Raw genomic sequence first — 55,462 nt, 5'->3', positions numbered from 1 at the left:
TGGTACTAAGCGTATTTTTACAACGTTTATCCGGCTTTAGTCTTCTTGCGAATGTAATTTGGTGGACTGCTTTAGTCTTGCATCTTATTTTAATGATGTATTTTATTTATCTCCATATACTCCCTAAAGAACTAAAAATACATGATGTTTATCCGAGTTGGTTTATCACTTTTGTTGGCATTGGCGTAATATCAGCGACATCACCAGATTTCGGTCTTGAAGTGGGGAAAGTTGTGGTTTGGATAACATTACTCTTTTACTTTATCCTTCTTCCTATTGTTATGCACAGAGTCTTTATTTTACGAAAAATGCACAAATCTTTACTTCCATTGATTACAATCATCACAGCACCAGGTTCACTGGGATTAGTAGGTTATCTTACTGTTGTAGAATCAAAATCTAAAATGTTCATTATCTTTTTATTTATCTTGTCGCAAGCCATCTATTTTATAACTTTGGGCTTACTGACAAAACTTTTAAGAAGTGCCTTTTACCCTAGTTATGCTGCCTTTACATTCCCTCTTGTCATTTCTGCCACTGCGGTAAATTTAACAAGTAAGCTCAGTATTTTCCAATTTTTGAATTTAGAATTATTAGCTAATTTAGAAATTTTTATAGCGATTATAATCGTTACTTACGTTTTTATAAGATATTTTATTTTTTTGGGAAGTAAATTACTTCAGATTATCTCTGAAAAATATTCTGCTGAAAGCATCTAAAAAAACATCGAATTCCAAAAAAAATTTAAAAATGAATAAACTGTAAAAAGGCACCACTAGGTCAATGAATCTAGTGGTTTTTTTATAGTTAACTAAGCTTACTTTTTTTAAAATGGAAATTTAAAGCTCAGACTTTGCTTTGTTTAACTTTCAAAATAGCTTTAATATCTCCCTTTGGGCTATGCCAATAATTTTAAAAACGTCTATAAAAAAAAGGAAACATTGTGTTATAATTAGAACGCTGCGTGCTTTTTTTCATTAAATAAAAAAAATTTGACTGGATTTTTAGGTTAAATTGTTCATTTTTTGAAGTATTTAATGATTAAAAGTATGCAAAAGAATATAGGAGAATAAAAATGACTGTATTATATGATGAAATCATGGTTCGTTATGGTGAACTTTCAACCAAAGGAAAAAATCGTGGTTACTTTATCAATCGTTTGGCAAAAAATATCCGTGAAGTCCTTGCAGATATGCCTGAATTAAAAATTACAGCAGTAAGAGATAGAGCACATATTGAACTTAATGGAGCAGATTATGCCGAAGTTTCAAATCGTTTAACAAAAGTTTTTGGAATCCAAAATTTTTCACCTTCAATCAAAGTTGAAAAATCAATGCCCATTATAAAAAAAGAAGTTGTAGCACTTTTTAAGGAAATTTATAGCGAAGGGCAGACTTTTAAAATTGCTACTAGACGAGCTGACCATAACTTTGAATTAGATTCAACAGAATTAAATATTGCTTTAGGAGATATTGTTTTTGATAATTTCTCTTACGCAAAAGTACAAATGAAAAAACCAGATATCACGTTGCGCGTTGAAATTAGACAAGATGCGACTTACCTTAGTTTTGAAGATATCAAAGGTGCGGGTGGAATGCCAGTTGGTACGGCAGGACGTGGACATTTGATGCTCTCAGGTGGAATTGATTCACCAGTTGCAGGTTACTTAGCGTTGAAACGTGGCGTTGAGATTGAAGCTGTTCACTTTGCTAGCCCTCCTCATACTTCACCAGGTGCTCTAAAAAAAGCCAAGGACTTGGCGGCTAAATTAACTGTCTTTGGCGGAGCAATCACTTTTATTGAAGTTCCATTTACTGAGATTCAAGAAGAAATAAAAGCTAAAGCTCCACAAGCTTATTTGATGACAATCACGCGTCGTTTCATGATGCGCGTGGTTGACCGTGTTCGTGAAGAACGAGGCGGGAAAGTAATTATTAATGGAGAATCTTTAGGACAAGTTGCTAGTCAGACGCTTGGCTCAATGTCTGCCATTAATGAAGTGACTAATACTCCGGTCATTCGACCAGTGGTAACCATGGATAAAAATGAAATTATTGAAATTGCTGAAAAAATAGATACTTTTAATTTATCGATTCTACCATTTGAAGATTGCTGTACAGTCTTTGCCCCACCTTCTCCAAAAACAAATCCTAAACTTGAAAATTGTATTCAATATGAAAAGAGAATGGATGTTGAAGGAATGGTTGACCGTGCAGTCAAAGGCATTATGCTTACAACGATTGCTGGCGGAAATTGGGACCAAACCGAAGAAGAAGAATTTGCTGATTTCTTATAATATGAAAACTCTGCTTGTTATTGATAAGTAGAGTTTTTTATTTGATACGAAAACTACGATTAATAGACTAAACTTGACAAAGGACTGAAACAAGGATATAATAACCAACGTTATTTATAAACTTAGAAAAAATATTTGAGTTAGCCTTTTAATATAAAGATTGTTAGGGAATTTTAAAAGAAGTTGTGGCGCTCATTTTATAGGGAAGGATTTTATGTCAGATCGAATAAAGGCTTTGATTGCCTTAGGGATTTTTACTTTTATGTCGACATTGGATGGTTCAATTGTCAACATTGCTCTACCAACGATGTCAAGGAAACTTCATGTTTCAACTTCACAAATCACATGGGTGGTGACAATTTATCTCATTGTCATTTCAGCGATTGTTTTGATTTTTGGTCGTCTTGGTGACTTGATTGGGAAATCACGAATTGCCCGAATTGGTTGGGGGATTTTTATTTTAGGCTCAGCACTGGCTGGTTTAAACTTTGGTTGGGCTTAGGTTTTTTACTTTTTGCGCGAATTGTTCAAGCTATTGGGGCTTCAATGTTTATGGCAACTGGTTTTGGAATTATTTCAGAAATTTTTCCAGTTGAAAGTCGAGCCAGAGCACTTTCAATCTCGGCGATGTTTGTTTCAGTGGGTTCAATCGCTGGACCAGCACTTGGTGGTTTGATTTTGCAGGTCGCTTCTTGGAATTATATTTTTTGGATTAATGTTCCAATCGGAATTTTGGCTTGGATTTTTGGGAATCATGCCTTACCAAAAGAAACCACGAGTGGAAAATGGTCAGATATTGATTTTAAGGGTGGAACCTTGATGACAGCTGTTGTTATTTTACTTTTTCTGTCGCTTAACTTCGGTCAATCACTGGGTTGGACTAGTCCATTGATTATTATTGGCGCACTTGTTGGTTTTATTCTCTTTGGAATATTTATTGTCACTGAGAAAAAGGTGGCACAGCCTTTACTTGATTTAGGGATTTTTAAATCAAAGTTGTTTTCAATGAGCATAATTATGGCACTCTTTAATTTTACCGTAGCTATGTTTTCAAGTATTTTATTACCATTTTATCTGCAAGATTTTAGAAATTATGCTCCTGGAGTGGCTGGAATGATTATGATGGCTTACCCTGCTGCTATGCTGATTGCCAGTCCTTTGGCGGGTTCAGCAGCTGATAAGATGGATAAAGAAATTGTCACTTTTGTCGGTATTTCAGGAATTGTTTTGTCCCAACTTGGCTATCTTTTGATTAATCCACATTCTGAACCTTGGGTTATAGTCGTGATTTTATTGATTCAAGGAATGTCAATGGGAATTTTCCAAAGTCCTAATAATGCATTAATCATGGAAACTGTTGAACGAAAATATTTAGGAATCGCTGGTTCTGTAAACTCTTTAGCTCGTAATATGGCTTTTGTTTTAGGAACATCATTAGCCACCTTAATTCTGTTTACAGCGATGTCTAATCAATTGGGCTATAAGGTCACAACTTATTTGACAAATCAACCAGATGTCTTCTTGCACGGTTTTCATGTAGCTTTCTATTTTTCAACTTTTTTGGTTTTAGTCACTTGGGTATTGGGCTTGGTTCGTCTATTAGGTCGGAAAAAAAGTTAGTAAAAAAACAATCGATAGATTTTTTTTTAGAGGATAATCTAGCAAACAAATGTTTACATGTGTAAATTTTCACGTACTAAATATATTGAGAATTTAGAAAAGTTTGCCATAATAAATTTTATAATAAAAAAATAATTTCTATAAAGGAACAAAATATGTCTAAACTTCTTGTTGTAAAAGGTCATCCACTCACTGCTGAATATTCACTTTCACTCAAAGGTCTTGATGCTTTCGTCAAATCTTACAAATCTGCTCATCCAGAAGATGAAATTGAAGAGTTGGATGTCTTTAGTGCTGATATTCCAACTTTGAACACAGAATTAGTCAGTGGCCATGTTTGCAGGTGAAAATGCAGAACTTACAGCATCACAAAAAGATAAATTGGCTCGTTTTGCTGGTTTTACAGACCAATTTTTGTCAGCTGACAAAGTTGTCATTGCTAATCCAATGTATAATTTGATGATTCCTGCTGAACTTAAATCATGGGTTGATACTGTAAACGTTGCTGGTAAAACATTTAAATATACCGCTGAAGGACCAGTTGGTTTAGCAAATGGCAAAAAAGTCTTACATTTACAAGCCAATGGTGGAGTTTATGGAGCACAAGACCCTGTGTCAGCAATCTTTAACTTTATCGGTAGCGATTTTAGACAAATTGCTGTTGAAGGACATGCTTATGACCCAGAAAAAACAGAAGAACTTCTTGCTGAATTTATCAAAAAAGTAGAATTAGAAGCTCAAGCATTCTAAATAAAAGTCTGTCAGTGAACAGACTTTTTCTTGAATTTACTGACAGAAATCTCAGTAAGTAGCTGTAGGTGTTGTCAGTAAAAGGAAAGGCTAAAAAATGGTAAAACATCTTTTTAATTCACATATTGATTGGGTTGGTGGGAGAAATTCTATTGGTGACTTGCAAGCTGGGGCACTTAATGAAAAAATTTCAATTCCTGAGACAATGGCTGGACCAGGAGTGGGGACCAATCCGGATGAAATGCTACTTGGAGCTGCTAGCACCTGTTACTCAATTACTTTAGCGGCAATGCTTGAGCGAAATGAAATTCCTTTGGAACATTTAAAAGTAGAGGGACAAGGCGTGGTTGATGTGACAAAAGGGATTTTTACTTATGAAAAAATTACCTATCATGTCTTCATGAAACTAGCCGCCGGGGCTGATGAAAGTAAAGCGATCAAATTGGCAGAACGTGCAGAAAGTTCTTGTATGATTTCAAGGGCAATTCAAGGAAATATAGAATTAGAAACGATCATTAAGATTGAAAAATAAAAAGTTACTGACAAAACTGTCAGTAACTTTTTTTGATTTTATGTTAATTCAATCATTAGTTTTTATTTTTTCGACGTTCCAAAAAGTCGAAAAGTAGCGTATGATGATTACTTGCTAATGAATAATCTTCAAGAATATTGACATTAAGTCGCATATCTTTGGCTTCTCTTGCGGTAATTGCTCCAGAAAGCTCATGCTCAAAGATAACTTTACGTTCTAAATAGTAGGCACGCATCATTTCAGTAATGTTATTAGGCTGAGCTTTATTTACCATCCGAGAAATATGACCACCAGAAGCCACAATTTCAGAAGTTCGCAAACGTTCTGATTGTAAGAAATTCAAAAGTTGTTCATCAAAAACCCCATTTAAATTGTCCAAGGCTTGTAAGATAAGTTCGGTGTTATTGAAATATAGTTCAGTAATTTCATCACGCGTTGTTTCCATTGCTGCTTTTGTTTTTTTGAAATAAAAATCCACATGCAAGAAGCGAGAAACCAGCAAATGAAAGGCACGCAAAGTAATAACATAAACAAATTGAATACTTGAAACAAGGGAATGGACAATACTTGTTTCCAATGAGCGAATATACCTTTGATAAGTTCGATAAGTATACATAGAAATTTTATTTTCACGTAAGTAAGCTTCAAGACCTTCAGATTCGATTCGGATAATCAAAAGTTGCAAATCATTATAGTCAATCGCCATATCGGTGGATTCTTGCTCAATAATTAACTGTTGAATCCTTTCTTGATAAGCATCAATTGCAATATCGTATCCCTGAGGATTTTTAGCTGTTGTCATATCCTGACGTAATTCATCAACAACCTCGGATAAAATAGCGATTTTAGAGATATTGTTAACTTTAGATACTTTTTTGACTGCAAAGAAAGGGAGAATGAACATTCCGACCAAAAAGCTTAAGCCAGTTACGGCAGCTGCTAGAAAGACTAGGACCGGTTGGATATCAACACTTCGAGGAACCAAAAGAATCGTTGCGATACTTACAGTTCCTTTAGAGCCAGCAAAAGTAAGAAGAAGAATATCATTCCAATAAGCAGAGAAAGGCTGTTTTTGTTTAAGCGAACGAAGCCAGTAATAAAAGGCAATGACGACGAATCGAAGGGCAAATAAGCCAGCAGTTAGAGCAAGAGTAAGGAGAATTAGATGAGCTGAAGAATAAACAGGGTCAACTAAAAGTGGAACAACAAGTTGATAAAGTTCAATTCCTAAAAACAAGAAGACAAAGGAATTTAAAATGAAAGTCAAGGTGTCCCAAATTGTACTTTTAAGTTTTTCTACTTGAGCATCAAATAAAGTTGTTCTTTTGAGACCATTGGCTGACATCACTCCAGCGACGACAGCAGCGATAATTCCAGAAACATGAAGTTCTTCAGAAATGAGAAAGGCGGAAAGAGGAACCACAAGTTCTAAGAGAAGATATCCTGAGACATCTCGGGCATCGACATCTTCTAAAAGTCTCAAAACTAGCCCTTTGATATAAATTAAACTAAATCCAATAGCAGCCCCACCAATGGAAGAAATCACCAATTTCATTGTAGCATCTGGAAAAGAAAAATAACCTGTAACCAGTGCGACTAATGCAATTTGAAAGGAAATAATTCCAGAAGCATCATTGAGAAGCCCTTCACCCTGTAAAACACTCATGACCCTACGTGGAAAGGAGAAGTTTTTGGATAAAGCCCCCACGGCTACGGCATCGGTAGGAGCAAGACTGGCTCCTAAAGCAAAACAAGCAGCCAAAGGAAGTCCGATATATATCCAATTAGAAATTAAACCTAATCCAAGAGTTGTGATAAAAACAAGGGGGAAAATAAGTACTAAAATAATTTTACTATGTTTTAAAATATGTTTGACATCAGCTTCTTCACTTTCTCTAAATAGAAGTGGGGCAATAATAAAGCCTAGAAAAAATTCTGGAGCGACATGTAAAACTTCATCAGCACCAAAAAAGCCCAAAATAAGTCCTAAAACCACTTGAATCAGCGGAAGGGCAAGTTTTGGGAAAACTTTATTAAGGACATTTGAAAAAACTAATACCAAAAGGAAAATAATGACATAAAAAATAGTATGGAGCATAGAGTCCTTTCTTTAAAAAATTGACGAGCGCTTAAAAAGTGCAAAGTAGAGCTATCAAAGGTAGCTCTACTAGTGCATATTCTACTTATTTATTTCAAACGGTTAATTGCTTTTTTCTTTAAAGCAATTTTTTCATTTATTTTTGAGCAGTCTTTTTTACCTAACAGCGCTTTACAACGTTTGAGTTCAAGATCTGTAAGCTGACGTTTAACTCGTTCTTTACGAGCAATATCAAACTCACCGTTTTTGATTAATTCAAGTTTTTGTTCAAGAATTAATTTTTTATTCTTAACGGCATCAATATAATATTTAAGCTCAGAAATATCGTTAGTACTTGCTTCGTTAGCAAGTGCATTTCCTAATTTTTCATCAAGCTTAATGAGTTTATCAGTAAGCATTTCAAGTTTAGCGTGAAGTTTTTCTTCTTTTTCTTCGTCTGAGAGGGCCATAAAAGCTTCAAATTTTTTACTATCTTCAAGCTTTTGAGACACTTCAGGTCTTTTATCGATGTACAACTCACGCAAGTTTTTTAACTTATCTTCAAATTTTTTATCTATCATTTTGATCACCTAAAAACATATTCAGTACAGTTATTATAACATATTGTAGATTAAATGAAAGAGCTACGCTTAAATTTTTCTAAAATAAAATTCCTGCTCATTTTATAGCAGGAATTTTTGATAATTAATAAGTCAAAACAAAGTTTTTCTTTTTTCCACGACGAATGACTGTCAGACGATTCTCAATTTTATCGGAATCTGTAAGAACATAATCAAGTTCTTGTACTCTTTCTCCGTTGATATAAATTGCTCCATTTGTAATATCTTCACGAGCTTGTCTCTTTGAAGGAGCAATTCCTGCAGAAATTAAAAGCTCAATTAGAGTCAGGTCTTCATCAGGAGCGATTTGATGTTGTGGCGCTGCTTTCAAGCCAGTTAGGATTGATTTAGCATCCAATTGACGTAAATCTCCACCACCAAACAAGATTTCAGAAGTTTTAACAGCTTGTTCATAAGCTTCTTTTCCATGAACGAGACTTACAACTTCACGAGCCAAAACTTTTTGAGCCAAACGTTCATGACGAGCAGCCTCAAATTGTTCTTCAATTTCAGCAATCTCTTCTAATGAAAGGAAGGTGAAAATTTTCAGCATTTTCACAGCGTCTGCATCATCAACATTAAGCCAAAACTGGTACATTTCATAAGGAGAGGTTTTATCAGCATCAAGCCAAATTGCATTTCCCTCTGATTTACCGAATTTTTTACCAGTTGAATCTGTAATTAAAGGAATAGTGATAACATGTCCTTGTTTGTTAGCCTTACGACGTAAAAGCTCTGTACCAGCAGTCATATTACCCCATTGGTCAGAACCACCAAGTTGTAAAGTGACATTATGCAATTGGTTCAATTCGTAGAAATCATAACCTTGCATAATTTGATAAGCAAATTCTGTATAAGATATTCCGCTTTCCATGCGTGATTTTACAGAGTCTTTAGAAATCATGTAATTTACAGTAAAATGTTTACCTACATCTCTGAGAAAATCAATAAATGTCAGGTTTTCAAACCAGTTGTAGTTATTGGTCATTTCTGCCTTGTTTTCACCATTTTCAAAATCTAGGAAACGCTCAAGTTGACTACGGATTTTTCCAGACCATTTTGTTACGGTGTCTTTTGTTTGGAGCGAACGTTCTGAATCTTTAAAAGAAGGGTCACCAATCAAACCAGTTGCACCACCAACAAGTGCATAGGGTTTGTGACCAGCCATTTGCAGACGTTTCATTGTCAAAATGAGTACAAGATTACCTAAATGAAGGGAATCAGCAGTAGGATCATAGCCCACATAATAGGAAACCATATCCTCCGTCAGCGCTTTGGAAAGCGCAGCTTCGTCCGTTGTTTGGAAAACCAAACCACGTGCTTTAAGTTCGTCAAAAATGTTCATAAAAAAATCCTTTCTATAATAATTGAGCTGTTCCCTTTGGATTAAAAAGTAAAAAAATAACAGCACTGTTTTACATTATAACAAATTACTAAAAAAAATTCTGAAAGTGGCGAAAAATTGTTTTAAATTTGATATAATAAGGGCATGAAAAAAGACTCAATTGACTCGCAAGAGGAGATTCGTGCTCGTTTAAAAGAAAAAATGGATAATAAACGACGCAAACAAAGTAACTCTTCAAGGAAAAGTCCTAAAAAAAATAATAATGATAGTGATGACAGGTCAAGTTTATCCATTACTTTTAAAGTACTACGTGGTTTGAGTGTAGTATTTGGAATAGTTTTTGTCTTGGTAGGCGTCTTTGGAGCAGCAACAGGTGTGGGTTATTTTGCTCGATTAGTTGAACAAACGAAGATACCACCCAAAGCTGAAATGCTTTCGAAAATTAATGATATACATGGGGTTTCTGTCATTAATTATAGTAATGGTCAGCCAATCTCTGATATTTCCAGTGATTTGATTCGCGTTACTGTGAAAAGTGATGATATATCTGCTAATGTAAAAAATGCCTTGATTGCAACCGAAGATGACAGTTTTAAAACAAATAAAGGTGTTGTTCCAAAGGCTGTCATTCGGGGAATTGTTGGCTCAATTGGAGGTGGAACAAGTTCTGGTGGTTCCACCTTAACTCAACAGCTCATTAAGCAACAAGTTTTAGGAGATAGTGTTACATTCCAACGAAAAGCTAGTGAAATCGTCTATGCACTAAAACTTAATAATTATCTGACTAAAGATCAAATTTTGACAGATTATTTAAATGTCTCACCTTTTGGTCGCAACAATAAAGGTCAAAATATCGCTGGAGTGCAAGAAGCAGCATTAGGAATTTTTGGTAAATCGGCCAAGGATTTGACAATACCAGAGGCGGCTTTTATTGCTGGTTTACCTCAAAGTCCAATTGTCTACTCTCCTTACTCAGCAGATGGCTCCCTTAAATCCAAAGAAAATATGAGCTATGGTCTGGAGCGTCAAAAGGAAGTATTATTTTATCTTTATCGTGGGGGATATATTTCAGAGGCAGATTATAAAAAATATGTAGCCTATGATATTTCAAAAGAATTTTTACAACCTGGAGTTGCCGAATCACAAGAACATGGTTATTTATATAATGTAGTTTATAATGAAGCAATTACAGATATTTATAATTATTTGATTAAACGTGATAAAGTTTCTGCGACTGATTTAGGAAATGATAGTACGAAAAAACGTTATCAAGAACTGGCGGAACAATCACTACAAAATGGTGGTTATACTGTAACAACAACAGTTAATCAAACAGTTTATGATGCGATGCAAAAAGCTGTAACGGGTTATAACGGGCTTATGCAAGATGGTACGGGAACTATCCAAACAGGGAATGTTTTAATGGACAATAAAACAGGAGCTGTTTATGGCTTTATTGGAGGTTTAGATTTTTCACAAAGTCAAGTCAATCATGCCTTTGATACTAAACGCTCGCCTGGGTCATCAATTAAACCAATCTTGGCTTATGGTCCAGCCATCGATATGGGACTAATGGGCTCTGCAAGTGTCTTATCAAATTATCCAGCTAAATACTCTAGTGGACAAGATATTGAACACGTAGGCTCAACTGGAACTGCAATGATGCCATTCTCAGAAGCTCTCAATGTTTCTTATAATATTCCTGCTTATTGGACTTACCAAACGATTTTAAATAAAGGAAAATCAGTTGAACCTTACATGACAAAGATGGGTTATGATATTGCTGATTATTCTGTAGAATCACTTCCGCTTGGTGGGGGAGTTGATCCAACGGTTGTTCAACATACGAACGGTTATCAAACGCTGGCTAATGGTGGGAAATATGAACCTTGGTATATCGTTGATAGTATCAAAGATGATACAGGAAATGTAATCTATCAGCATAAAAGTACTGGTGGCACCCAAGTTTATTCAGAAGCAACTTCAACAATTATGGAATCAATGCTTCAAGACGCAGTGAAATCTCAAAAAACAAGTAAGTTTTATGGAAATTTACAAACGATTAACCCTTCACTAGCAACGAATGTTCAATGGGCTGGTAAAACGGGGACAACGGATGATTATACAGATGTTTGGATGATGTTATCAACACCTTCAGTTACACTTGGTGGTTGGGCTGGACATGATGATAATTCACCGATGACAAGTAAATCAGGATATATCAATAATGCAGCTTATATTGCACAATTGGTTAATGCGATTAATGCAGCTGATCCAAACATTTTTGGCCCTGGACAAAAATTTACTAATCCAAATACTGATCCAAATGTTACTAAAAGTAAAGTATTGGTTTCTACAGGAGAAAAACCAGGGAAAGTCATAGTTAAACTAGCAAATGGTAAGACTCAAGAAGTCAACCTTGGCGGAGAAACAACGACTAGCTTCTGGGCTACTAAAGCAGGAGCACCTACTACTACCTATGATTTCTCTATAGGTGGGTCAGCTAGTGATATAGCTGCTGGTTGGAAGAAAATTTTACCTTCTTTCAATTTTAGTCAGACTTCTTCATCAAAAAGTAACTAAAAAACACTAGGAATTTACCTAGTGTTTTTTTATTAGAATTAGTAGTTTTTGATTTCTGCTACTTTTTCAGTATTAAGTGAAGTAATAATCGCTCTCAAGAAAGTTTGAGCTTGGAGAAAATCATCAAGGTTGAAAATAGTTTGATGACTATGGATATAACGGGCTACCACACCGATTGTTGTTGAAGGAACTCCTCCATTTGCTAAATGAGCGGCACCTGCATCGGTTCCCCCTTTGGCCATGTAAACTTGTGTTTTAACTTTGGCATGATCTGCAGTGTCAAGTAAGAAGTTCTTCATTCCAGGAAGCATGATATGACCTGGGTCGAAGAAACGGAGCGTTGTTCCTTCTCCGAGGCGACCATTATCGTCACCGAAGGTATCGCTTGCTGGTGAACAGTCAACGGCAAAGAATAAATCAGGATTGAATTTGGTTGTGGAAACTTTTGCACCACGAAGTCCGACTTCCTCTTGAACATTCGCTCCAATAATTAATGTTACAGGTAATTCTTTGTCAGCTAAAAATTCAAGAAGTTCAAGAATCATTAAGCAACCATAGCGATTATCCCAAGCTTTAGAAATGATATTTTTCCCATTTGCTGACAGAATTGTTTCTGTTTCTGGAATAATTAAATCACCTTGGGCGATTCCAAATTCGGCAGCTTCAGCAGCATTTTCAAATGCACCATCAAAGATGATATCAGAGATTGCTGGGATTTGAGGTGTTACACCAGTTCCGCGAAGAAGGTGTGGAGGAAGACCACCAGTTACAACCGGAATCTTTTTACCTGTACGTGTAAATAGGGTAAAACGTTGACCTGAAACGACTAAGGGGTTCCAACCACCAAGAGGAACAACGCGGAATGTTCCGTCAGCTTTGATTGAGCTGACCATAAATCCGACCTCATCCATGTGAGCCGCAATCATGATTCGTGGGGCATTTTCGACTTTTGAAGCTTTTGTCACAAAAATACCACCAAGTCCGTCAAATTCTGGTTGATAGCCTAGCTCAACCATACGAGCTTTTAAATAGTCGCGAACGGGACCTTCAAAACCAGAAGTGGCTTGAATTTCTGTCAGTGCTTTTACTTTGTCAAATAGTTCCATTTTTCTCCTCCGGGATACTGAAAAATTTACTGACAAATCTGTCAGTAATTCTTTTGATGATTTACACTATAATTATACCAAGAAATATGTTAAAATTTCCATATGAAAAAAATACTAAAGTTTGGTTTGGGAATTGTCGCGGGTGCAGCCGTTGCTCACGCAGCTTATCATGGTTATAAAAACATGGAAGAAGAAATGATTCATGAGCTTACTGATAGAGTCCGACAACATTTTTCTACAAAAAAAATTGATGCTTTTTGGATTTTTGATGAGCCAACTTCTGGTGCCCTTTTTGAAGGGGGAATTGTCAGTAATGATAAATCTATTGCTTTTGAAATCAATGCCAAAACTTTAGAAGTTTTTGAAAAAAAAGAAGAACTTCTTTAGAAAATGGTTAGAATCCATTTGAAAAATACGAAAGGAAATACAGAATGATTATTCCAGAAAATATTGAAAATTTAGCTGAGCTTGTCAAAGGTCCAGAAAAAACAGTCTTCTTTTTCACAGCTGGTTGGTGTGGAGATTGTAATTTTATCAAACCGAAAATGCCAGAAATTGAAACAGAGAATCCAGAATTTAGATTTGTTGAAGTAGACCGTGATGAGTACATGGATCTTGCTATCGAGTGGGGAATTATGGGAATTCCAAGTTTTGTTGTTATTGAAGATGGACAAGAAAAAGCTCGTCTAGTCAATAAATTACGCAAAACCAAAGAAGAAGTGAATACTTTCTTAGCAAGTGCAAAATAAGACTGATTTCTTGAGGTAAAATGGAGTCAAATACTGACCATTGATAAATCCAGAAATATATTCTATAATAATCACTGTTAAGAAATTAAAAGGGAAAATTTAAAAATGATTGCAACATATAACACAAACGTCGGCGATGTTTTAATGCTTATCACGGCAAATGATAGAGGTGAAAAGGTAAACTTTGAACGTAAGGGAAAAGTAGCACGTATCTTTATCGAAGAAACTGGGGCAACAGTCGCTTGGAATATTTTTGAAGCCAAGTCATTACTGACAGACTTGTCAGGAAATGGACAAGTCAAATTATCATCTGATGATGTTGAAATCTTGAACAAAGAGCTTGGAAAATCAGGATTTAGCGATGTTCTTGTGCATGATTCGCAACCAAAATTTGTTGTCGCTGAGATTGTAGAAATGCAAGACCATCCAGACTCAGATCATCTTCATATCTGTAAAGTTAATGTTGGTTTTGCTGATCCAGTACAAATTGTTTGTGGTGCACCAAACGCGTCACTCGGATTAAAAACAGTCGCAGCACTTCCAGGCGCAATGATGCCTAATGGAGCATTGATTTTTCCAGGAGCTCTTCGAGGTGTTCAATCTTATGGAATGCTTTGTTCAGCGCGTGAACTTGAATTACCCGATGCTCCCGATGTTCGTGGAATCATTGAACTTTCATCAGCTTTGGCTGCGGGTACAGCTTTTGATTCAGAAACTATGTGGCAAGCTTAATAATAAATCTGTCAAAATAATTTATTTTGACAGATTTTTTTATCTAATAATTAAAATAATTATTTCACAATGTTCACAAGCGCTTACAAAAGAAAATAGATTGACTTATGCTAAACTGAATAATGTAAAAAGAATTTTACATTTAAAGGAGATCTATTAGCATGAAAATCGTAGTTATCGGTACAAACCACGCAGGCATTGCTACAGCAAATACATTACTTGAACAATATCCCGGGCATGAAATTGTCATGATTGACCGTAATAGCAACATGAGTTATCTAGGTTGTGGCACAGCAATTTGGGTTGGAAGACAAATTGAAAAACCAGATGAATTATTTTATGCCAAAGCAGAGGATTTTGAGGCAAAAGGGGTAAAAATTTTGACTGAAACAGAAGTTTCAGAAATTGATTTTGCTAATAAGAAAGTTTATGCAAAAACTAAATCTGATGATGAAATAATTGAAGCTTACGACAAGCTTGTTTTAGCAACAGGTTCACGTCCAATTATTCCTAATCTACCAGGCAAAGACCTTAAGGGAATTCATTTTCTGAAACTTTTTCAAGAAGGTCAAGCAATTGACGCAGAATTTACCAAAGAAAAAGTAAAGCGTATCGCAGTCATTGGTGCAGGATATATCGGTACAGAGATTGCAGAAGCAGCTAAACGTCGGGGTAAAGAAGTTCTTCTCTTTGACGCTGAAAATACTTCGCTTGCTTCATATTATGATGAAGAATTTGCCAAAGGAATGGATGAAAACCTTGCTCAACATGGAATTGAACTTCATTTTGGAGAACTGGCCAAAGAATTTAAAGCGAATGAGGAAGGTTATGTATCACAAATCGTAACCAATAAAGCGACTTATGATGTTGATCTTGTCATCAATTGTATTGGTTTTACTGCCAACAGTGCCTTGGCAAGTGATAAGTTAGCTACCTTCAAAAATGGAGCAATCAAGGTGGATAAACATCAACAAAGTAGTGATCCAGATGTTTACGCGGTAGGTGATGTTGCGACAATTTATTCTAATGCCTTGCAAGATTTTACTTATATCGCTCTTGCCTCAAACGCTGTTCGGTCAGGAATTGTTGCAGGACACAATATTGGTGGAAAAGAATTAGAATCTGTTGGTGTTCAAGGGTCTAATGGTATTTCAATTTTTGGTTACAATATGACCTCTACAGGACTTTCTGTTAAAGCTGCTAAAAAATTAGGTTTAGAAGTTTCATTTAGTGATTTTGAAGATAAACAAAAAGCTTGGTTTCTTCATGAAAACAACGATAGTGTGAAAATTCGTATCGTATATGAGACAAATAGTCGCAGAATTATTGGAGCTCAACTTGCTAGTAAAAGTGAGATAATTGCAGGAAATATAAATATGTTCAGTTTAGCGATTCAAGAGAAAAAAACAATTGATGAACTAGCTTTGCTTGATTTATTCTTTCTCCCCCACTTCAACAGTCCATATAATTATATGACAGTTGCAGCTTTGAATGCCAAATAAAAAATAGAAATCTATCTGCTTGATAGATTTTTTTATTTTTTAGTGACAAATGCTCAAACTTTACGTATAGAAAGTTAGGAGGATTTTATAATGAATAAAACCATGTTGATTGGTCGTTTAACAAACGCACCTGAAATTTCGAAAACAACGAACAATAAATCTTATGTCCGTGTGACTCTGGCAGTCAATCGCCGCTTCAAAAATGAAAAAGGAGAGCGAGAAGCAGACTTTATCTCGATAATTTTATGGGGAAAATCAGCAGAAACATTCGTTTCCTATGCTAAAAAAGGAAGTCTTATTTCTGTAGAGGGAGAGATTAGAACTAGAAATTATACTGATAAAAATGAACAGAAACACTGTATTACAGAAATCTTAGGTTTGAGCTATGATTTATTGGAAAGTCGTGCGACTCTTGCCTTGAGAGAAAGCGCTGTAAATTTTGAGGAACTCTTACTTGAAGCTGATGAGCTCCCTTTCTAATTTATTTGATTAAATCTAAATGTTTTCTCTTGACTAAATCTGACCATTGAGATAAAATAAGAATATGTTAGCACTCAACTATTAAGAGTGCTAAAAATAAAAAATGGAGGAAAGTATAATGTTGAAACCTTTAGAGAATCGCGTAGTTTTACGTGTAAAAGAAGAAGAGGAAAAATCTATGGGCGGAATCGTATTAACGAGCGCTTCCCAAGAAAAACCTCAAACAGCGGAAGTTATTGCTGTCGGTGAAGGGAAAACAACTAATCATGGGACACTGATTTCTCCACTCGTAAAAGTTGGAGATACAGTAATTTTTGAGAAATTTTCCGGAACGACTGTCAAAATGGACGGTGAAGAATTCTTGATTCTCAAAGACTCAGACCTTCTTGCAATTGTAGAGTAAAAATATAAAAGCAATCAATTTTTGATTGTCTTTTGTCTATCTTAAAATCTATTAATTAAAAATATATTCTTAAAAAAGGAGCTAAAATGTCAAAAGAAATTAAATTTTCAAGTGATGCTAGAACAGCGATGATGCGCGGAATTGATATTCTTGCCGATACAGTAAAAACAACCCTTGGGCCAAAAGGGCGTAATGTTGTTCTTGAAAAATCATATGGTTCACCTTTAATTACAAATGATGGTGTTACAATTGCCAAAGAGATTGAACTTGAAGACCATTTTGAAAATATGGGAGCTAAACTTGTTTCGGAAGTTGCTTCAAAAACAAATGATATTGCAGGTGATGGAACAACAACAGCGACAGTTTTGACACAAGCTATTGTTCGTGAAGGATTGAAAAATGTTACTGCAGGTGCAAATCCAGTTGGTATTCGCCGAGGAATTGAACTCGCAGCTGAAACAGCAGTTGCTTCAATTAAAGAAATGGCAATTCCTGTTCATGATAAATCAGCAATCGCTCAAGTTGCTACCGTTTCATCACGTAGTGAAAAAGTTGGGGAATATATTTCTGACGCAATGGAGCGTGTAGGTTCTGACGGAGTTATCACAATCGAAGAATCAAAAGGAATGCAAACAGAGCTTGATGTTGTTGAAGGAATGCAATTTGACCGTGGATACTTGAGTCAATATATGGTTTCTAATACAGAGAAAATGGTTGCTGAGTTAGATAATCCTTATATTCTGATTACGGATAAAAAAATCTCAAATATTCAAGAAATTTTACCGCTTCTTGAACAAATTTTGAAAACAAATCGTCCACTTTTAATTGTTGCTGATGATGTTGATGGAGAAGCATTGCCAACTCTTGTTCTTAATAAGATTAAAGGGGTCTTCAACGTAGTCGCTGTAAAAGCACCGGGATTTGGTGACCGCCGTAAAGCTCAATTGGAAGATTTAGCTATCTTGACAGGTGGTACAGTAATTACTGAAGAACTAGGCCTTGATCTCAAAGATGCTACACTAGAAGCTTTAGGACAAGCTGCTAAAGCAACTGTTGATAAAGACCATACAACAATTGTTGAAGGTGCTGGTTCTGTTGATGCCATTTCTGATCGTGTGGCTATCATCAAAGCACAAATCGAAAAAACAACTTCTGATTTTGACCGTGAAAAATTGCAAGAGCGCTTAGCAAAATTATCTGGTGGAGTTGCGGTAGTTAAAGTAGGAGCCGCAACAGAAACAGAACTTAAAGCAATGAAACTTTTGATTGAAGACGCACTTAATGCAACACGTGCTGCTGTTGAAGAAGGTATCGTTTCTGGTGGTGGTACAGCTCTTGTTAATGCCATCGCAGCTTTGGATAAACTTTCAGAAGAAGGCGACATTCAAACAGGAATTAACATCGTTCGCCGTGCGCTTGAAGAACCAGTTCGTCAAATCGCGGCCAATGCAGGATATGAAGGTTCAGTTATCATTGATAAACTTCGTTCAGAAAAAGTTGGTACAGGATTTAATGCAGCGACAGGTCAATGGGTAAATATGATTGAAGAAGGAATCGTTGACCCGGCAAAAGTGACTCGTTCAGCTTTGCAAAATGCAGCTTCTGTTGCTGGATTAATCTTGACTACTGAAGCAGTTGTGGCTAATAAACCAGAACCAGCTGCTCCAGCTATGCCTCCAATGGATCCTAGCATGGGAATGGGTGGTATGATGTAATAAAAAAAAGAACCCGAGTGGGTTCTTTTTTTTATTTTTTAATGATTAATGTTAGATATCATAAAGGAGACTTGCATGTTCATGGCTGGTATCAAGAATTTTTAATTCATTTTTTGTATCCACATCGTGTTGTTGGAGATAACCGTCCATGGTAAGATGAGCAAGTTCTTTAATATTATTATTTAGACTTAAGTGTCCCAAAAATATTTTTTTTGTTTTATTCCCATGAATGTTAAAGGCTGCTTCGGCACCATCTTCGTTAGATAAATGGCCTTGGTCACTTAGAATACGTTGTTTTGTTCGCCAAGGATAGGCACCCATTCTTAGAATTTCAATGTCATGATTAGACTCCATTAGATAAGCATCAGCATTTTCAATGGTTCCACGCATACGATCTGAAACATATCCTGTATCAGTCAACATAACGAAACTTTTATCATCTTTCATGAAACGATAAAATTGTGGGGCAATAGCATCATGGCTGACACCAAAAGATTCAATATCAATATCACCAAATGTCATCGTTTTTCCCATCTCAAAAAGATGTTTTTGCTCAAGAGGAATTTTTCCTAAAGCGTTTTTACCATCAAGTTCAGACCATGTATCTTCATTCGCATAAAGGTTAATACCATATTTACGGGCGAGCACACCAATTCCTTTGATATGGTCACTATGTTCGTGCGTAATTAAAAGTGCATCAATATCATGGATATCACGGTCAATCTCCGAGAGTAAACTTTCTATTTTTTTTCCAGATAGTCCGGCATCAACAAGAATTTTTTTCTTAGGAGTTTCTAAGTAGAAGGAATTTCCAGTTGATCCAGAGGCTAGAATGGAATATTTAAAGCCATTTTGTTCAGTCATAATGACTATTGTAGCAGAAAAAGTCAGGGATTGCTATGAGACTTATTATTTTATTGGAAAAAAATTGAGCTTGAAAAAATTTTTCTTTGATGAAGAAGTCTATGTAAGAAATAATAGATTTTTTCCAAAAAAAGAGTTCACTGATTTGACAGTGAACTCTTTTTGTAGTTTGAATTAGGAAGGATAATTTTATTCAAAATCATCAGCAGCGTCATCCCAATATTCGGCAGTTTCAGAAGAATATGGGAGTGTGAAACTGAAAGTTGTTCCTTTGCCTTTGCCTTCGGAGCTTGCAAAAATTGTTCCGCCATGTATTTTGACAATGTCATGAACAATAGATAAGCCTAAACCTGTTCCACCTACTTTTGAATTTCTTGAAGCATTATCTACTCGATAGAAACGGTCAAAAATCTTAAGTAAATCAGATTTTGGAATTCCCATTCCTTCGTCTTTAATCGAAATTAAGACATCTCGTTCACGAGTTTCAATGGAAATTGTAATTGTACCACCTTTTGGTGAATATTTAATGGCATTACCAATGATATTATCAATGACTTGGGCGATTTTATCGGTATCAATTTCTACCCAGATTGGCTTGTCAGAATACTTTCTAACGAGTGTAAAATTGGATGAAATTAAATCATTTGATTCAGTTTCTAAAATCTGGTCTAATCGATTAATTTGATAGTCTAAAAAGGCAATTAAATTAATGATTTCTTTATTAAGAACAATTCGATCTTGGTCCATTCTTGACAATGTTAAAAGATCAGAAATCATCCGAATCATCCGATTGGTTTCGGTTAGTGAAACACCGATGAATGAAGAGGCTGTTTCTTTATCATCAATTGCGCCATCTTCTAATGCTTCAAGATAGGCCTTGACGGAAGTAAGAGGAGTTCTTAATTCATGCGAGACGTTAGAAACAAAAAGACGACGTTCACGTTCTGCTTTATCTTGTTCGGTCATGTCGTGCAAGACAGCAATAATTCCTGAAATGAACCCTGACTCACGACGAAAGAGTGCAAATTTGATGTGGAGTGAAATTGATTTATTCCCAGCATCGTGTGTTTCGATGGTTATTTCAGGTTCTTTTTCAAGTAAATCATAAAAGTTATACTGGTCTGCGATTTTCAAAACATCAACAATATTCTTTTCCATTAGAAGCTCATTACTTGTGTTTAGGTAATGGAGGGCTGACTTATTAGCCATGATGATATTACCACGGCGATCTGTGGCAATCACTCCGTCAACCATGTAGGCAAGAATGCTATCTAATTGATTGCGTTGATTTTCAAGATTATTTTGAGTCCGAACAATGTCCTCACCAAGCTTCAAAATTTCTTCATATAATTCATTGATTTCACTTGTCCCTTTTGGAATTTTATCTCTATTCAAATAACCGTTTTTTATATCGTTCATTTGTTTAGAAACATTCACAATCATTCGATGTTGCTGATTGAGAAAAACCAGAACAAAAACGAGTGAAAATAAATAATAACCAATAAAAGTACTAAGATGAATGAGATTATAATCGAAATTGCTCATGAAAAGAATGACAAAAAGAAGTAGGTGGGCAACTACTCCTTTAAAAATCATTGAATTAAAAAATTTAATCATGTGGGTTGCTCATGTAATAGCCAACCCCGCGGCGTGTTGAAACGTATTGTGGACGGCTTGGTGTATCTTCAACTTTTTCACGCAAGCGGCGGACTGTAACGTCAACTGTACGCACATCACCAAAGTAATCATAGCCCCAAACTGTTTCCAAAAGATTTTCACGAGTGATAACTTCGCCGAGGTGTTGAGCAAGATAATAAAGTAATTCAAACTCACGGTGTGTGAGGTCAAGTTGTTTATCATTTTTGTAAGCAGCATAATGTGCTGGATTGATACGGAGATTTCCGATAATCAATTCTTTCTTAACATTATCAGTAGATTCAGCAGGTGCGACATTGATACGACGCAAGTTTGCTTTAATACGAGCTAAAAGTTCGCGATTTGAAAATGGTTTAGTGACATAGTCATCTGCACCAAGTTCAAGTCCAATAACTTTATCAAACTCGCTATCTTTAGCTGACACCATGATAATAGGAGTGTCAGAGGTTTTACGGATTTCACGTGCAACATCAAGACCGTCAAGTTTTGGTAACATCAAATCAAGTAAAATAAGGTCAGGTTGTACTTCTTTAAAAGCTTCAAGGGCTTCTTCGCCATCGAAAGCTGTAAATACTTCAAAACCTTCTTTGGTTAAATTAAATTTTACGATATCTGAGATTGGTTTTTCATCATCAACAACAAGAATTTTTTTCATAGTTGTCCTTTCAAGTAGAAATTTTTTTATTGAATATTACTTGGATTTATTTGATTTAACAAACCAAGTAATCTGTTTCAGTTATATTATACAATTTTTAGTAAAATTACGCAAAAAGTGACCCCTATATTTTCAGAAAAAAGATAAAAAGTTTGATTTTTTGATATAATAGAGGCTATGAATGGAATTTTAATTTCCCTAGAGGGACCTGATGGAGCAGGAAAAACAACAGTTTTGCAAGAAATTTTGCCTGAAATCCAAAAAATGAAGCGTGAAGTTGTCCCAACTCGAGAACCAGGTGGGGTTCGAGTGGCTGAAGAAATTCGTCAAATTATTCTCGATCCAAAGAATACAGAGATTGATTCAAAAACAGAATTGATGCTTTTTGCGGCGGCGCGCCGTTTACATATGCAAGAAAAAATGTTGCCAGCTTTACGAGCAGGTAAGGTTGTCATTGTTGACCGATTTATTGACTCCTCTGTCGCTTATCAGGGTTATGGCCGTGATTTGGGTGTTGAAGTGGTGGATTGGCTTAATTATTTTGCAACAGATGGTTTAAAACCTGATTTGACTTTATATTTTGATATTGATACAGATGTTGCACTTGAACGGATTATGAAAAATCGAGCGGATGAGGTCAATCGCCTAGACTTAGAAAGAGCTGAGATGCATCGAAAAGTTCGAGAGGGTTATTTGGAAATTGTTGCAAAAGAACCTGAGCGTTTTGTAAAAATAGATGCGAGTCAATCTTTGGAAAAGGTTGTAGCTGATACACTTGAAGTTCTGAAAAAAAGATTTGTCAGTGAATTTTAAAGACACCTTAATCTGTCAGCAAATTTAATAAATTGATAAATATTGACAAAATAAAAAAATACGTAGATGTCAAAAAAATTTTTTTATTTTGTTATTTAAAATAGATTTGGTAAATATTTAGAAAGGCTTCTTGTGGAAATAGTAGATATTCAGCCTCAACTTTATAAGCAATTTTCAACAATTTTGCAACATGGAAAATTAAGCCATGCTTATTTATTTTCAGGTGGATTTGGTTCTTTTGAATTAGCAATTTGGTTGAGCCAAGCCCTGTTTTGTGAGAATCCTGAGAATTCTCTTCCTTGTGGGCATTGTCGTTCTTGTCGTCTGGTTGCTCAACAGGAATTTGCCGATTTGCACATTGTTGAACCAGATGGACAGACGATAAAAACAGCACAAATTCGTGATTTTACACAGGTTTTTAGTGAATCTGGTTATGAAGGAAAGCAGCAAGTTTTGTTATTTAGGGAAGCAGAAAAAATGCATCCTAATGCGGCAAATGCTCTATTGAAATCTATTGAAGAACCTGAGACAGAAATTGTTGTTTTTTTACTGACAGATAATGAGAACATGATTTTGCAAACGATAAAATCACGGACACAGATTATTAATTTCCGGAAAAACGTTCAATTTTTACAAGATTTTCTTGAAAAAAATGGAATTTTAAAAACGCAAGCAGAACTCCTAGCTGAAATTTGTAATTCTACTGACAGAGCCTTAGAGTTGGCCCAACAAAGTTGGTTCAATGAAGGACTTCAGAGAATTCAACATTTTGTTAAACTTCTAAAAAAATCAGCAGACGAGGCCTTTTTATACTTGAAAGATTTGGTTGAAATTTTTGATGATAAAGAAAAGCAAAATCAAGCTTTTGAACTTTTATTGCAACTATTTAATCAAGAAAGAATGAGTCAAGAACTTCTAAAAACCTTTCAGGCAATTAAAATGTGGAAAAGTAATGTTCGATTTGAGTCAAGTTTAACTTTTATTGTTCTGTAAAACTTGGACAGCAACCCTTTAATCAGAAATCTTATATCAGGAGAATAAAATGATTTATGAAATAAAATTTGCGCATGGTGAATCTAATATATTTGCAACAAGTGAGGCAGAATTAGTCCCACAATCAGAAGTCATCATTCGTTCAGAAAAAGGAACTTTTTACGGGAAGATTATTCGTAGTTTTTCTGATGATGCCAATCTTGAAACTCATCATACAATTGAACGGGAAGTCACTGATGAAGATTTAGAAGTAATCTTAAAACTTGAAGAACTTTCAAAAAAGGCAAAAGATAAGGTTCGACAACTCGTTGTGGAACAAGAACTTGAGATGAAAATTATTGATGTGGCTTACACTTTCGATCAAATGCAACTCTTTATCTCTTTTACCGCTGAAAATCGAGTTGATTTTCGGCTACTGCTCCGTGAATTAGCAACGACTTTTCGGATTCGAATTGAACTTCGACAAATTGGGCCAAGAGACGCGGCGAAAATTCATGGCGGACTCGGACCGTGCGGACGTCCTTTATGCTGTTCGGAATTTGTTTACGAGTTTCCGAATGTTTCTATCAAAATGGCCAAAAATCAAAATTTATCTTTGAAACAAAATAAATTGAATGGACTTTGTGGTCGTTTAATGTGTTGTTTAACTTATGAAGATAGTTTTTATAAAGAAGCCCAACAACTTTTTCCAGATTTTGGTGAATTTGTAACCACCTCAGAAGGAAAAGGAAAAGTTGTTGGCTTAAATGTTTTAAAAAATAGAGTGAAAATACGCTTTGGAGAATATAGCAAGGATTTTGAACTTGCAGAGATTGAGGTGAATCATGGCTGATAAATATGATGTTTTTGACCAATTGGGCGAGCTTGAAAATACATTAAATACCACATTAACGCAAATTTCGGGAATTCGCCAAGTGCTTGAAGCATCAATGACTGAAAATGCAACTTTACGCATGGAGTTGGAAAAATTGCGTGATCGACTTGCTGAATTTGAAAAGAAAGAAGTTAAAAAAGAAACGCCCAAAGATCAACCCAACCCTAATCTCATTCAAATTTTTAATGAAGGATTTCATGTTTGTCATTTACATTATGCTGAACGGTTGGCTGAAGGGGAATCTTGCTTAGATTGTTTGGAGCTTTTATATCGCTAATGGAAAATAAATTTAATATTCAACGGTCATTCAAAGGAGTGAAAACCGCTGGAAGTCTCTACTTGGTGCCGACCCCCATTGGGAATATGCAGGATATGACTTTGCGCTCACTGGAAACTTTAAAAACAGTGGATTTGATTTGTTCAGAAGATACTAGAAACACTTTACGACTTTTGAATCATTTTGAAATAAAAGTGCCCCAAGAATCATTTCATGAGCATAATTCGCAAGAAAAAATTCCAAAATTGATTGACTTTTTAAAATCAGGTCAATCCATTGCACAGGTTTCTGATGCAGGAATGCCATCAATTTCTGACCCTGGACATGACTTGGTTTTAGCTGCAATTAAAGAAGAAATTGATGTCGTTGCGCTGCCGGGAGCTTCAGCGGGAATTACTGCTTTGATAGCTTCAGGCTTAGTGCCTCAGCCTCATATTTTTTATGGTTTTCTTCCTCGTAAAAAAGGAGAACAACAAAAATTTCTGAAAACAAAACTTGCTTACCCTGAAACACAAATTTTCTATGAGAGTCCATTTAGAGTTGCTGATACTTTATCCAATATGCAAGAAATCTATGGGGATAGAGAAGTGGTGCTTGTTCGTGAGTTGACCAAGATTTATGAAGAATATCGCCGAGGAAAAATTTCTGAGGTTTTGAATTCTTTAGTTGAGCAACCCATTAAGGGAGAATGTTTAATTATTGTTTCGGGAGCGGACGAATTAGTTCAAGAAATTCAGGAGCCAGAGCTGACAGCACTGGAAGCTGTCAAAAATTTAGTGGCGCAAAATGTAAAACCGAATGTCGCCATTAAAGAAATTGCTAAAGAACGAGGCTTAAATCGCCAAGATTTATATGCAGAATTTCATGATTTATAATAATAAAAAGTTACTGACAGAATTCTTGTCAGTAACTTTTTGTATTTTTGATTAAATATAATTTCTGTCAGTAAAATTTAACAATGCCCGTCAACATTTTCATTAATCCATTTTTGCTTTTCTTCATCAAAAATTCGTAATGACTTTTGTGAACGGACAAAATCAATGATTTCTTTACGATTTAAGTGAGTTTTACTGACAGCAGATCCAACGGTTACAATTTCCATTTTTTCAATGAGTGATTGAAGTATTTCATATTGATTTTCCATTGTTTGTCCTTTCATTTACTGATTGTATTATACTACTTTTATCTCTGTTTATGGAAACAAAATAACAGCACTGCTTAGTTTTTCTTTGAATAAGCAAGAACGGTAACGGGTGCTAAAATGAGAACAATCAGAAGGCTGATTAGAAGAACCAACCAGGCTTCATGACCAAAATTACCATTATATGCCACTTCTTTAAAGGCAGTAATCAAATGAGAAACAGGATTATTTTCGGCAATGACTTTCAGCCATTTTGGTAAAGAAGTGACGGGAATATAAGCATTTGACAAAAAGGCCAAAAACATGGTCAAAAAGCTCGAAATGGTTGTCACAGTTGCTGCACTTTTGGCAAGGACACCAACTAAAGCAAAGAGCCAACTGAGCGCCCAAGTTGTAACGATTGCAAGGCCAATTGCAACAAGCAGCCAACCAAATCCGGCGCTTGCTCGCCAACCGAGAGCTGCACCTGTGCCTAATGCAAAGACAGCGGCAATAATATAACGGATAATATCCGAGATTAACGTTCCCGCTAAGGGTGCAATTCGTGAAATTGGCAAAGAATTGAAGCGGTCTGTAGCTCCCTTGTCCAAATCCTCACGAAGTTGGGTTCCAGCAGCGCCAGATGTCATAACAAGTGTTTGGATTAAAATTCCGGGAACAACAAGAGGGAGATAAGCTTTGACATTTCCCATGATTGCTCCACCAAAAAGTTGGGAGAAAACGATGATCATGATAATTGGCATGACGGTCACATCAAATAGTTTTTCTGGGCTATGTTTGACTTTGAGAAGTTCACGCTTGGCCATGACGATAATATCTGTCAACCAAGATTTTAAACTGATTGTTTTCATCGTTGTAGTATTTTTGTTAATTACAGTTGTGTCCATTTTTATTTTCTCCTATTTTCCTGTCAGCTCAAGAAAAACTTCATCAAATGTTGGTTTACGTGTTTCAAATTCATTGATGGCTATGTGTTCAGTTTCCAAAAGTAAAAGAATTTGTGTCATGATTTTTGTGTCAGTTACTTTGATTGACAAAGTTGCAAATTCTGGTAGAACAATCACTTCAATATTGAATTTTTGTTCTATCATTTCTTTGGCTTGTTTAATTTGACTGCTTTTAATCAATGAGAGCTCAAAAGTGGTTTCTCCCAAAATGTTTTTAAGCTCTGACGGGGTGCCTTGCGCGATGACGCTTCCATGGTCAATGATGGCGATACGGTCAGCCAATTGGTCAGCTTCGTCCAAGTATTGTGTAGTCAGAACGATGGTTGAACCCCCTTTGACCAACTCACGAATTGTCTTCCACATTTCCCCACGTGTTCTGGGGTCAAGACCTGTTGTTGGTTCGTCAAGAAAGATAAGCGGGGGTTTAGTGATTAGGCTAACAGCCAAATCTAATCTTCTTCTCATTCCACCTGAAAAAGCACTGATGGATTTGTCCTTAGCTTCTGTCAGTGAAAATTGTTTGAGCAATTCGAGGCCGCGTTTTTGGGCTTCTTTTTTGGATAGGCCATTTAACTGACCAAAAATAATCATGTTTTCCATCCCTGTCAGTTCCTCATCAACTGAAGCATATTGACCTGTCAGCCCAATAAAGTTTCGAACTTTTGCACCGTCTTTGGTTAGGTCGTTTCCAAAGATAGAAGCAGAACCAGATGTTACTTTTGTTAATGTTGCAATCATTCTTAAGAATGTGGTCTTCCCTGCACCGTTAGGTCCAAGAATTCCAAAGATTTCTCCTTGATGGACATCAAGTGAAATACCATTTACTGCGTTTTTACCATCAAAGTTTTTGACAAGATTTGTAGTTGAAATTGCGAGTGCCATTATTATCTCCTTTTTCATAAGGTTACCTTAGTAAAAATATTATAAGCCTCCCTGATTAAATTGTCAAGAAAAAAGTATGGGACCCTGATTATATTTTTTATAAATGCTAAAAAATGTGATAAAATAAGACTATGACAAAGAAAAAAGAAAATACAAGTCAGGGATTTATTCGTTATGTTACCCTTCTTTTTTGGTATTTGAGAAAGAGTAAAAGTGTCACAAGAAAACAAACAGTGGAATATTCTCGATTACAAGGACAGGGACAAATTTTAAATATTCTAATGGAAAACAGCAAGATGACGCAAAAAAATCTGGTAGCTCAACTGGATATGCGCCCCCAGTCTGCCAGTGAAATGATAAAAAAATTGGAAAAGAAACAATTTATTTCACGTCAAAAAGATGCTCAAGATAAGCGTGGATTTATCATATCACTAACTGAAAAAGGGAAGGCTGTTTTGGAAGAAAGTGCAGAACAAACAGAACTTGTTCCAGGCATTATGACAAGCTTTACAGAAGAAGAAAAAATTGAATTTGCAAGATTAATTGGCAAACTCCAAAGTGAACTAGATGAAAAAATCAGTCATGAAGATGACCGAATTAAGGAACAATATAATCGTATAGCAGGAAATTAGTTGTTTTTGGTATTTGGAAAATAAAAAATCGAGATTTTATGATCTCGATTTTTTTATTAATCAACTATAAAAGTGACAGGATTAATTATTGGAGGTGTCACTTTATAAAAAAAGATGGTGATTAACCATCTTAAAAGGAGTAAATCCACGTGTTTTTAGCCCCATTTTTTAGGAGGCGTTGACTGATGCGAATCGCATCTTTTTCATTTTCAGCCAGAGCAACCATGACTCCACCAAGTCCAGAACCAGTCAATTTAGCACCAAGTGCTCCATTTTTTCGAGCCGTATCAACTAAATTGTCTAGCCGGGGGTGAGAAACACCGAGTTCTGAAAGTCTTTCATGAGCTTTATTCATGACGTGACCAAACTCTTTGAGTTTATCGGTCATTAAAAAGGCTTTTGAGTCTGTGGCTAATTGCCCGAGGTCATTAATTGAGTTTTGAGTTTTTTCGTTTTCCTCAACAAGTTTTTCCCGAACAATATTGATGGCTTGACTAGTAAAGCCGTGCACACCAGTATCTCCAATGACGATAAAACCATGGAGATTTAGTTCAAAGGGTTCAATTGTGCTATCTTTAATAAACCACAAAGGGTGCTCAGAATTAACTGTCGCAACATCAATTCCAGAAGATTTACCATGGGTAATATTTTCAGAAAAATTGGCATAAAAAAGTAAGTCTTTTTGTGGAAGTTCAGCATCAAAGAAATCATAAAAGGCTCTGATGATGGCTGTTGCCAAAGAAGCAGAGGCACCTAAACCACGTCCTTGAGGAATGTTTGAATCAATTTCTAAAGAAAAAGGCATTTTTGAAGAATGAAATTTAGCGAGTAAACGCATGATGAGTTGGCGAATTCCTTCAAATTCATCTCCCATTAAATCAAGTCTTCGACGAAATTCATTATTTTCAATGTATTGGCCATATTTTGATGAAGTAATTGTCACTGTAGTTTTAAGAATTGTTACAGGTAAGGCAATTGCTGGCTGACCATATACAACGGAATGTTCTCCAATTAAGATTAGTTTGGAATGGGCAATTCCCGTCCCCATTTTATTGATAGTCATTTTTAATAATTCTCCTGCTAGATTAGTTTGTCATTTGATAAATGTAAACTGTAAATTAGCATATTTTTGGTTAAATTAAGTCAGATTGAGGCAAAAATACTCGATAGACTTTCTTCCAATATCATACATTTTGAATACAAAAACGTACCTGACAATTTTATAAAATTTCTTCTTGAAAATCAAGCTTTTATTTCTATTTTGACTTTTAAATTATGATTTATGATAAAAATAAGTATTTTTTAGACAGAAAATTATCTTTGAAAATGATAAGAGATAAGAAAGAATTGTTTTTTTTGATATAATAGTTTCATGAAAAATATTGTTACTGCACGGGCGCATACGAATATCGCCTTGATTAAATATTGGGGAAAAACGGATATTGCTCTAAATATCCCGACGACATCTTCTTTGTCAATGACCTTGGAGCCATTTTATACAACAACCTCGGTTGAATTTACTGACAATGAGTCTGACTCATTAATCTTAAATTCAGCGATGGAAGATAGCAGTCGTGTCAGCAAATTTTTGGAAATGATGCGTGGACAATATGGAAATTTCCCTAAGGTAATGATTCAATCAGAAAATCATGTTCCAACAGCGGCTGGATTAGCGTCAAGTGCTTCAAGTTTTGCTGCACTTACAGCTGCTATGTTTGGACTTTTAGACTTAGAAAAAGATGATTCCGAAATGTCACGGATTGCCAGACGGGGTTCGGGTTCCGCTTCTCGTTCAATTTTTGGAAATTTTGCTGTTTGGAATAAAGGGGAGAATCATCAGTCTTCCTTTGCCGAATCTTTTTACAATAAAGACATTGGGCTTTCAATGATTGTTGCCGAAATTTCTTCCGAAAAGAAAAAAATGTCATCAACAAAAGGAATGCAATTGGCTCAAACAGCGCCAACTTATGGTGCTTGGGTCGAAAAATCAGCAATTCAACTTGCAGAAATGAAACAAGCAATTCTTCAAGCTGATATTGAAAAAGTGGGTCTAATTGCTCAAGATAATACTCTTGGCATGCATGAACAAAATCGTCTATGTCTTGAACCATTTGACTATTTTACCTCTGAAACGCAACGTGTTGTAGACTTTACAAAAGAATGTTATAAAGCGGGCTTACTCGCCTTTGTGACCATTGATGCTGGACCAAATGTAAAAATTATTACTGACCATGCGACAGAAAAAATCTTGTTAATCAAGTTAAAAGCAGAGTTTCCAGAATTAACTTTTGATATTGCACGTGCTGGAGGCGCTTATGAGTATCTCTGATAAGAAAATTAAGACAAAGATACCGGGGAAACTTTTTTTTGCTGGTGAATATGCGGTCACAAAAGAAGGAAATCTCGCCCTCATTACGACAATTGAAACAAATTTTGAAATGAGTATTTCAAGAGCGAGTGACAAATCGATTCTCAAAACAAATGTTGGACTTGCTGATTTTGAATTCTCATTGAGCAAAATTGAATTTGATAAAGAAAGTCCTTGGAATTTTGCGCTGACAGCCTTAAAAAATACTTTGTCAGCTGCTGACAGTTCTAAAAAAGAGTCTGTCAGTAAAATTTCTGAGCTGTCAGTAGAAATATGCCTTGAAATTCGGAGTGATTTAGGCTTTGGGGAAAATAAAAAAGGCTATGGCTCAAGTGCATCAGTTGTTTGTGGCGTAGTCAATGCGGTTAACCAATTTTTTGATTTACAACTTTCCCTTGAAAAACGGTTTGAAATTGCAGCAAAGACCCATTTTGAAGTGCAAGGTTCAGGTTCAATGGGGGATATTGCGGCTATTATGTATGGTGGTTCAGTTTTCTATCAGAATCATAACCGTATCCTTCCTCTTGAGATTCCTTGGAAAACCTATGTTGTTCAAACGGGAAAAGCAGCCAAAACTGCTGAAAAAATCAAAATCAAACTCTCTGATGAATTTTATCAAACTTCAAATGAGTTAGTTATCGAAATGGCAACAGCGATTGACATTCAAGATTTTAGCTTATTCAAAGAAAAATTATCAGAAAATCAACTTTTACTTTTGGAAAATATTCCAGAAGGCTATATGACTAAAGTACTAGCTCTTGCATTAAACTTGCTCAATAGCTATCCAGAGCTTGCCGCTAAAATCTCTGGTGCTGGATTTGGGGAGAACCTTATTTTGTTTGCTCAAAATTCAATGGCTATTGCTGAGGTTCAAAAAAAATTATACGAATATGGAATCAATCTTGAAGAGTTTAAGATTGCTCAAAAAAATAACTGAGTTTAACCTGCTAAAAACTAAAAAAGAAAACAAAGATAGATTTAAGCCTGTACGAGCTTGATTTTTCTTACTTTTCCTGTTTTTAAAAGACTAGGTTTTACACTTAATGAATTGAGAAATAAATGATGAAAAGTGAAAAAGAAATCCATCAACATCGTAAAGACGAACACCTATCATTAGCATACAAATATTGGAAAGAAGAAAGAAATCAGACTTTGGGCCTGACTTTTTCTGATGTCCGAATCATTCCTAATACATTACCAGAACTTTCAACTGAAAAAGTAGAGCTTTCGTCAAAAGTTTTTGGTCAGGATTTTGAATTTCCTTTTTATATCGAAGCGATGACTGGTGGAGGCGAGCGTGCAGATAAAATTAATCAGACTTTGGCCGAAATCGCGAAAAATCAGCATCTAGCCATGGCAGTTGGTTCACAATCCATTGCCCTGAAATTTCCAGAATTAGCCGCAGGCTTTAAAGAGGTTCGTAAAATTCATTCTTCTGGTTTTCTCTTTGCCAATCTTGGAGCTGGACATTCTTTAGAGAATGCTAAGCGAGCGGTAGAGATGATTGAGGCCAATGCTTTAGAAATCCATGTCAATACGGCCCAAGAGTTGTCAATGGATGAAGGAGACCGTGAATTTTATTGGTTAGAAAACATTAATGAAATTGCAAGTCAACTAGAAGTACCAGTCATTGTCAAAGAAGTTGGCTTTGGCATTTCCCAAAAGACCTTTAAAGAACTCGCAAAAACAGCTGTTTCGGGAATAAATGTTGGTGGAGCTGGCGGAACTAATTTTGCTTGGATTGAGCGTAAACGGAGCAAAAATGGTTTTGATTTGGACGATTTTGGTTTTTCAACTCTTGAAAGCCTGCTGGAGGCTAAAACGGCAGAGAATACCAAAAGCTTAGTTGCTACTGGGGGAATTTCCTCTGCTCAAGATATTTTTAAATCTTTGATTTTAGGTGCCGATTTGGCAAGTTCAGCGGGTTTTATTTTGAAAAATCTCATGCAAACAGGTCCTGAAAAGGTAGAAGAAATTCTTGAGCAATGGAAGCAAGATTTGAATAAATTATTTGTTCTGACAGGTTCAAAAAACATAGCAGAATCCCACAATGTAGATCTACTTTATTCAGCGAAAATGCTCGATTTTATCCAACAAAGAAAAAAATAAATTATAAATCAAATCATTTGGCAATGATTTCAAAAACGACTATAATGAGAATAGAATTAAAAAATAATCTAACTGAATTCCATTCTCAATCTGGTCAAAATACCCAAGTATTAAGACTTCAAAATGGATTCACATCTTAAAAGGAGAATTACTATGGCATTTACATTACCTGAACTTCCATATGCGCCAAATGCGCTTGAACCTTTCTTTGATGAAGCAACAATGCGTTTGCATCATGGAAAACATCATCAAACTTATGTGAATAATCTTAATGCAGCAATTGAAAAACACAATGAACTTGATGACCTTAACCTCGAAGAATTATTGACTGATTTGTCAGCAATCCCAGAAGACATTCGTACAGCTGTTCGTAACAACGGTGGTGGTCATTTGAATCATAGTCAATTCTGGCTTTGGCTTCGTCCAAATACTGATGGTTCTGAAAACCATGCTGACGGTGAAATTGGCGATGCAATTGCAAAAGAATTTGGTAGTTTTGAAACTTTCAAAACAGAATTCAAAGCTGCTGCCACAGGCCGTTTTGGTTCAGGCTGGGCTTGGTTAGTTGTTGATGAAGCTGGCAAATTGAAAGTTGTATCAACTGCAAATCAAGATAATCCAATTTCTGAAGGATTGACACCAGTTTTGGGACTTGATGTTTGGGAACATGCTTACTACCTTAAATATCACAATGTACGTCCTGACTACATTGAAGCATTCTTTAACCTTGTAAACTGGGATAAAGTCAATGAACTTTACGCTAAGGCAAAATAAAATAATCAATGAAAGACTCTCCTTTTTGGGAGAGTCTTTTTATTTTACAGAAGAATTAGAAAATGAAAAGAATTTTCTGTGTAAAATTCATCTTGTATTTTACAAAAAGATGTTTTAAAGAGATTTTTTTAAACATAAATGCTTATCTTTTTGATTAAATAGTGCTAAAATATTATTGTAATCGGTTACATTTCGTTTTTAAAAAATAAGAAAGGTAAATACATCAAAAGATGTATAGGAATAAAGGATTATGAAAGATGATGGAAACTCTTCAAACTTTACTGATGAAGAAGAGCTGTTTTTGTTACGCAATAAAGAAGGAAAAATTGTCGGAATCAAGGATTTAAAGCAGGCAAATTTTCAAGAAACCATGAAAGACTGGAAAGAACATCTGCCAAAACCTAGCTTATTATCAATTATTATTTGGGTGGCTGTTGCTTTACTGGGTGGTCTTGCTTGGTCATTAATTGCGCTAGCTCAAGGGGAAACGATTAATGCGATTTGGTTTGTTATTGCAGCTGTTTGTTCTTATTTAATTGGTTATCGTTTCTATGCTTTATATATTCAACGCAAAATCATGCGTCCTAATGACTTGCGAGCAACACCGTCAGAAGCTCATAATGACGGAAAATAATTCGACCCAACCAATCGAGTGGTTTTATTCGGACACCATTTTGCATCAATCGCTGGAGCTGGGCCTTTGGTTGGACCAGTTTTAGCGGCACAGATGGGTTACTTACCAGGGACAATTTGGATTATTTTTGGGGTTATTTTTGCTGGTGGGGTACAAGATATGCTTGTTCTCTGGTATTCTCATCGTCGTCGTGCAAAATCAATTGGGGCAATGGCTCATGATGAAGTAGGTAGATTTGCTGGTGGCTTGACATCATTTATTGTTTTTATCATGACCATGATTGTTCTTGCTGTTTTAGCGCTGATTTGTGTGACGGCAATGGCAAATTCTGCTTGGGCAGTCTTTTCGATTGGAATGACGATTCCAATTGCTTTACTAATGGGGATTTATCTAAAATACATCCGTCCAGGTCATGTTAATGAAATTTCAGCAATTGGTTTTATTTTACTTTTAGTGGCTATTTTTGGTGGTCGTTGGGTTTCAGAATCTTCATTTGCTCATATTTTCATGCTTTCGCCAACGGCTTTGGTATGGTGGGTCATGGGATATACTTTTATTGCGGCGATTATTCCCGCTTGGATTTTACTTACACCACGTGATTACTTATCCATGTTTATGAAAATTGGTACAATTGCTATTTTAGCAATAGCAGTCGTTGGTGTGCGTCCTGATGTCACGATTCCAGCTTTGACAAATTTCGCACATAATACAGATGGTCCTGCTTTTGCTGGTTCACTCTTTCCATTTTTATTCGTCACGATTGCCTGTGGGGCCTTGTCAGGCTTTCACGTCATGATGTCTTCTGGGACGACGCCCCGTTTGATTGCCAAAGAATCGCAAACGCGCATGATTGGTTATGGCGGGATGTTATTTGAGTCATTTGTTGCCATTATGGCTTTAGTCGCTGCGATTTCTCTTAATCCGGGGATTTATTATTCAATGAACACCCCCCAAGCCAGTATTCAAAAACTAGCAGCTTCAAGTTATCAAGCAGATAAAAGTGCCGAATATAATGCTTCTAAAGCCATTCCCAATGTTGCGATGATGCCAGATGGCTCAAAACTCAGTATTGATTGGGAAGGAACGACTGGCGAAAAAGCGCTCCAACAAGTTGCAAAAGATGTTGGCGAAAAATCGATTGTTTCACGGACTGGTGGGGCACCAACGCTGGCTGTTTCAATGTCAAACATTCTACATAAGGTGCCAGTTATTGGTGGGACAAATATGATGGGCTTCTGGTATCATTTTGCCATTATGTTTGAGGCTCTCTTTATCCTGTCGGCCGTTTCAGCCGCAACTAAGTCCACTCGTTATCTACTCAATGATGCGCTTCGAGGCTTCAAAAAATTAGGACGGTTGGGGGATGATGATTGGCTACCAAGTAAAATCGTGACAACTGCGGTCATTGTTGGTGTTTGGGGAGCTTTACTTTTGATGGGCGTTTCTGACCCCAATGGTGGAATAAAAATCATGTATCCGCTCTTTGGGATTTCTAATCAGCTGATTGCAGCTGTGGCTCTAGCCATTGTCTGTGTCATGGTTATTCGTAAAGGTTATCTCAAATGGGTTTGGATTCCTGCCATTCCATTGGTCTGGGATGTTTGTGTGACCTTTGCTGCCAGCTGACAAAAAATCTTTTCTACGGATGTAAATATTGGGTATTTTGCTTCTTATTCAGCAGCGAAAAGTCAAGTAGATTCAGGAAAATTGACAGGTTTATTATTAACCAATGCGCAAGCAACCATGCGAAATACGATGATTCAAGGAATTCTGTCAGTAATTTTCTTGCTTTGCGTGGCCATATTATTAGCAATTTGTGCCGTTAAAGTTGTCAAGATTTTGCAAACCAATAAAGTCGGTGATAAGTTCAGCTCAGAAGAAGCTTTTGAAGAGTCCAACCTTTTTGAAACTTCAAGTTTCTGGCCAAGTCATCTTGAACATAAGGTTTTAAAAAGCAAAGTTAAAAATTAATGATGAATAGAAAATGAAAAGTTACTGATAGAAATTTCTGTCAGTAGCTTTTTTATGGATCATCTGATGCTTTGATTATTTCAATCGATACAAGTGTGGATAGAATCATCAGCAAAGTTGATAATTTACTTAGCCACAATCTGACCACACACTGCAATCATGGTCAGCTGTCAGTAATTTTTAGTAGAAGTTTTTTAAAGCTTTGTCCAAATTTTCTTTTGCTTTATCAAGAATTTTATTTTTAGCTAAAGTGGCGGTACCTTCAGCCCGGACAATTTCAAAAGTATCAAAGCCCATGATTTCTGAAAAAATCATTTTGAGATATTGTGGAGCAAAGTCTAAGTCTTGATAAAAATTATTTTCGCTATAAACTGAACCACTAGCAAAGAGTAAAAGCGCTCTGTAATCATCAGTCATCAATCCGGTAGATACTTTCCCTTTCTCATCAGGGAAATCAAGATATTTGAAGGTTTCACGAGCAATTAGGATATTGTCAATGTAATCTTTAAGGCGTGAAGTAATATTAAAATTATGCAAAGGTGTGACAATGACTAGGCGATGATGTTCCTTAAACTCTTTTAATAGTCGTTCAGAAGTCTGGGCAATATTAAGCTCGTCAGCAGATAATTTTTTGTCAGCAGCTTTTTTGTCCCAAATTTTGAGCAGTTGATTTTGCTCAATTCGTGGCAAATTGCCATCAAGGTCATAAAGATTAAAAATAGTCAGATCATCTTCGGAAAATTGACTCTTGTAATTAGCTAAAAATAGTTCTTGAAGTTGATTGGAAAAGTGATTAAAATTATTAAAATCGGGATGAGCGTTAATTAATAAAGTTTTCAATGATAGTTCCTCATTTCTTTTGATAAAATAATTATAAAGCATAAAGGTGATAAAATAAGACACCTTTAAAATAAAGGAAAATATTAATGAAAAAGGCAGAACGATTAAATCAGGAACTTATTTTTTTAGGAAATAAGGAAGGATTTCAGCTCAAAGATTTGATGGAAGAATTTCAGATTTCAAAAAGAACAGCCCTAAGAGATGTTGAAGAATTACAAGGGATGGGTCTGCCCTTTTATACCGAAAATGGGAGATATGGCGGATATAAGTTGATTAATCAAGGCTTATGGACACCGGTTTATTTTAATAATGATGAAATTGAAGCTATTTTCTTTGCCTTAGATGCCCTAAAACTACTTTCAAGTAGTCCTTTTGAAAAATCTTACCGTCATATTCGGCAAAAATTATCCGCAACTTTACCTGAAAGTCAGCAAGAATATATCAGTAAAATGCTGACAGTAGTTAATTTTTACGGAATTGCGCCTGTCAGTAAAGTGACTGATTTGAAATTACTGATGACAGCGATTTTGTCAGAGAAAATTGTCAAAATGACTTATTCACAGTATGAAATAAAAAAAATTGAGCTTCAAATTTACGAAATATTTTATCGAAATGGCTTGTGGATTTGTAGTGCCTATGATGTTAACCAAGAAAAATGGGGAACTTATCGTTGTGATTACATGTCAGAGGTCGAAATCATTGATGATGGTCGTCAAACTAAAAAACTATCTGAATTAAAAATGATACAAGAGACTTATGAGAAAAATTATCATGACATCCCCTTTCGCTGTCGACTGACAGATTTTGGAAAGGAGTTATATCTCAAGCACCATTATCCGAATATGCACCTAGAAGAAATTGCTGGGATTGCTTATCTTGTAGGTGCTTATCACGTGGACGAGCTGACCTATATGACTCATTACCTTTGTTCTTATGGAAATCATCTAGTTATTGAAGAACCGCAAGCACTGATTGACAGCTATCTCAAACAGCTTTCGGAAATGAAGGCGGTTTACCAAGAATAAGTCCGTCACAAGGGGAAGGACAGGTTTCTTAAATGTTTTTTTTCTGATATAATAGAAAAAAGTCCCTTCCATGGATAAATTAATGTTTAACAGATATTCGTTAATTTTTAAAATGTAACGAATGATCCTCAACAAATGAAAGAAAAAAATGAAATTTACAGACTTTAATTTTAAAGATTATATCAACCAAACTTTAGAGAATATCAAATTTGAAAAACCTACTGAAGTACAACAAAAATTGATTCCTATTGTCCTTTCTGGACGTGATTTGGTAGGGGAATCTAAAACAGGTTCTGGTAAAACGCATACCTTTTTATTGCCAATTTTCCAGAATATTAATCCTGAACTTGATGAAGTGCAAGCAGTCATCACGGCACCTTCTCGCGAATTAGCGACACAAATCTACAAAGCTGCTCAAGAATTTGTGAAAGTAAATGGCAAAATTCGCGTTTCAAACTTTGTCGGTGGAACAGATAAAGCCCGCCAAATTAAAAAATTAGAAGCAGCACAGCCACATATCGTTATTGGGACACCAGGTCGGATCCATGATTTAGTTAAGTCTAATGCCTTGGTTGTTCATACAGCAAGGACATTTGTTGTCGATGAGGCGGATATGACACTTGACATGGGCTTTTTGGCAGATGTTGACCAAATTGCTTCAAGCTTTGGTAAACGTGTGCAAATGCTAGTCTTTTCAGCAACAATTCCTCAAAAACTGCAACCTTTCTTGAAAAAATATTTGCATAATCCAGTCATGGAAAAAATTGCAAATAAAACAGTCATTTCAGATACCATTGAAAACTGGTTAGTTTCAACAAAAGGAAGTTCACATAATCAACTTTTACTTCAATTGACTAAAGCACTCAATCCTTATATGGCAATGATTTTTGCTAATACAAAAGGACGTGTTGATGATATTCATCATTTCTTGACAAGTAATGGTCTTAAAGTGGCAAAAATTCATGGTGACGTGCCACCACGTGAGCGTAAACGTATCATGAATTCAATTAAAAATCTTGATTATCAATATGTTGTTGCGACTGATATTGCAGCGCGTGGAATTGATATCGAAGGAGTTTCACATATTATCAATGATGAAATTCCAAAAGACTTGACTTTCTTTGTTCACCGTGTTGGACGTTCTGGACGTAATGGATTACGTGGTACAGCGATTACACTTTACAGCCCTTCTGATGATTCAAGCATTCGTGAAATCGAAAAAATGGGTGTAACTTTTCAACCTAAGGCTGTCAAAGATGGCGAAATTGTAGATTCTTATGATCGTGACCGTCGTGAAAAACGGACGAAAAAACAAGATGAAATTTCACTTGCTACTCGTGGAGCCTTGGCTAAAGGAAAGAAAAAAGTCAAACCAGGCTATAAACGTGCTATTAAATGGCAAATTGAAGAAGAAAACAAAAAGAATCGTCGTGCAGAGCGCAATAAAAATGCCCGTAAAACACGTGATTCTCGTAAGCAAAGTTTCTAATTGATGAAAAAATTTATCAAATTTTAAGCTTTTTTCTTGGAGCAATTCTATTGATTTTGCTTGTTTGTTTAGGATTGATTTTTAGTAAGTCTAATGACAGAACAGCGGATAAAGCCAGAGATATTGATACGATTTTAGTATTAGGTTCACGGATAAATGCTGACGAGCAACCGGCAAAAATAACTCAAGAACGTCTTGACGCAGCACTCTTACTTGCCGCTAAGAATCCACAAGCAAAAATCATTGTTTCGGGAGCTAAAGGAGCTGACGAACCTGTCAGCGAAGCTTTTAGTATGAAAAAATATTTGATGGCACACGCGATTAGTGCTGACAGGATTATCAGTGAAAATAAAGCGACAGATACCGCAGAGAATTTGAGCTATTCCAAAAAATATTTTCATGGGAAAACAGTGGTGGTGACCAATGATTTTCATCTCTATCGTGCTTTGTATTTAGCAAGCCGTCAAGGGCTAAAAGTAGAGGGATATGCTGCGAAAACTGAGGTGACAAATCCGCTTTATTATCCGAATTATTATGGTCATGAAGTACTTGGTTTAATTTATGCTTTTGTCTTTGGAACGGGATAAAAATAACTCTGTCAGTAGATTTATGTTTTAGTTAGATACTTTATCAGCGAATATGATAATTAGCAATGAGACTGATAATTCTATCCTAATTAATTCTAAACATGGAGAATAATAAATGATTTTTCTACCAGAACAAATTAGTAAACTTAATGAGCTTGAAACCTTAGTTTTTGATTTCATCATAAAATCACCCGAAGAAGTTCAACAAATGACCATTCGGGATTTGGCAAGTCAGGTTCACGTGTCAACGTCAACAATTGTTCGTTTATGTACAAAACTTGGTTTTGAAGGTTGGGCTGACCTAAAATTTTATCTTAAAAATCAATTGAAAGAAAAAACACCAGAAGAACAGCACTATGATAATATGCTTGAATTTAATATGTTTTTAAGTCGAATGAATACAGATAATTACCAAGCCAAACTTAATAATGCTGCTCAAATGATTGCTAAAGCTGATTATACTGTTTTTTTGGGACTAGGAACTTCTGGGTCATTAAGTGAGTATGCAACGAAGTATTTTGTAAATACAGGCCTGCGAAGTTTTGTCATCTCTGACCCCTTTCAAGCTGTTCAAGTTCAAGGGATGGGGAATGTTGTTGCGGTGATTATGTCCGTATCCGGAGAAACTGAACAAGTTGTCAATAAAGAATTAGAATTTAAATCTGGTGGTGCAAAAATTATTTCAATTACGAATAATGAAGATTGTACGGTAGCTAGACTCGCTGATCATCAACTCTCTTATAATCTTGTTAATGAATGGTCTAAGCAATATCCTTTAGGAAATTTGACTACTCAACTTCCAGTACTCGCTATTTTAGAAATTTTAGCTCACAAGTCAATTGATTATCTTGTTAAAAAATGATAAATTTGTTCCAAATGAAGAAACAAATATTTCAAAATCCTACTATTTGATAGTAGGATTTTTAATATATTAGTCCAAAAGCTCAAAAAGGCTGATTTAAAGCAGATGAGTAGACTTTTCAATTATTTTGTAAAGCACTTTCAAAAAAATAGATAACGCTTGCATTATGAAAATGAAAACGTTGTAATTATTTTTATAAAGAACGTTAAATTATAAAACGTTAAGAATAAGGAGAAATAATTATGGCAGATAAAGTTATTGCACTTGCATGTGCAGCCGGTATGTCAACATCACTTTTAGTATCAAAAATGCAAAAAGCAGCAGCAGAAAACGGAAAAGATTACGAAATTTTCGCAAAATCAACAGCAGACATTGATAATATGCTTGCAGGAACAGGTTCACCAAAACCAGACGTTTTACTTTTAGGCCCACAAGTTGCCTTCATGAAAGGTGAAGTTGCTAAAAAGGCAGAAATTGCTGGCGTTCCAATGGACGTGATTAAAATGCAAGATTACGGAATGATGCGTGGGGATAAAGTTCTCGCAGCTGCTGAAAATTTGATGAATTAAGCTTTGGTTTATTAAACCTGTGGGAGGGCGAAAGCTCTTTTACTATGTAAAAATAAGTATAAACAGAAACGGAATATAAGAAATGACTGATAAGTACGAGAATCCAACAAGTGATGACTACATGGGTGTGGTAATGGGCATTATCATGAGTGGAGGAAACGCCAAAGGTTTAGCCTTCCAAGCCATTCAACAAGCTAAAGATGGAAAATTTGCAGAAGCAGAAAGCTCATTAAATGAAGCGAGTGAACAACTTCGTGAAGCCCATGATGTTCAAACAGATCTCTTAACACGTTTGGCACAAGGAGAAAAAATCGGCTGGAATCTTTACATGGTTCACGCTCAAGACCATTTGATGAATGCTATTACCTTTAAATACCTTGCAGTAGAAGTTGTTGGTCAAGAACGACGCCTTCAAGCACTTGAAAACAAATAATACAGCTCCTAGCTTATTAGAAAAGCAAGATTAAAAGTTGCGGAGACGCAACTTTTTTCTAACAAAAATCGTTGAGTAAGAAAGGAGTAGAAAATGAGTTTTTTTGGAAATGTTGACTTTCAAAAATTAACCTATACAGAAAGGACTTGCTACAGTTATCTTCGCGATAATGTTGATAAAATCCCTTATTTACGCGTCCGTGACATTGCTTTAGAGTCCCATGTTGGAACTTCAAGCGTCATGCGTTTAATACATAAAATGGGTTATGATTCATACACGGATTTTAAAGAATATATTATTGATAAAAAAGAGCTGGAAAAAGGAATTTCTAACACTGCTATTCCTTTCTCATTAGATATTTTTTCAGGAGACGTTGAACAGCGTTTAGATAATTTAGCGCAACGTGTGATTGAAAGTGATAATATCATTTTTACCGGAGTTGGCTCAAGTGGTTTAATCTGTGATTATGCAGCTAGAAGATTAGCTGGTGTGGGCATTAATACTTTTTCATTTAGCGATGTAACTTATCCGATTGCTTCAAAGTTGCAAAATACAACCAATACTTTAGTAATTGCTTTATCCATTTCAGGTGAAACTAATGAAATCATTGAAGTATTGACGAGTCTTCGGTCAAATAAAGATGTTTATATTTCGAGTATCACGCCCAAAATTAATTCGAGTATCGCCGAACTGAGTGATTTTGTCCTGACCTATCGAATCAATGAACACCGAATTAACACGCATTATGACTTAACGAGTCAATTACCTACGGTCTATTTGACAGAACGTTTAACAGATCTCGTTTATCAACGTTCCCATTAAAAAAGCCAATCTGGCTTTTTTCTATGCTCAGTCGTTCCTAATGGTTTGATATCTAAAAGTAAAAAAGTTAAATTGAGATAACAAATATAATTATCAAGGCTGAACCTCGCAAGCTTAAAGGAAACTTATATGACAATTTTGGTACAGGAGTCTTCAAAAGTGACACAGAACCAAAGTGATGGAAAAATAAGAAACCGCTTTCTTTGCTTTGCCTATTAATGCTATAATGAAAATGTAGAAAAGATGAACGTGAAACCAGTTCATCAAAAAAAGTAAAGGAGACTGTTCAACCATGAACAATTTTATTCAAAACAAAATCATGCCTCCAATGATGAAATTTTTGAATACCCGTGCAGTCACGGCAATCAAAAATGGTATGATTTATCCTATCCCATTTATCATTATTGGTTCAGTATTCTTGATTCTTGGTCAACTGCCATTCCAGGCAGGACAAGACTTCATGAACAAAATCAAATTGGGCCCACTCTTTTTACAAATTAATAATGCTTCATTTGGTATTATGGCTTTGATTGCCGTGTTCGGTATTGCTTACGCTTGGGTTCGAGATGCAGGTTATGAAGGAGTACCCGCTGGTTTAACAGGTGTCATTGTTCACATCTTGTTGCAACCAGACACAATCCATCAAGTAACAAGTGTTACTGACCCAACTAAAACATCAACAGCATTTCAAGTAGGTGGTGTCATTGACCGAGCTTGGTTAGGTGGTAAAGGGATGGTTCTCTCAATCATCGTTGGACTCTTAGTAGGTTGGATTTACACTGGCTTTATGCGTCGGAACATCACAATCAAAATGCCAGAACAAGTTCCAGAAAATGTTGCCGCATCATTTACTTCACTTGTACCTGCAGGAGCAATCATTACAATGGCTGGTGTGGTTCATGGAATCACAACGATTGGCTTCAATACAACTTTCATTGAGTTAGTTTATAAATGGATTCAAACACCATTGCAACACGTAACTGACGGTCCGGTTGGGGTCTTCGTTATTGCCTTTATGCCAGTATTTATCTGGTGGTTCGGTGTTCACGGAGCGACAATCATTGGTGGGATTATGGGACCATTGCTTCAAGCAAACTCTGCTGACAATGCTGCTCTCTACAAAGCAGGACATCTTATCCTGTCAAATGGCGCCCATATCGTTACTCAATCATTTATGGACCAATACTTGACAGTTACTGGTTCTGGTTTGACCATTGGTTTAGTTATCTTCCTCTTAGTGAGTGCAAAATCAGTTCAAGGTAAAACTTTAGGACGAATGGAAATTGGACCTGCAGTATTCAATATCAACGAACCTATTCTGTTCGGACTTCCTATCGTTTTGAATCCAATCCTTGCTATTCCATTTATCTTGGCTCCGTTGATTTCAGGAATTTTGACTTACTTAGTGATTTATCTAGGAATCATTCCACCATTTAATGGTGCCTATGTTCCTTGGACAACCCCTGCGGTCTTGTCAGGATATCTAGTAGGTGGCTGGCAAGGTATGGTTTGGCAAATTATTATTCTTGCTTTGACCACAGTTCTCTATTGGCCATTTGCCAAAGCTTATGACAATATTCTTCTGAAAGAAGAAGCTGAAACAGAAGCTGGAATTAATGCTGCAGAATAATTGCAAAATTTAGATGAGCTCAAGACTTCTTGAGCTTATCTTGTTAAGAAATGATAATTTAATAATTCTAATAATTACAAGGAGAAATTATGACTTTAAAAAAAGACTTCCTCTGGGGAGGAGCAGTTGCTGCACATCAACTTGAAGGAGGCTGGAATGCTGGTGGAAAGGGAGTTTCCGTAGCAGATGTGATGACAGCAGGTAGTAATGGCGTAGAAAGAAAAATCACAAATGGAGTAATTGAGGGAGAAAATTACCCTAATCATGAAGCTATTGATTTCTATCACCACTATAAAGAAGATGTAGCGCTTTTTGCAGAACTCGGTTTAAATTGTTTTAGAACATCTATTGCTTGGACACGCATTTTTCCTAAGGGAGATGAGTCTGAACCTAACGAAGAGGGCTTGCAATTCTATGATGACTTATTTGATGAATGTTTAAAAAATGGTATTGAACCTGTCATTACTCTTTCTCACTTTGAACTTCCTTATCATTTAGTGACAGAGTATGGTGGATTCCGAAACCGAAAACTCATTGATTTCTTTTTCCATTTTTCAGAAGTAGTGATGAATCGTTATAAAGATAAAGTTAAGTATTGGATGACTTTCAATGAAATTAATAACCAAGCAAACTTTATGCGCGACTTTGCTCCTTTTACCAATTCTGGTTTGAAATTTCCAGAGGGAGCAAGCGAAAAAGAGCGTGAAGAAATCATGTATCAAGCGGCTCATTATGAACTTGTTGCCTCGGCCAAAGTTGTAGAGTTGGGACATAAAATTAATCCTGATTTCCAAATTGGTTGTATGATTGCCATGTGTCCGATTTATCCTGCAACTTGTAAACCGGAAGACATGATGGCTTCAACCGTTGCTATGCAACGTCGTTATTGGTTTGCAGATGTCCACGTTCGCGGACATTATCCAAGCTATTTAAAGGCTTATTTTGAACGCAAAGAATTTAAACTTGATATTAGTGATGAAGACTTAGAAGTTTTGAAAAATAAAAAGTTGATTATATTGGTTTTTCTTACTATATGAGTTTTGCAATTAAGGACCATGGAAAAGCGCCAACTTTTGATTATAACGAAGATAAAGATTTAGTTAAAAATAACTATGTTAAGGCTTCTGAATGGGGGTGGCAAATTGACCCATTAGGTTTACGTTATGCGATGAATTGGTTCTATGAACGTTATGAAAAACCCCTTTTCATTGTTGAAAATGGCTTTGGTGCTGTAGATGAAGTTGAAGCTGATGGAAGTATTCACGACCCATATCGAATTGAATATTTAAAAGCTCATATAGAATCAATGAAAGAAGCTGTTGAATATGATGGGGTTGACTTAATGGGATATACTCCTTGGGGCTTTATTGACCTCGTTTCTGCTGGAACCGGTGAGATGAAAAAACGCTATGGTGTCATCTATGTGGACAAAGATAATGAAGGAAATGGAACATTAAAACGCTCTAAAAAAGATTCATTTGATTGGTATCAGAAAGTTATTGCAACCAATGGTGAAGAACTTTAAAATTGAAAGACACGAAAGTGTCTTTTTATTTTTACTATAATGTAAAAAAAACACTTCAAAATAGGAAAAGGTAGTATAAAGGGTACATCTGTGTATTTTATCAATATTTTAAGGAGACAAGAAGTTTTGTAAGATAAAAATTTCGGATTATTAGATACTTGATTGTAAAAAACGTTTTCAATATGCAAAAAAGAGTGATTAAAATTCTAAAAGGCTTTTGACAAATTCGTGCATTTTGCTAAAATATCTTTACTGAGTAGTTCATGTGTAACAGAAAGGGGTTTCATGCAAGCAAAAATATAGGGGACAGCTTGTAGAAGTCTGGAAAATTTCGCATCAACCAATTCGTGAAATATGGGTTAGACATGCCTTTGAACAGGCACGACTGTCTTGGAATGAATAGAATAAAAATGTCTTAAATTTTGAGTCAATATCAGGTGATTTGGCTTTAGTTGGCGATTTTTTAATTCAAAAAGATGGAAAAAGGTTTTATGTTGTCAGCAGGGACAACGTTTATCGCGATTTAGTATTTATAGACGAAGAAACAAATTTTGAAATTGAAAATTAGATTCTCATCAATACTGAGGAATATCAACTCGTCGCACTAAAGAATTAATAAAACTTTTGGAATGTATTACAAGAAGTGTTGTTTTAAATGATTGAAAAGGGGCGTTGTAGTTCATGCTTGCCATAAATTTATTTTTCCGCTATAATAGTTAATGTTGTGGCGGCGTAGTGAAGTGGTAACACATGGCTCTGCAAAAGCTTAATCGTCGGTTCAAATCCGACCGTCGCCTTACTAAAAAAATAAAAACTTGCTTAAAAGAGCGAGTTTTTATTTTTTTATTGAATCAATTTATTAAAGAAAACTTAGAGGATTTGATGTGTTTTGGTAATCATACTAACCCGTCTTTTGTGTTAAAATAGGAGCTATGAATATCGAGTCAAAAATTAAAGAGTTTACGGATCAGCTTAATCAATTTGCCTATGAATACTATACTTTAGATGAGCCGTCTGTAGAGGATAGTGAGTACGACCGCCTATATCATGAATTAGTGAAATTGGAGCAAGAAAATCCTCAGTTAGTGAGAGCAGATTCTCCCACTCATCGGACTGGTGGCGTCATTTTAGATGGCTTTGTGAAATTTCGACATCCTTATAATCTTTATAGTTTAGGGGACGTTTTTTCGCGGGAAGAATTATCCCTTTGGGAAGAGCGTGTCCGCAAAGAGATTGTTAATCCAGAATACATTTGTGAATTAAAAATCGATGGTCTTTCGCTATCTCTTTACTATGAGAATGGCTTACTCGTGACTGCAGCAACCCGTGGTGATGGAACAACTGGTGAAAATATCACAGAAAATGTAAAACGGATTAAAGACGTTCCCTTAAAATTAAAAGAAGCCATTGATATTGTGGTGCGGGGAGAGGCTTATTTACCGCGTCAAAATTTTGCTAAATTAAATGCTGAGCGTGAACTTGCAGGAGCAGCTCCTTTTGCCAATCCTAGAAATGCAGCAGCAGGGACTTTACGTCAGCTAGATACAAAAATCGTAGCTAAACGTGGTTTGGCAACTTTCCTTTATCAAGAAGCAAGTCCGGCAACCAATGATACGCAAGAAGAAGTATTAGAATATTTCGAAGAACTTGGATTTCAAGTCAATCCTGAGCGTAAATTTGCTCGAAATTTGGATGAAATATGGGAATTTATTGAAGAAGCAACTCGCTTGCGTGACGAATTGCCTTACGATATTGATGGTGTGGTTATCAAAGTCAATAATCTTGCTGAGCAAGAGGAATTAGGTTTTACGGTTAAAGCCCCTCGATGGGCTATCGCATATAAATTTCCAGCTGAACAGGCGGAAACGGAAATTTTATCTGTTGATTGGACGGTCGGCCGTACAGGCGTTGTCACACCAACAGCAAATATGACACCTGTTCTTTTGGCACAAACAACGGTTGCAAGGGCAACTTTGCATAATGTGGATTATATCCAAGAAAAAGATATCCGTAATCATGATAAAGTAATGATTTACAAGGCGGGAGATATTATTCCTAAAGTTGGTAAGGTCCTTCTGGAGAAGCGAAAACCAGCTAAACATCTTCGTAAAACTCATCGAGCTAACAAATATGTTTGGACAAGATTTGGTAGACGAAGTGTAGAGAAAGGATTAGTTTTCTCAAAGCGAGAAGATAATCGTGTAAAAATTCCAACTCAATGTCCGGAATGTGATTCAGATTTGATCCATTTTGAGGATGAGGTGGCATTACGTTGTGTTAATCCTTTGTGTCCTGCTCAAATCCGAGAGAAGTTAATTCATTTTGCTAGTCGTGATGCGATGAATATTGTTGGCTTGGGGCCATCAGTAATTTCACAACTTTTTGATAAAAAATTAGTCACTGATGTTGCTGATTTATATCAATTGACCGTTGAAGATTTACTGACCCTCGATAAAGTCAAAGAAACTTTGGCTCAAAAAATTGTATCTGCAATTGCGCAAAGCCGTGAAAATTCAGCGGAAAAATTACTTTTTGGTTTAGGAATTCGCCACGTAGGTGGTAAAGCTGCTAAATTATTATTAGAACGTTTTGCTAATCTTAGAGCTCTTTCTCAAGCAAGTGAAGAAGAAATTTCGGAAATTCCGTCACTTGGTGGGGTAATTGCTACAGCTGTGGTTTCATATTTTGAAACAGCTGGAGCCAAAACTTTACTGGATGAACTAGAGAATGCTGGTTTGAATTTTGCATATTTAGGCGCAGTTAATGTTGAAGGAATATTATCGGGGAAGACGGTTGTTTTGACTGGTAAATTAACGACCTTGAAACGAAAAGAGGCTAAAGAAAAATTGGAAGCTTTAGGAGCAAATGTTTCGGGCTCTGTTTCTAAGAAGACTGATTTAGTGGTTGCTGGTGAAGAAGCTGGAAGTAAATTGACAAAAGCTCAGGATTTAGGAATCGAAATCTGGTCAGAACAAGATTTACTTGATTTATAAAATAATTTATCTTGGAGTTTAGAGCAGACTTTATATAAAAAAGAGATTTACTGACAGAATTGTAAAAGCCTAAGGGCTACTCTCTGACAAAGCCGTCAGTAAATAATTTAAAAAGAATGGATGAGAAGTTTTCGGGGGAAATGATGAAGGCGAGATTGATTTACAATCCGACATCGGGTCAAGAAATTATAAAAAAACATATTGCTGATATTTTGGATAAATTAGAGCAATATGGGTATGAAGCAAGTGCTTATCAAACGACAGCAGAACAAGATTCGGCTAAGAAAGAAGCAGCACGAGCAACGCAAGCTGGATTTGATTTAATCATTGCAGCAGGTGGAGATGGCACAATCAATGAAGTTGTGGCCGGAATTTCTCCCTTTGAGAAACGACCACGATTGACCATTGTCCCAACGGGAACAACTAATGATTTTGCAAGAGCACTGAAGATTCCACGAGGAAAACCACTGGAAGCAATCGAAATCATTGGTAAAAATCAAATTTTAAATATTGACGTTGGTCATGCCATTATTAAAGAGACCAAAGATGAGCAATATTTTATTAATATTGCTGCTGGTGGAGGATTGACAGAACTTACTTACAGAGTTCCTAGCCATTTAAAAACAGCATTTGGTTATTTGGCTTATTTAGCTAAAGGTGCAGAACTTTTACCTCGTGTCCGCAAAGCACCAGTTCGTGTTGTTCATGATGAGGGTGTCTTTGAAGGTGATATTTCAATGTTTTTTGCGGCACTGACTAATTCAGTTGGTGGTTTTGAAAAGATTGCGCCTGATGCAAAGTTAGATGATGGACTGTTCACACTTATTTTAGTAAAAACTGATAATTTATTTGAATTGATTGCTTTACTTGCAATTGTAGCCAATGGAAAACATTTGGATGATGTTAATTTGGAGTATATAAAAACAAGTAAAATTGAGATAGAAGCTTTAGGTGGACAATCAATCCTTCTTAATTTGGATGGTGAATATGGCGGAGATGCTCCTGTTCAATTTGATAATTTAAAAGGGCATTTGGATATGTATGTCAATCTTGATGAAATCAATGATGACCATTATATTGGCGATGAAGAAACTTTAGCTTTGGAAGCAGTTGCTCAAAAATTTGCTGAAGAAGCAAATAAGATTAAAGATGAAGATGAAACAGATTAATAAATGATAAAAGTTGCTGACAGAGTTGTCAGTGACTTTTTTTGATGCTGTCAGCAAAAAGAAAAGATAATTTTAAATTTATGAATAAGAGTGTGGTTTAATTGCTAGCCTGTCAGTAATTTGTGCAAACTGCCCAAAAGATTTAGGCACTTATCTTATTGTTTTTAGAAAACGTTTACAGTAGAATATAAACAAAGAACAAAAGTTACTAGAGGAGAAATAATGACAACACTTGTTTTAGACAAAATTTACAAAAAATATCCCAATGCCACTCAATATTCCGTTGAAGATTTCAACATTGATATCAAAGACAAAGAATTTATCGTATTCGTTGGACCTTCAGGTTGTGGGAAATCGACAACTTTACGGATGGTTGCTGGACTTGAAGATATTACCGAAGGTGAATTTAAAATTGATGGTAAGGTCATGAATGACGTCGCTCCAAAAGACCGTGATATCGCTATGGTTTTCCAAAACTATGCGCTTTATCCACACATGACTGTTTTTGACAACATGGCCTTTGGTTTGAAACTTCGTAAATTCAAAAAAGATGAAATCAAACGTCGTGTTGATGAAGCAGGAGCTATTCTTGGATTGACTGACTTGCTTGATCGTAAACCCGCTGATTTATCAGGTGGTCAACGTCAACGTGTAGCAATGGGACATGCGATTGTCCGTGATGCTAAGGTCTTTCTTATGGATGAACCTTTGTCAAACTTGGATGCTAAACTCCGTGTTTCTATGCGGACAGAAATTGCGAAAATTCACCGTCGTATTGGTGCAACAACCATTTACGTTACCCATGACCAAACTGAAGCAATGACACTTGCTGACCGTATTGTTATCATGTCTTCATCACCAAACTCAGATAAGACTGGGACAGTGGGGCGTGTGGAACAAATCGGAACGCCTCAAGAACTTTACAATGAACCAGCAAATAAATTTGTTGCTGGGTTTATCGGAAGTCTAGCTATGAATTTCTTTAATGTCAAAGTTACCGGTGGAAAATTGACAAATAATGAAGGATTAAATATGGACCTTCCTGAAGGAAAAGCAAAATTGCTTAAAGAACAAGGTTACGAAGGAAAAGAAGTGATTCTTGGAATCCGTCCAGAAGATATTCAAGCAAGCAATTTGGCACAACAAGCTTATCCAAATCAAACCATTGAGGCAGAAGTTGTCGTTTCTGAACTCCTAGGTGCTGAAACAATGCTTTATCTTAAAGCTGATTCAACTGAATTTGTTTCTCGTGTTGAAGCGCGTGATTTCCGTAATCCAGGAGAAAAAATTACAGTTGCTTTGAACTTGAATAAATCACATTTCTTTGACGCTCAAACTGAACACCGGATCGTTGATTAAATTTTAAGCCCTCTAAATCCATAAGATTCTGTCATTAATTGATGGAATCTTTTTTTCTATGTAAATAATAAGGTTACTGACAGAGCGGATAACCAAGGCTTTAACAAAGATAATGTCAAAGATAATTGACACTAAGCAGGTTCAACTTTTTAATTTTAAAATGCTAAAATGAACATAGTCAAAATAATATTATTAGGAAAGCTCTCGTCTTTTTCGATTTAGTAATAAATCACATAAAGAACACCGACACCGCTCTTTATGCCGTAAAAATATCGAATAAATGCTCTCCTGAGAAGGTTTGAAAAAATGAAAAAAACAATGGACGGAAACATGGCGGCGGCTCATATTGCTTACGCTTTTTCAGAAATTGCCGTAATTTATCCAATTACTCCAAGTTCTCCGATGGCAGATTATACTGACGCTTGGTCAGTTGCTGGACGTAAAAACATCTGGGGACAAAGAGTAAAGATTACCGAACTACAATCAGAAGCCGGTGCAGCAGGTGCCATGCACGGTGTTCTTAAAGCAGGAGGGCTTGCGACAACTTATACAGCTTCGCAAGGGCTCCTTTTGTTGCTCCCAAATATGTACAAAATGGCTGGAGAACTTTTACCAGCAGTTATTCATGTAGCAGCTCGTGCCGTAGCGGCTGGGGCGCTCAATATTTTTGGCGACCAGTCCGATGTCATGTCGGCCAGAACAACTGGTTTTGCCATGCTTGCAGAGTCATCTGTACAAGAAGTCATGGATTTGTCAGCAGTTGCACACTTAGCAACACTAGAAGGCTCAGTCCCATTCTTAAACTTCTTTGATGGCTTTAGAACTTCTCATGAAATTCAAAAAATAGATGTCATCAATTATCAAGATTTACTACCAATGGTCAACCAAGAAAAATTGGCCGATTTTCGTGCACGTGCAATGAATCCTGACCATCCAACGGTTTCAGGAATCAATCAAAATGCAGATATTTATTTCCAACAAAGAGAAACAGTCAATGCATATTACGAAGCCCTTCCTGAAATTGTCCAAAAATATATGGGCAAGATTAATGAACTTCGTGGAACAGACTATGACTTGGTCAATTATTATGGTGCACCTGATGCGACAGAAGTCATTGTTTCTATGGGTTCAGTCGCAGGAACAATTGAGCAAACAGTGGACTATTTGAATGCTCAAGGTCGCAAAGTTGGATTTTTGAATATTCATCTATATCGTCCATTTCCAATGGAAAATTTCCTTGAAAAATTGCCAAAAACAGTGACATCAGTGGCCGTTTTGGACCGGACAAAAGAAGCAGGATCAAATGGCGAACCGCTGTTTCTTGATGTTCAATCCGCACTTTTTAATAGTAATGTCAAAGAAGTGATTGGTGGCCGTTACGGAATTGGTGGGAAAGATACTCGACCAGAGCACATTGTCAGCATCTTTGATGAGTTGCTTAAGGAAAATCTAAAACGTATTTTCACCATTGGAATTACTGATGATGTCACAAATTTATCTCTTGAAAACCTGTCAGTACTTGATTTGACACCATCAGATACTTTTCAAGCAAAATTCTGGGGCTTTGGCTCTGACGGAACGGTTGGAGCAAATAAGGCAGCAATCAAAATTATTGGAGACCATACTGACAAGTACGTTCAGGCTGCTTTTGAGTATGACTCTAAAAAATCTGGTGGTCTGACCATTTCGCATTTGCGCTTTGGCGATTCACCAATTAATTCCGAATATATGACTGCCACTCTTGATTTTGTGGCCTGCCATAATATGACCTACGTTCGTAAGTACAACCTAACTAAGGGATTAAAAGCAGGCGGAGTTTTCCTTTTAAATACAAGTTGGGATTTGGAGCATTTATCAAAAAATCTTCCAAATGAGATGAAACGGTATATTGCTGAAAATAATATTCGTTTTTATACCATTGATGCCATGAAAATTGCTCATGAAACAGGAATGGAACGCAGAATTAATACAATTATGCAAGTGGCTTTTTTCAAATTAGCTCATGTCATGCCTTTTGATGAAGCTTATGAAATCTTGAAAAAAGATGCACAAAAGTATGCTAAAAAATCACCAACTATTGTTGAACAAAATTTGAAGGCCATGGCCCTTGCTTTAAATGGGTTGCACGAAGTGATTGTTCCAGAAGGCTGGGCTGAAACTACAGAAAATGTTATAGAAGCAGTTACGAAAGAAACGGCTCGTAAAAAATATGTTTTTGAGATTGTAAATAAAACCAATGCCTTTGAGGGGGATGAGCTTTCAGTTCAAACTTTAGTAGATAATGGCATGACTTTTGGTGACGAACCTTTGGGGACCACGGCTTCTGAAAAAAGAGGGATTGCTTTGGAAATCCCAGAATGGAATGCTCAAGCATGTATTCAATGTAATGAATGCTCGTTCGTTTGTCCGCACGCCGCTATTCGTCCATTTTTGGTTGATGAAGACGAATGGAACCAAGCACCTGAAGGTTTTCATGTTATGGATTACAAAGGATCTGATGGTTTAAAATATCGTATTCAGGTTTCAGTTGAAGACTGTACAGGATGTGGTTTGTGTGTTGAAGCTTGTCCTAAAAAAGGTGAAGCATTGAAAATGATTCCTTACGAAGGTCAAGAAAAAGAATCAGTCAATTGGGCTTTTGCACAAACGCTTAAAACAAAAGAAAATCCAGCTCGTCCAGGGACAATTGTTGCCAGTCAGTTTGAAAAACCACTCTTTGAATTTTCGGGAGCTTGCTCTGGCTGTGGTGAAACACCATATATCAAATTATTGACCCAAATGTTTGGCGACCGGATGATGATTTCTAATGCGACCGGCTGTTCAGCTATTTATGGTGGAACACAAGCGACCCCTTATACAACAAATGAGCAGGAACAAGGACCAGCTTGGTCAAATTCACTTTTTGAAGATAATGCTGAATATGGCTATGGAATGTGGTTGGCATCGCAAACGCGTCGCCAAAAGCTAGCAGCAGAGGTTCTTGAAGCACTTCCAGAAATGTCGGCTGAGTTACAAAATCTGGCCAAAGATTGGCTGGAACATTTAGAGGATTCAGAAGGAACACGAGCACGTGCTGAAAAAATGAAAGGCATGCTTGCTTCTGAGCACTTCAATTCTCCTAAATTAGACGCGATTTACAAACAAAAAGACCAATTCGTCAAACCTACTCAATGGATTTTTGGAGGAGATGGTTGGGCCTATGATATTGGTTTTGGTGGATTAGACCACATCGTTGCCTCAGGTGCTGATGTAAATATCTTGGTGATGGATAATGAAGTTTATGCTAACACAGGAGGACAAGTTTCTAAAGCCACTCCGGCCTCAGCCATTGCTCAATTTGCTGCTGGCGGAAAATCTAGTACCAAAAAAGATTTGGGCGCAATGTTGATGACTTACGGAGAAGTTTATGTCGCTCAAATTGCCTCAGGTGCCAATATGATGCAAACAATTCGAGCTTTTGATGAGGCTGAAAAATTTAAGGGTCCTTCAGTTATTATTGCGTATACACCATGTATTTCACATGGCCTTTATGGAGGAATACATTTAGCGCTCGATGAAGCGAAAGAAGCAGTTAATTCTGGTTATTGGCAACTTTATCGCTACAATCCTCTTCTTGAAGATTTGGGGGAAAATCCGATGATTCTTGATTTCAAAAAACCTGATTTTGGTAAAGTTAGAGACTTTTTACTTACTCAATCGCGATTTGGAAATTTATTGAAAGTAGACGCAGAGCATGCTGAGAATCTCTATGATAAAGCAGCCAAAGATTCACGAAAAAGATTTATGCGTTATGCTCGATTATCTGGCGATTTGGATAAATTCTTAGAACGTGAAGCCAAAGCCTTGGCTAAGAAAAATGCTGACTTAGGGATAAGTACAGAGACAAATCTTAAAAAAGAAAGAAAGACACGCCCAGTTGACCCTGAACGTGAAGCTAGACGAGCAGCTCGAAAAGCAGAACGGGCGGCTAAAAAATAATTTAATGGAAAATTACTGACGAAATGATTGTGTCAGTAATTTTTTATATCGTCAGCCAAAAATCTATAAATAACCCGAATT

Annotated in this window: 45 protein-coding genes, 1 tRNA gene and 4 pseudogenes; 38 read left to right on the top strand and 12 right to left on the bottom strand. The window is 36.2% G+C overall.

Annotated elements, in window-relative coordinates; all coding sequences use genetic code 11:
- The 5 genes and pseudogenes from LLA01S_RS01865 to LLA01S_RS01845 form a co-directional block, all read left to right on the top strand.
- Positions 1 to 719, top strand: a 719-nt coding sequence (locus LLA01S_RS01865; protein WP_061777751.1) for a TDT family transporter, incomplete at its 5' end; no start/stop codon positions are given.
- A gap of 356 nt (positions 720 to 1,075) precedes the next feature.
- A complete protein-coding gene (thiI, locus tag LLA01S_RS01860) occupies positions 1,076 to 2,296 on the top strand; it encodes a tRNA uracil 4-sulfurtransferase ThiI (RefSeq protein WP_061777750.1) in 1,221 nt (406 codons plus the stop codon).
- A 214-nt stretch (positions 2,297 to 2,510) separates the two neighbouring features.
- Positions 2,511 to 3,916 (top strand): annotated as a pseudogene (locus LLA01S_RS01855) (MFS transporter).
- Between the two features lie 155 nt (positions 3,917 to 4,071).
- A pseudogene (locus LLA01S_RS01850) lies at positions 4,072 to 4,666 on the top strand (FMN-dependent NADH-azoreductase).
- Between the two features lie 97 nt (positions 4,667 to 4,763).
- On the top strand, positions 4,764 to 5,198 hold the full coding sequence (locus LLA01S_RS01845) for an OsmC family protein (RefSeq protein ID WP_011675453.1): 435 nt from the start codon (positions 4,764 to 4,766) through the stop codon (positions 5,196 to 5,198).
- A 55-nt stretch (positions 5,199 to 5,253) separates the two neighbouring features.
- Here the strand turns inward: LLA01S_RS01845 and LLA01S_RS01840 are convergent, their stop codons facing one another.
- The 3 genes from LLA01S_RS01840 to tyrS all read right to left on the bottom strand — a co-directional run bounded on the left by LLA01S_RS01840 (position 5,254) and on the right by tyrS (position 9,240).
- On the bottom strand, positions 5,254 to 7,296 hold the full coding sequence (locus tag LLA01S_RS01840) for a cation:proton antiporter (RefSeq protein ID WP_021165893.1): 2,043 nt from the start codon (positions 7,294 to 7,296) through the stop codon (positions 5,254 to 5,256).
- Positions 7,297 to 7,385: 89 nt separating this feature from the next.
- Positions 7,386 to 7,856, bottom strand: a complete 471-nt coding sequence (locus tag LLA01S_RS01835; protein WP_061777749.1) for a hypothetical protein — start codon at positions 7,854 to 7,856, stop codon at positions 7,386 to 7,388.
- A gap of 124 nt (positions 7,857 to 7,980) precedes the next feature.
- Positions 7,981 to 9,240, bottom strand: coding sequence for a tyrosine--tRNA ligase (gene tyrS, locus LLA01S_RS01830; protein ID WP_011675456.1), 1,260 nt, complete (start codon positions 9,238 to 9,240; stop codon positions 7,981 to 7,983).
- Between the two features lie 144 nt (positions 9,241 to 9,384).
- On the opposite strand from tyrS, the gene LLA01S_RS01825 reads away from it, so the two are divergent.
- Positions 9,385 to 11,823, top strand: a complete 2,439-nt coding sequence (locus LLA01S_RS01825; protein WP_021165895.1) for a transglycosylase domain-containing protein — start codon at positions 9,385 to 9,387, stop codon at positions 11,821 to 11,823.
- Positions 11,824 to 11,861: 38 nt separating this feature from the next.
- Here the strand turns inward: LLA01S_RS01825 and pepA are convergent, their stop codons facing one another.
- The gene (pepA, locus tag LLA01S_RS01820) at positions 11,862 to 12,929 is read right to left on the bottom strand and encodes a glutamyl aminopeptidase (protein ID WP_021165896.1); all 1,068 of its coding nucleotides are present in this window, start codon (positions 12,927 to 12,929) and stop codon (positions 11,862 to 11,864) included.
- Positions 12,930 to 13,031: 102 nt separating this feature from the next.
- Here pepA and LLA01S_RS01815 point away from each other — a divergent pair, with 102 nt between their 5' ends.
- From LLA01S_RS01815 to groL, 7 genes are all read left to right on the top strand, one after another.
- Entirely contained in the window at positions 13,032 to 13,316 is a 285-nt protein-coding gene (locus tag LLA01S_RS01815) for a hypothetical protein (protein WP_011675459.1), read from the top strand.
- A 44-nt stretch (positions 13,317 to 13,360) separates the two neighbouring features.
- A complete protein-coding gene (locus tag LLA01S_RS01810; RefSeq protein ID WP_011675460.1) occupies positions 13,361 to 13,678 on the top strand; it encodes a thioredoxin family protein in 318 nt (105 codons plus the stop codon).
- A gap of 105 nt (positions 13,679 to 13,783) precedes the next feature.
- Positions 13,784 to 14,410, top strand: a complete 627-nt coding sequence (gene ytpR / locus LLA01S_RS01805) for a YtpR family tRNA-binding protein (RefSeq protein WP_011675461.1) — start codon at positions 13,784 to 13,786, stop codon at positions 14,408 to 14,410.
- A 161-nt stretch (positions 14,411 to 14,571) separates the two neighbouring features.
- Positions 14,572 to 15,912 (top strand): H2O-forming NADH oxidase, encoded by a 1,341-nt coding sequence (gene nox, locus LLA01S_RS01800; protein WP_021216210.1) that lies wholly within the window; start codon positions 14,572 to 14,574, stop codon positions 15,910 to 15,912.
- A gap of 90 nt (positions 15,913 to 16,002) precedes the next feature.
- Positions 16,003 to 16,392, top strand: coding sequence for a single-stranded DNA-binding protein (locus LLA01S_RS01795; RefSeq protein ID WP_021165898.1), 390 nt, complete (start codon positions 16,003 to 16,005; stop codon positions 16,390 to 16,392).
- Between the two features lie 118 nt (positions 16,393 to 16,510).
- The gene (gene groES, locus LLA01S_RS01790) at positions 16,511 to 16,795 is read left to right on the top strand and encodes a co-chaperone GroES (RefSeq protein ID WP_011675464.1); all 285 of its coding nucleotides are present in this window, start codon (positions 16,511 to 16,513) and stop codon (positions 16,793 to 16,795) included.
- Between the two features lie 86 nt (positions 16,796 to 16,881).
- The gene (gene groL / locus LLA01S_RS01785) at positions 16,882 to 18,510 is read left to right on the top strand and encodes a chaperonin GroEL (protein ID WP_032950921.1); all 1,629 of its coding nucleotides are present in this window, start codon (positions 16,882 to 16,884) and stop codon (positions 18,508 to 18,510) included.
- A 51-nt stretch (positions 18,511 to 18,561) separates the two neighbouring features.
- On the opposite strand, the gene walJ is transcribed toward groL, so the two are convergent.
- From walJ to yycF, 3 genes are all read right to left on the bottom strand, one after another.
- Positions 18,562 to 19,374 (bottom strand): exodeoxyribonuclease WalJ, encoded by an 813-nt coding sequence (gene walJ, locus LLA01S_RS01780; RefSeq protein WP_061777748.1) that lies wholly within the window; start codon positions 19,372 to 19,374, stop codon positions 18,562 to 18,564.
- Positions 19,375 to 19,563: 189 nt separating this feature from the next.
- On the bottom strand, positions 19,564 to 20,991 hold the full coding sequence (locus LLA01S_RS01770) for a sensor histidine kinase (protein ID WP_061777747.1): 1,428 nt from the start codon (positions 20,989 to 20,991) through the stop codon (positions 19,564 to 19,566).
- Positions 20,984 to 21,685: a response regulator YycF gene (gene yycF / locus LLA01S_RS01765; RefSeq protein WP_003131580.1), complete on the bottom strand. Its 702-nt coding sequence runs from the start codon at positions 21,683 to 21,685 to the stop codon at positions 20,984 to 20,986. Before yycF ends, LLA01S_RS01770 begins: the two co-directional genes overlap by 8 nt.
- A gap of 177 nt (positions 21,686 to 21,862) precedes the next feature.
- On the opposite strand from yycF, the gene tmk reads away from it, so the two are divergent.
- The 5 genes from tmk to rsmI all read left to right on the top strand — a co-directional run bounded on the left by tmk (position 21,863) and on the right by rsmI (position 25,517).
- Positions 21,863 to 22,498 (top strand): dTMP kinase, encoded by a 636-nt coding sequence (gene tmk / locus LLA01S_RS01760; RefSeq protein ID WP_015082045.1) that lies wholly within the window; start codon positions 21,863 to 21,865, stop codon positions 22,496 to 22,498.
- 132 nt (positions 22,499 to 22,630) lie between these two features.
- Positions 22,631 to 23,491 carry a DNA polymerase III subunit delta' gene (locus LLA01S_RS01755; RefSeq protein WP_061777746.1) on the top strand — a complete coding sequence of 287 codons (861 nt, stop codon included), beginning with the start codon at positions 22,631 to 22,633 and terminating at the stop codon, positions 23,489 to 23,491.
- A 49-nt stretch (positions 23,492 to 23,540) separates the two neighbouring features.
- Entirely contained in the window at positions 23,541 to 24,323 is a 783-nt protein-coding gene (ricT, locus tag LLA01S_RS01750; RefSeq protein WP_011834464.1) for a PSP1 domain-containing protein, read from the top strand.
- The gene (gene yabA, locus LLA01S_RS01745; RefSeq protein WP_011675472.1) at positions 24,316 to 24,642 is read left to right on the top strand and encodes a DNA replication initiation control protein YabA; all 327 of its coding nucleotides are present in this window, start codon (positions 24,316 to 24,318) and stop codon (positions 24,640 to 24,642) included. The genes ricT and yabA overlap by 8 nt, the downstream gene beginning before the upstream one ends.
- Positions 24,642 to 25,517, top strand: a complete 876-nt coding sequence (rsmI, locus tag LLA01S_RS01740) for a 16S rRNA (cytidine(1402)-2'-O)-methyltransferase (RefSeq protein ID WP_011834466.1) — start codon at positions 24,642 to 24,644, stop codon at positions 25,515 to 25,517. Before yabA ends, rsmI begins: the two co-directional genes overlap by 1 nt.
- 77 nt (positions 25,518 to 25,594) lie before the next feature.
- Here the strand turns inward: rsmI and LLA01S_RS01735 are convergent, their stop codons facing one another.
- The 3 genes from LLA01S_RS01735 to LLA01S_RS01725 all read right to left on the bottom strand — a co-directional run bounded on the left by LLA01S_RS01735 (position 25,595) and on the right by LLA01S_RS01725 (position 27,612).
- Complete coding sequence (locus LLA01S_RS01735; protein WP_011675474.1) at positions 25,595 to 25,786, bottom strand: hypothetical protein; 192 nt, start codon at positions 25,784 to 25,786, stop codon at positions 25,595 to 25,597.
- A gap of 74 nt (positions 25,787 to 25,860) precedes the next feature.
- On the bottom strand, positions 25,861 to 26,670 hold the full coding sequence (locus LLA01S_RS01730; RefSeq protein ID WP_061777745.1) for an ABC transporter permease: 810 nt from the start codon (positions 26,668 to 26,670) through the stop codon (positions 25,861 to 25,863).
- 12 nt (positions 26,671 to 26,682) lie between these two features.
- Positions 26,683 to 27,612, bottom strand: a complete 930-nt coding sequence (locus tag LLA01S_RS01725) for an ATP-binding cassette domain-containing protein (RefSeq protein WP_061777744.1) — start codon at positions 27,610 to 27,612, stop codon at positions 26,683 to 26,685.
- 131 nt (positions 27,613 to 27,743) lie between these two features.
- On the opposite strand from LLA01S_RS01725, the gene LLA01S_RS01720 reads away from it, so the two are divergent.
- A complete protein-coding gene (locus tag LLA01S_RS01720; RefSeq protein WP_015082048.1) occupies positions 27,744 to 28,244 on the top strand; it encodes a MarR family winged helix-turn-helix transcriptional regulator in 501 nt (166 codons plus the stop codon).
- Between the two features lie 130 nt (positions 28,245 to 28,374).
- On the opposite strand, the gene mvk is transcribed toward LLA01S_RS01720, so the two are convergent.
- The gene (gene mvk, locus LLA01S_RS01715; protein ID WP_014572053.1) at positions 28,375 to 29,307 is read right to left on the bottom strand and encodes a mevalonate kinase; all 933 of its coding nucleotides are present in this window, start codon (positions 29,305 to 29,307) and stop codon (positions 28,375 to 28,377) included.
- 309 nt (positions 29,308 to 29,616) lie between these two features.
- Here mvk and mvaD point away from each other — a divergent pair, with 309 nt between their 5' ends.
- The 5 genes and pseudogenes from mvaD (at position 29,617) to LLA01S_RS13505 (ending at position 36,100) form a co-directional block, all read left to right on the top strand.
- Positions 29,617 to 30,573, top strand: a complete 957-nt coding sequence (gene mvaD / locus LLA01S_RS01710) for a diphosphomevalonate decarboxylase (protein WP_061777743.1) — start codon at positions 29,617 to 29,619, stop codon at positions 30,571 to 30,573.
- Positions 30,560 to 31,549 (top strand): mevalonate kinase family protein, encoded by a 990-nt coding sequence (locus tag LLA01S_RS01705; protein WP_061777742.1) that lies wholly within the window; start codon positions 30,560 to 30,562, stop codon positions 31,547 to 31,549. The genes mvaD and LLA01S_RS01705 overlap by 14 nt, the downstream gene beginning before the upstream one ends.
- A 125-nt stretch (positions 31,550 to 31,674) precedes the next feature.
- A complete protein-coding gene (fni, locus tag LLA01S_RS01700) occupies positions 31,675 to 32,721 on the top strand; it encodes a type 2 isopentenyl-diphosphate Delta-isomerase (protein WP_061777752.1) in 1,047 nt (348 codons plus the stop codon).
- 153 nt (positions 32,722 to 32,874) lie between these two features.
- Positions 32,875 to 33,495: a superoxide dismutase gene (locus tag LLA01S_RS01695; protein WP_011675482.1), complete on the top strand. Its 621-nt coding sequence runs from the start codon at positions 32,875 to 32,877 to the stop codon at positions 33,493 to 33,495.
- A 250-nt stretch (positions 33,496 to 33,745) separates the two neighbouring features.
- A pseudogene (locus LLA01S_RS13505) lies at positions 33,746 to 36,100 on the top strand (carbon starvation CstA family protein).
- A gap of 180 nt (positions 36,101 to 36,280) precedes the next feature.
- On the opposite strand, the gene LLA01S_RS01685 reads toward LLA01S_RS13505, so the two are convergent.
- The gene (locus LLA01S_RS01685) at positions 36,281 to 36,940 is read right to left on the bottom strand and encodes an FMN-dependent NADH-azoreductase (RefSeq protein WP_021165906.1); all 660 of its coding nucleotides are present in this window, start codon (positions 36,938 to 36,940) and stop codon (positions 36,281 to 36,283) included.
- Positions 36,941 to 37,026: 86 nt separating this feature from the next.
- Here LLA01S_RS01685 and LLA01S_RS01680 point away from each other — a divergent pair, with 86 nt between their 5' ends.
- The 14 genes and pseudogenes from LLA01S_RS01680 (at position 37,027) to nifJ (ending at position 55,381) form a co-directional block, all read left to right on the top strand.
- On the top strand, positions 37,027 to 37,965 hold the full coding sequence (locus LLA01S_RS01680) for a helix-turn-helix transcriptional regulator (protein ID WP_061777741.1): 939 nt from the start codon (positions 37,027 to 37,029) through the stop codon (positions 37,963 to 37,965).
- A 148-nt stretch (positions 37,966 to 38,113) separates the two neighbouring features.
- The gene (locus LLA01S_RS01675) at positions 38,114 to 39,454 is read left to right on the top strand and encodes a DEAD/DEAH box helicase (protein WP_011675485.1); all 1,341 of its coding nucleotides are present in this window, start codon (positions 38,114 to 38,116) and stop codon (positions 39,452 to 39,454) included.
- Positions 39,455 to 39,504: 50 nt separating this feature from the next.
- Positions 39,505 to 40,041, top strand: a complete 537-nt coding sequence (locus LLA01S_RS01670) for a YdcF family protein (RefSeq protein ID WP_011675486.1) — start codon at positions 39,505 to 39,507, stop codon at positions 40,039 to 40,041.
- A gap of 115 nt (positions 40,042 to 40,156) precedes the next feature.
- Positions 40,157 to 40,903, top strand: coding sequence for a MurR/RpiR family transcriptional regulator (locus tag LLA01S_RS01665; protein ID WP_061777740.1), 747 nt, complete (start codon positions 40,157 to 40,159; stop codon positions 40,901 to 40,903).
- Positions 40,904 to 41,145: 242 nt separating this feature from the next.
- The gene (locus LLA01S_RS01660) at positions 41,146 to 41,472 is read left to right on the top strand and encodes a PTS sugar transporter subunit IIB (protein ID WP_011675488.1); all 327 of its coding nucleotides are present in this window, start codon (positions 41,146 to 41,148) and stop codon (positions 41,470 to 41,472) included.
- A gap of 82 nt (positions 41,473 to 41,554) precedes the next feature.
- On the top strand, positions 41,555 to 41,905 hold the full coding sequence (locus LLA01S_RS01655; RefSeq protein ID WP_061777739.1) for a PTS lactose/cellobiose transporter subunit IIA: 351 nt from the start codon (positions 41,555 to 41,557) through the stop codon (positions 41,903 to 41,905).
- A gap of 93 nt (positions 41,906 to 41,998) precedes the next feature.
- Positions 41,999 to 42,727, top strand: coding sequence for a MurR/RpiR family transcriptional regulator (locus LLA01S_RS01650; protein WP_011675490.1), 729 nt, complete (start codon positions 41,999 to 42,001; stop codon positions 42,725 to 42,727).
- A 292-nt stretch (positions 42,728 to 43,019) separates the two neighbouring features.
- Positions 43,020 to 44,357, top strand: coding sequence for a PTS sugar transporter subunit IIC (locus LLA01S_RS01645; protein WP_021165910.1), 1,338 nt, complete (start codon positions 43,020 to 43,022; stop codon positions 44,355 to 44,357).
- Positions 44,358 to 44,446: 89 nt separating this feature from the next.
- Positions 44,447 to 45,882 (top strand): annotated as a pseudogene (locus LLA01S_RS01640) (6-phospho-beta-glucosidase).
- A 726-nt stretch (positions 45,883 to 46,608) separates the two neighbouring features.
- Positions 46,609 to 46,679 (top strand) — tRNA-Cys (locus LLA01S_RS01630).
- 135 nt (positions 46,680 to 46,814) lie between these two features.
- Entirely contained in the window at positions 46,815 to 48,875 is a 2,061-nt protein-coding gene (gene ligA / locus LLA01S_RS01625) for an NAD-dependent DNA ligase LigA (protein WP_061777738.1), read from the top strand.
- Positions 48,876 to 49,015: 140 nt separating this feature from the next.
- Complete coding sequence (locus LLA01S_RS01620; RefSeq protein WP_081106864.1) at positions 49,016 to 50,044, top strand: diacylglycerol kinase family lipid kinase; 1,029 nt, start codon at positions 49,016 to 49,018, stop codon at positions 50,042 to 50,044.
- A gap of 222 nt (positions 50,045 to 50,266) precedes the next feature.
- Positions 50,267 to 51,403, top strand: coding sequence for an ABC transporter ATP-binding protein (locus tag LLA01S_RS01615; RefSeq protein WP_061777736.1), 1,137 nt, complete (start codon positions 50,267 to 50,269; stop codon positions 51,401 to 51,403).
- Positions 51,404 to 51,709: 306 nt separating this feature from the next.
- Positions 51,710 to 55,381 carry a pyruvate:ferredoxin (flavodoxin) oxidoreductase gene (nifJ, locus tag LLA01S_RS01610; RefSeq protein WP_061777735.1) on the top strand — a complete coding sequence of 1,224 codons (3,672 nt, stop codon included), beginning with the start codon at positions 51,710 to 51,712 and terminating at the stop codon, positions 55,379 to 55,381.
- Positions 55,382 to 55,462: the final 81 nt, after the last annotated feature.

Origin of the sequence: Lactococcus cremoris subsp. cremoris NBRC 100676, assembly GCF_001591705.1 — a bacterium.
Classification (GTDB): Bacteria; Bacillota; Bacilli; order Lactobacillales; family Streptococcaceae; genus Lactococcus; species Lactococcus cremoris.
The sequence above is the reverse complement of the archived record's forward strand: the minus strand, read 5'-3'. Positions and strand labels throughout refer to the sequence as shown.

Coding starts and splice junctions, on each gene's coding strand:
- thiI (WP_061777750.1), top strand. CDS start 1,076: ATGACTGTATTATATGATGAAATCATGGTTCGTTATGGTGAACTTTCA.
- LLA01S_RS01845 (WP_011675453.1), top strand. CDS start 4,764: ATGGTAAAACATCTTTTTAATTCACATATTGATTGGGTTGGTGGGAGA.
- LLA01S_RS01840 (WP_021165893.1), bottom strand. CDS start 7,296: ATGCTCCATACTATTTTTTATGTCATTATTTTCCTTTTGGTATTAGTT.
- LLA01S_RS01835 (WP_061777749.1), bottom strand. CDS start 7,856: ATGATAGATAAAAAATTTGAAGATAAGTTAAAAAACTTGCGTGAGTTG.
- tyrS (WP_011675456.1), bottom strand. CDS start 9,240: ATGAACATTTTTGACGAACTTAAAGCACGTGGTTTGGTTTTCCAAACA.
- LLA01S_RS01825 (WP_021165895.1), top strand. CDS start 9,385: ATGAAAAAAGACTCAATTGACTCGCAAGAGGAGATTCGTGCTCGTTTA.
- pepA (WP_021165896.1), bottom strand. CDS start 12,929: ATGGAACTATTTGACAAAGTAAAAGCACTGACAGAAATTCAAGCCACT.
- LLA01S_RS01815 (WP_011675459.1), top strand. CDS start 13,032: ATGAAAAAAATACTAAAGTTTGGTTTGGGAATTGTCGCGGGTGCAGCC.
- LLA01S_RS01810 (WP_011675460.1), top strand. CDS start 13,361: ATGATTATTCCAGAAAATATTGAAAATTTAGCTGAGCTTGTCAAAGGT.
- ytpR (WP_011675461.1), top strand. CDS start 13,784: ATGATTGCAACATATAACACAAACGTCGGCGATGTTTTAATGCTTATC.
- nox (WP_021216210.1), top strand. CDS start 14,572: ATGAAAATCGTAGTTATCGGTACAAACCACGCAGGCATTGCTACAGCA.
- LLA01S_RS01795 (WP_021165898.1), top strand. CDS start 16,003: ATGAATAAAACCATGTTGATTGGTCGTTTAACAAACGCACCTGAAATT.
- groES (WP_011675464.1), top strand. CDS start 16,511: ATGTTGAAACCTTTAGAGAATCGCGTAGTTTTACGTGTAAAAGAAGAA.
- groL (WP_032950921.1), top strand. CDS start 16,882: ATGTCAAAAGAAATTAAATTTTCAAGTGATGCTAGAACAGCGATGATG.
- walJ (WP_061777748.1), bottom strand. CDS start 19,374: ATGACTGAACAAAATGGCTTTAAATATTCCATTCTAGCCTCTGGATCA.
- LLA01S_RS01770 (WP_061777747.1), bottom strand. CDS start 20,991: ATGATTAAATTTTTTAATTCAATGATTTTTAAAGGAGTAGTTGCCCAC.
- yycF (WP_003131580.1), bottom strand. CDS start 21,685: ATGAAAAAAATTCTTGTTGTTGATGATGAAAAACCAATCTCAGATATC.
- tmk (WP_015082045.1), top strand. CDS start 21,863: ATGAATGGAATTTTAATTTCCCTAGAGGGACCTGATGGAGCAGGAAAA.
- ricT (WP_011834464.1), top strand. CDS start 23,541: ATGATTTATGAAATAAAATTTGCGCATGGTGAATCTAATATATTTGCA.
- yabA (WP_011675472.1), top strand. CDS start 24,316: ATGGCTGATAAATATGATGTTTTTGACCAATTGGGCGAGCTTGAAAAT.
- rsmI (WP_011834466.1), top strand. CDS start 24,642: ATGGAAAATAAATTTAATATTCAACGGTCATTCAAAGGAGTGAAAACC.
- LLA01S_RS01735 (WP_011675474.1), bottom strand. CDS start 25,786: ATGGAAAATCAATATGAAATACTTCAATCACTCATTGAAAAAATGGAA.
- LLA01S_RS01730 (WP_061777745.1), bottom strand. CDS start 26,670: ATGGACACAACTGTAATTAACAAAAATACTACAACGATGAAAACAATC.
- LLA01S_RS01725 (WP_061777744.1), bottom strand. CDS start 27,612: ATGGCACTCGCAATTTCAACTACAAATCTTGTCAAAAACTTTGATGGT.
- LLA01S_RS01720 (WP_015082048.1), top strand. CDS start 27,744: ATGACAAAGAAAAAAGAAAATACAAGTCAGGGATTTATTCGTTATGTT.
- mvk (WP_014572053.1), bottom strand. CDS start 29,307: ATGACTATCAATAAAATGGGGACGGGAATTGCCCATTCCAAACTAATC.
- mvaD (WP_061777743.1), top strand. CDS start 29,617: ATGAAAAATATTGTTACTGCACGGGCGCATACGAATATCGCCTTGATT.
- LLA01S_RS01705 (WP_061777742.1), top strand. CDS start 30,560: ATGAGTATCTCTGATAAGAAAATTAAGACAAAGATACCGGGGAAACTT.
- fni (WP_061777752.1), top strand. CDS start 31,675: ATGAAAAGTGAAAAAGAAATCCATCAACATCGTAAAGACGAACACCTA.
- LLA01S_RS01695 (WP_011675482.1), top strand. CDS start 32,875: ATGGCATTTACATTACCTGAACTTCCATATGCGCCAAATGCGCTTGAA.
- LLA01S_RS01680 (WP_061777741.1), top strand. CDS start 37,027: ATGAAAAAGGCAGAACGATTAAATCAGGAACTTATTTTTTTAGGAAAT.
- LLA01S_RS01675 (WP_011675485.1), top strand. CDS start 38,114: ATGAAATTTACAGACTTTAATTTTAAAGATTATATCAACCAAACTTTA.
- LLA01S_RS01665 (WP_061777740.1), top strand. CDS start 40,157: ATGATTTTTCTACCAGAACAAATTAGTAAACTTAATGAGCTTGAAACC.
- LLA01S_RS01660 (WP_011675488.1), top strand. CDS start 41,146: ATGGCAGATAAAGTTATTGCACTTGCATGTGCAGCCGGTATGTCAACA.
- LLA01S_RS01655 (WP_061777739.1), top strand. CDS start 41,555: ATGACTGATAAGTACGAGAATCCAACAAGTGATGACTACATGGGTGTG.
- LLA01S_RS01650 (WP_011675490.1), top strand. CDS start 41,999: ATGAGTTTTTTTGGAAATGTTGACTTTCAAAAATTAACCTATACAGAA.
- LLA01S_RS01645 (WP_021165910.1), top strand. CDS start 43,020: ATGAACAATTTTATTCAAAACAAAATCATGCCTCCAATGATGAAATTT.
- ligA (WP_061777738.1), top strand. CDS start 46,815: ATGAATATCGAGTCAAAAATTAAAGAGTTTACGGATCAGCTTAATCAA.
- LLA01S_RS01620 (WP_081106864.1), top strand. CDS start 49,016: ATGATGAAGGCGAGATTGATTTACAATCCGACATCGGGTCAAGAAATT.
- LLA01S_RS01615 (WP_061777736.1), top strand. CDS start 50,267: ATGACAACACTTGTTTTAGACAAAATTTACAAAAAATATCCCAATGCC.
- nifJ (WP_061777735.1), top strand. CDS start 51,710: ATGAAAAAAACAATGGACGGAAACATGGCGGCGGCTCATATTGCTTAC.